Source organism: Bifidobacterium sp. ESL0827, from assembly GCF_052606685.1.
The window spans coordinates 922,745-980,415 of the sequence record NZ_CP199597.1 but is presented as its reverse complement, the minus strand read 5'-3'; the positions used below and the strand labels follow the sequence as shown (position 1 = coordinate 980,415).

Below are 57,671 nucleotides of genomic sequence, written 5' to 3'. Positions count from 1 at the left end.
CCTGGATGTGCAGTTCCTGCCGGACATCCCCATCACCTGCCCCAGTTGCCATGGTCGTCGATACCGTCCGGAGGCCGAGCACTACCGTCTGTCCACGCCGGCACACCTGGAGCCGATGAGCCTGCCCGATCTGCTGGCCATGGAGGTGGGCCGGGCCCTGGAGGTCTTCGCACAGGGCCGTGAGTACACAGCCATCCGCCGAGGCCTGCAGACACTGAAGGACCTGGGCCTGGACTACCTGACCCTGGGGGAGGACACCCCCTCACTTTCTGGCGGGGAGGCCCAGCGTCTGAAGCTGTCCAACGAGCTGGGTCGCAGGCAGAATGGCTCCATGTTCGTCCTGGACGAGCCCACCACAGGCCTGCATCCCTTGGATGTGCGCGTCCTGATCGGAGTGCTGGAGCGCCTGGTCAGCAAGGGGGCCACGGTGGTCTTCATCGAGCACGATCTGGACATGATCGCCAACGCCGACCATGTGGTAGATATGGGCCCGGGGGGCGGTGATCGGGGCGGAAGAATCGTGGCCCAGGGCGACCCTGAATCCGTGGCCCGCAACCCGGATTCGGTGACCGGCCGCTACCTGGGCGACCACCTGCATCTGAGCCGTGCCTGAATCCGTCCCTCCTCCTCGAGTGTTGGCCGGTTTCTGGTCGCTCCTGCCTGATAGGCTGAAGTTCCATGGTCAGAGAACATGGAAATTCGCAAGGGCATATCACCAAACACATTTTCGTCACCGGCGGCGTGGTCTCTTCACTGGGCAAGGGACTGACCGCATCCTCTCTTGGCCGGTTGCTGAGAAGCCGTGGAATCCGCGTTCTTCAACAGAAGCTGGATCCATACATCAACGTCGATCCGGGAACCATGAACCCCTTCCAACACGGCGAGGTCTACGTGACCGAGGACGGGGCCGAAACCGATCTGGACATCGGCCACTATGAGCGTTTCACCGACGTCTTCCTCTCCCAGAAGGCCAATGTGACCACCGGTCAGATTTACCAGTCCGTTCTGCGCAAGGAGCGGGCGGGGGAGTACCTGGGCCAGTGCGTCCAGGTCATTCCCCATGTGACCAACGAGATCAAGAGCCGCATGCGGGCCCAGGCCAGCGACGATGTGGACGTGATCATCACCGAGATCGGCGGGACTGTGGGTGACATCGAGTCCCAGCCCTTCATGGAGGCCGCACGCGAGGTTCGTCGGGACATCGGCCCGGACAACTGCATGTTTGTCCATGTTTCCCTGGTTCCCTACGTGGCCGCCGCCCACGAGCTCAAGACCAAGCCCACCCAGCACTCGGTCATGGCCCTGCGCCAGTTGGGCATCGCCCCTGATGCCCTGGTGCTGCGCTCCGACCGGCCACTCAACCAGGGCATCAAGGACAAGATCTCCCTGATGTGCGACGTGGATGCTGAGGGCGTGGTCAACTGCGTGGATGCGCCCAGCATCTATGACGTGCCCAAGATCCTCTATAAGGAGGGCCTGGATACCTACGTGGTGCGCAAGCTGGGGCTGCCCTTCCACGATGTCGACTGGAACGAGTGGGAGGACCTGTTGGATAGGGTCCACAACCCGCGCACCAAGGTGGCCATTGCCATCGTGGGCAAGTACATCGATTTGCCGGATGCTTACCTGTCGGTTATCGAGGCGCTGAAGGCCGGCGGCTTCGCCAACCGGTCCCAGGTCCAGGTCAAGCTGGTTGCCGCCGATACCTGTGAGACCATGGACGGTGCCCGCAAGGCCCTGGAGGGCGTGGACGGCATTGTGGTCCCCGGTGGCTTCGGCATCCGCGGTATCGAGGGCAAGATCGGCGCCTTGCGCTACGCCCGCGAGACTGGCCTGCCCGCCCTGGGCCTCTGCCTGGGTCTGCAGTCCATGGTCATCGAGTTTGCCCGCCACGTCCTGGGTCTGGAGGATGCGAACTCTTCGGAGTTCGAGCCTGACTGCGAGAACCCGGTCATCGCCACCATGGAGGAGCAGAAGGACATCGTGGCGGGCCATGGCGACATGGGCCATACCATGCGGCTGGGTGCCTACCCGGCAGTGCTCAAGCCTGACTCCCTGGTGGCCCGGCTCTATGGCTCCACCGAGATTTCCGAGCGCCACCGCCACCGCTATGAGGTCAACGTGGCCTACAAGGAGCGGCTGGATAAGGCCGGCCTGCACATCTCGGGCACCAGCCCGGACGGGCAGCTGACCGAGTTCGTGGAGCTCTCCCAGGATCAGCACCCCTTCTATGTGGGCACCCAGGCCCACCCGGAGTTCAAGTCTCGGCCCACCAAGCCGCACCCTCTCTTCACTGGTCTGGTCAAGGCCAGTCTGGAGCACGGAGGCCAGGAGGCCGCCTGAGGTCGATTCGTTTTCAAAAACGTTGACTAAGATCGCTCGTTTCCCTCTTATGGGAGACGGGCGATCGTCCGTATCAGTGCTTTTGTCAAGAGGCGGGCTGGATTCCTTAGAGAGCGTAAGCCCAGGTCTGGCGGTTCACTACGGTCCCGGTTATCCTGTAATGGTGTGAACGGCCGCATATGGCGGCCGTGCGTGTGTTAGGAGGTCTCAGCTCGTGGACAGCACCTCGCAGCGGACAGACACATCGCGGGATGTGGAAATGAGCCAATACGTGGCTGACCGCTCCCGCGTCAACGAAGAAAAAATCAAAAAAGACGACCAGATCATCTCCGAGTTCGGCGACTATACCTATGGCTGGCATGACTCCGACGATGCCGGGCGCAACGCCCACAAGGGCATCGACGAGGACGTGGTCCGGGCGATCTCGGCCGACAAGGGCGAGCCTGACTGGATGCTGCAGATGCGTCTCAAGGGTTATCGGGCCTTCATGGAGAAGCCCATGCCCAAGTGGGGCGTGGATTTGAGCGGGTTCGATGCCGACGACTTCAAGTACTACGTCAAGCCCTTGAAGGAGCAGGCCAAGGACTGGAAGGACCTGCCCGACGACATCCGCACCACCTATGACCGGCTGGGCATCCCCGAGGCCGAGAAGAAGCGGTTGGTCTCCGGCGTTGCCGCCCAGTACGAGTCCGAGGTCATCTACAACTCCATCCGCGACGACCTGCGCAAACAGGGGGTCATCTTCCTGGATACGGACACGGCCCTCAAGGAGTACCCGGACCTCTTCCGCAAGTACTTCGCCACGGTCATCCCTCCGGACGACAACAAGTTCGCCGCCCTGAACACGGCAGCCTGGTCGGGCGGCTCCTTCGTCTACGTGCCCAAGGGCGTCCATGTGGACATCCCCCTGCAGGCCTACTTCCGCATCAACACGCCCAACATGGGCCAATTCGAGCGCACGCTGATCATCGCCGACGAGGGTTCCTACGTCCATTACGTGGAAGGCTGCACGGCCCCCATCTATTCCACCGACTCCCTGCATGCGGCCAATGTGGAGATTGTGGTCGAGCCTCACGCCCGTGTGCGCTACACCACGGTCCAGAACTGGTCCAACAACGTCTACAACCTGGTCACCCAGCGCGCCTATGTACGTGAGGGCGGCACCATGGAGTGGGTGGACGGCAACATCGGGTCCAAGGCCACCATGAAGTACCCGGCCTGCATCCTGGCCGAGCCCTACGCCAAGGCCGAGACCCTCTCCCTGGGCTTCGCCGGCAAAGGCCAGTATCAGGATACGGGCGCCAAGATGATCCACCTGGCACCCCACACCTCCTCCACCATCGTCTCCAAGTCCATCTCCCGCAACGGGGGAAGGGCCGCATACCGAGGCCTGGTCAAGATCATCAAGGGTGCCGAGAAGTCCTCCTCCTCGGTGGTCTGCGATGCCCTGCTGGTGGACGACTACTCCCGCTCGGATACCTACCCGCACGTGGATGTTCGCGAGGACGACGTCTCCATGGCCCACGAGGCCACCGTCTCCAAGGTCTCCGAGGACCAGCTCTTCTATCTGATGAGCCGCGGCCTGGAGGAGAAGGAGGCCATGGGCATGATAGTGCGCGGGTTCGTGGAGCCCATCTCCCGGCAGCTGCCCATGGAGTACGCGTTGGAGCTCAACCGCTTGGTCGAATTGCAGATGGAGGGTTCGGTAGGCTGATGTCACAGAAGAGCGAAATAACCATTCCGCATGCGGATCCCAAGGATCCCTATGCTTTCCCGGCCACCATGCCGTCCAGCGCCGACAAGGAGCCCCGCTCCTTCAATCCTGACGACTTCCCCATGCCCACCCGCAAGCAGGATGACTGGCGGTTCACCCCCATCGACCGGATGGAGGAGTTCTTCACCGTCTTCAAACCCAGCGGTCTGACCAAGGTCTCGGTCACCATGATCGACGGGTCCGAACCGCCCGCGGATCAGGTCAGCGTCAGCCGGATTCCCATGGATCAGGCCCCCTGCGGCACCGTCCTCAAGCCCAGCGACCGAGCAGCGGCTGTGGAGTGGGCCAGCGGCAAGCAGGCGACCGTGGTCAACCTCAGGGGCACCCTGGATCAGCCCGTGCTGGTCCGTGTGGACGGCGGCGGCCCTGAATTGGATGCCTTCCACCTGGTCATCAAGGCAGAGGCGGGCACCAAGGCCGATCTGGTGGTTGAGCACCAGGGCCAGGCACGTCTGGCTGAGGGGGTTGAAATCGACATCGGTGACAATTCGCAGATGTCGACCACCTTCATCCAGGAGTGGGACAAGGGCAGCAAGCATGTAGGCAACCACCGCATCCACCTGGGTGCCGAGGCCTCCCTGCGTCACTCGGTGGTCAGCCTGGGCGGCGATGTGGTGCGGTTGCGCATTGACCAGGACTTCGGCGGCGAGCAGGGCGACCTGAACATGCTGGGCATCTATTTCGTTGATCCCGGCCAGCACATGGAGCACCGGACCATGGTGGTGCACAACCATCCTAACTGCAAGTCCCGTGTGGTCTACAAGGGAGCCTTGGACGGAATCGGCGCGCACACCACCTGGGTGGGCAACGCGCTCATTCAGCCCACCGCGCCTGGAACTGACTCCTACGAGCTCAACCGGAACCTGGTGCTCACCCCTGGAGCCATCGCTGATTCAGAGCCTAACCTGGAGATCGAGAACGGCGACATCATCGGGGCAGGCCATGCAAGCTCGGTCGGACGCTTCGACGATGAGGAGCTCTTCTACCTTCAGTCCCGTGGCATCCCCGAGCAGGAGGCACGCAAGCTGGTGGTTCGAGGCTTCTTCGGCGAACTGGTGGAGGAGATCGATGTCCCCAGCGTCTCCGGGCACCTGATGGGGGTCATCGACCGCAGGCTGGCGGCCGGCGAGGATCAAGAGATGCAGCACGTTTTGGAGGAGAACTGACATGTCCACATTGGAAATCAAGGATCTGCACGTTTCAGTGGAGACCAAGGAGGGTCGCAAGCAGATCCTCAAGGGGGCCACGCTGACCGTCCACTCCGGCGAGACCCACGCCATCATGGGGCCCAACGGGTCCGGCAAGTCCACTCTGGCCTACACGCTGGCCGGCCATCCCAAGTATGAGGTGGATTCGGGCCAGGCCCTGCTGGATGGGCAGGATCTGCTCAAGATGACCCCGGACGAGCGGGCCAAGGCCGGGCTCTTCCTGGCCATGCAGTACCCGGTCGAGGTGCCCGGCGTGTCCATGACCAACTTCCTGCGTACTGCCAAGACCGAGGTCGACGGCAAGGCCCCGGCCATCCGCCAGTGGACCAAGGATCTGAACGATGCCATGAAGCGGCTGCGCATGGATCCCAAGTTTGCCCGGCGCTCCGTCAACGAGGGCTTCTCGGGCGGCGAGAAGAAGCGGGCCGAGGTCCTGCAGCTGGAGCTGCTCAAGCCCAAGTTCGCCGTCCTGGACGAAACCGACTCCGGGCTGGACGTGGACGCTCTGCGCATCGTCTCCGAAGGGGTCAACAGGGCCAAGGAGAACACCGGCATGGGCGTGCTCATGGTCACCCACTACACCAGGATCCTCAAGTACATAAAGCCTGACATCGTCCATGTCTTCGCCGACGGTCGCTTCGTGAAGACCGGCGGTCCCGAGCTGGCCGACACCCTGGAGGAGACCGGGTACGACCAGTACCTGCCCGAGGGTGCCGACTCCGAATCGGCTCTGGCCTGAGGATAAGAGAAGAGGTCCGCAATGGTTATCGATGACAGCATTCGTCAGCAGTTTCCGATTCTGGACCAGCAGGTGCACGGACACCCTCTGGTCTATCTGGATTCGGCCGCAACGGCTCAGAAGCCCCTGGCCGTCATCGATGCCGTTCGGGACTTCTACTTGAAGGACAACGCCGGGGTGCACCGAGGGGCCCATGAGTTGGCAGCCCGCAGCACCATGGCCTTCGAGCATGCCCGCTCCCGCGTGGCCGCCCTAGTCGGCGCGGAGGGTCAGGAGGGCGGAGAGGAGATCGTGGTCACTGCCGGGGCCACCGCCGCTCTGAATCTGCTGGCCACCGCCTTCGGCAATGCAAGCCTGGGTCGCGGAGGCAAAGCGGCCCGTCGATTCGCTCTGAAGCCCGGGGATGAGGTCGTGGTCAGCAAGGCTGAGCATCACTCGGTCCTCCTGCCTTTCCAGGAGCTTTGCTACCGGACCGGGGCGGTCCTCAGGTACTTCGATCTGGATCCGGATGGCCGCGTTCTTGCCGATACTGCCGATCAGGTCATTACGGAGCGGACCAAGGTGGTCGCCGTCACCCACGTCAGCAATGTGACCGGTGCCATCACAGACATCAAACCCCTCGTCCGCCGTGCCCACCAGGTGGGCGCCCTAGTGGTGTTGGACGTTTGCCAGTCGGTGCCTCATCTGCCTGTGGACCTGCACGCCATGGACGTGGACTTCGCCGCCTGGAGTGCCCACAAGATGTATGGCCCCACCGGCGTAGGCTTCCTCTATGGCCGCCGTGAGTTGCTGGAGGCCCTGCCTCCTGCTTCGTTCGGCGGATCCATGGTGGAGCTGGCCTATCTGGACCGCCCAGCCAGCTACATGGATCCTCCTGCCCGATTCGAGGCCGGCACACAGCCGGTGGCACAGATGATCGGGGCTGGTGCGGCTGCCGATTGGCTGATGAATTTGGGCATGGAGAATGTGGCCGAACACGAGAAAGCCATCACCACTGGTCTGTTGAGGCTGGGGGAGTTGGACGGGGTACGCATCCTCGGGCCGACCACTCCCGAGGGCCGGATCGGCACGGTCGCCTTCGATGTGCAGGGGGTCCATCCCCATGACGTGGGCCAGTATGTGGATTCGCGCGGAATTGCCATCCGCGTTGGACACCACTGCGCTCAGCCGGTCCATCGACACTTCGGTCTGATGGCCTCCAACCGGGCCTCGACCGGCGTGTACAATACCGTCGCCGACACGGATGCCCTGCTGGATGCCGTCTCCGGAGTCCGCAAGTTCTTCCGGGTGGCATGAGGGTCTTCACCGGCAGCGCATCGACGGTTTTGGCAAAAACATACTGGTAGGTTTAAGGACATGGCGGATTTCGGGATGGATGATGAGGAACTGGAGCAGATGTACCAGGAGGTGATCCTGGATGCAGCCCGGGATCCTCACGGGCGTGTAGGGGATCAGGCTGATGGGGGAGATGACTCTGACGGCGACGGCGTGACCATCAGGGTGGAGCACGAGGCCTGCCTGGCTGCCGAGTCCCACCAGTTCAATCCCACCTGCGGGGATCAGGCCACCATCCATGTGGAGGTGGCGCCTGGCGAGCAGGGAGGTTCCGACCTCATCCAGCGAATCGTCTGGCAGGGTTCAGGCTGCTCCATCAGCCAGGCCAGCCTGTCCATCATGGTGGATCTGGTCCAGGGGCAGACCGTTGACCATGCCATGGATCTGGCTGCCGACTTCCGCAAGCTCATGGAATCGCGCGGAGCTGGAATCGAGGACGAGAAGGCGCAGGAAGCCCTTGGTGATGCCATGGTCTTCCAGGGCGTGTCCAAGTATCCCATGCGAATCAAGTGCGCCCTGCTGGGCTGGGAGGGTATGAAGGCCTCGGTGGCCCAGGCCCTGTCAGCTGGGCGAGAGAGCGACGAAGGTGAGAAGGAGGATCAGGTATGAGTGGCAATACGAATTTGGTGCCCGAACCCCAGGATTCCATCCTGGCCTCGGTGGGCAGGGCCATCAGCGATCCTGGCACGGCACAGGCTCTGGCCAGCAACCCCTTGGGCGCGGAAACGGTTCTGAAATCGACAGAGGGCGGTTCCATGCGTCAGGTCGATGGCCAGGCGGATAAGAAGTCCGGTTTGGCCAAGTCTGACGATCAGCCTGCCGACCAAGATGCCCCTGAAGTCACCCCTGAAAGTTTGTCAGCGGACCAGGGCTCGAATGATCACACCTCGGGCAGCGAGCCGGTCGCAGATAGCGAGGAAACCGCGGCCCAGAATGCAGCTGATGCTGAGGCTGCCGCTGAGGAGGTCATCCCTCTCAAGGCCGTCGACGACATCGGCCGGGCCACCGCGGAGGATGTCAGGGAGGCCCTGCATCAGGTCATCGACCCCGAGCTGGGCATCGATGTGGTCGACCTGGGGCTGGTCTATGGCATTGAAATCGACGAACTGGGAAGGGCCATCATCACCATGACCCTGACCACGCCGGCCTGCCCGCTGACTGACCTGATCGAGGACCAGTGTGCCAGCGTTTTGGCGGGCCTGGTCGAGGAGTTCCGCATCGACTGGACCTGGTCGCCGCGCTGGACCTTGGACATGATTACTCCTGAGGGTCGCGAGCAGCTGGCCGCCATCGGTTTCAACTTCGAGAACATGCCCACCTATCAGTGAGGCATTCCGTCCTGTAGGCCATTTCGGGTCCTCCCGTGCGAATACACTGATGATTCCGGTCCGCCGTGACCGGCACGGCGCACGAGAGAAAGCACAGTGAAATGGCATTGTCCATGGGCTGGAAACTGCACGGCGACGGGAAAACATTGGCTCCGGGCGAGGTTGTGGAACCCGATGAGCGACTCACATGGCCACGAACGGCTGGCATCGGCGCCCAGCATGTCATCGCCATGTTCGGCTCCACCTTCCTGGTCCCCATTCTGACCGGATTCGATCCCTCTACGACCCTCTTCTTCACGGCCATGTCCACGGCCCTCTTCCTCTTGATCAACCGCAACCGTCTGCCCTCCTACCTGGGCAGCTCCTTCGGCTTCATCGCCCCGGTCCTGGCAGTGACCACCGCCCACAAGGGTCTGGCTGTGGCCTCCTTTGGGATCATGGTCACCGGCGCCCTGCTCTTCCTGATCGGCCTGATCGTCCACTTCGCCGGCTCGCGATGGATCGATCTGATCATGCCCCCGGTGGTCAACGGCGCCATCGTGGCCATCATCGGCTTCAACCTGGCGCCCTCGGCCTGGAAGAACTTCAAATCCGCACCATTGACCGCCCTGGTCACCCTGGTGGCCGTCATGCTGATAGCCGTCCTCTTCAGGGGGTTGATCGGCCGGCTCAACATCCTTCTGGGTGTCATCGTCGGCTATGCCTTCGCGGTCACCCAGGGCCAGGTCGACTTCGCGGCTGTGGAGAAGGCCGCCTGGTTCGGTCTGCCTCACTTCCACACCCCGCAGGCCGACCCGTCCGTCCTGGCCATGTTCATCCCCGTGGTCCTGGTCCTGGTGGCCGAGAACATCGGTCACGTCAAGTCCGTGGCCCTGATGACCGGACGCGATTATGACGATCAGATCGGAACCGCCCTGATGGCCGACGGACTGGGCACCACTCTGGCCGGGCTGGGCGGAGGCTCGGGCACCACCACCTACGCGGAGAACATCGGTGTCATGGCCGCCACCAAGGTCTACTCCACGGCCGCCTACTGGTGCGCCGCAATCTTCGCCTTCCTGCTCTCCCTCTGCCCCAAGTTCGGGGCCATCATCAACACCATCCCCACAGGCGTTCTGGGCGGGGTCACCACCATGCTCTACGGCATGATCGGCATGCTGGGTATCCGTATCTGGGTGGAGAACAAGGTGGACTTCGGCAAGTCCGTCAACATGACCGTGGGTGCCGTCGTCATGATCGTGGGCATCGCGGACTTCACCTTCGCGGTTGCCGGGGTCAGCTTCAACGGCATCGCCATCGGCTCTGTGGCAACGCTGGTCATGTACCACGGCCTCAAGGCCATCGGCCGCTGGCGTGGAACCATCGACCCGGACGACTACATCCATGAGGATTCGCAGGCCGTCTCCCAGCAGAGCTGATTACGCCGGAGTCGCCCGACCCTCCGTGGTTGCCTGATACTCGAACGTTGTCTGCGTTCGAGTATCGCCTGATGCCAAGGGTTGCCCGTTGTCAAGGTTTGCTTGATGCGGGAGATTGCCGGATGTTAGTGCTCGCCCGATACCAAACCGATATTAGGTACTCAGCCATGAAGTGAGCTAGCGGAGGGCAGCAGGAATTTGCTGTATAGTTGAGGGCTCAGTTGGCGAGGCTCAGTCAGCTTGCTGAGGTCTGGTCGCGTAGAAGGCCACGGCGCTCGAGGCAGCCACATTCAGGCTGTCCACGTCATGGCTCATGGGGATGCGCACGGTCAGGTCCGCCCGGGCGATGGTCCTGTGGCTCAGTCCGTCCCCTTCGGTACCGAATATCAGGGCCAGGCGATCGATCCGATCGGGCCCGTGCCCTAGACGCTCAGACAGCTCGTCCAGGCTGATGGCATCCCAGTTCAGGGCCATGGCCGCCGTGGTGAAACCCAAATCATGCAGCTGCTTCATGCCCTGGTCGGGCCAGGCGTGGACATCGTCGCCGCCGATTCTTGTCCAGGGAACCTGAAAGACCGTGCCCATGGAGACCCGTGCGGCCCTGCGGTACAAGGGGTCGGAACAGGAAGGGGTGACCAGGACCGCATCCACCTGCAGGGCTGCCGCCGAACGCATCAGCGCGCCGATGTTGGTGTGGTCGACAATGTTCTCCATGACGGCTATCCGTTTTGCCGAGCGGCAGATATGCTCCACGGTGGGCAGAGGCCAGCGTCTCATGGCGGCCAGTGCGCCCCGATGCAGCCGGTAGCCGGTGATGGTCTTGAGCTGTGCTGGGCTGGCTACGTAGACGGGAATGTTGGGTCCGAAGGCTGCGTCCACCTGGTCGAACATGGAGCGCATCCCCTCCAGCCAGGGCTCTTCCACCAGGAAGGAGATAGGCTCAACCCCGGCATCAAGGGCGCGGGCGATGACCTTGGGGGACTCGGCGATGAACAGGCCCTTGGCGGGCTCCAGACGATTGCGCAGCTGCGGCTCGGTCAGCCTGGTATAGGCCTCGATCCTGTCATCGTCGATCGAGTCGATTCTCACCTTGAGCACGCCTGCCATACCTCCTTCTCGTTCTGACAACAGCATAGGCGGCGCAACCGAAAACAACCGGTCGCGCCGCCTAAGGCAGTCGGAGTTTCAACTCTGCTGAGCTATTACTTCTTCTCTTCTGCAGCCTGACGGTCGGAGGCAGCGATGCGCTTGGCGATCTCGCCTTGAGGGCCGAGCTCGGGCAGGAGCAGAACGAAGACATCGGAGAGCAGGAAGATCATGCTTTCCAGTCCCAGGTTGAGCACGTAGTTGCCCTTGCTGACCGAGGAGATGATGATGGGCAGCAGGAAGGCGCAGAGAAGGCCAACAGTGCTGACCAGACCGCCGGCGCTTCCGGCATACTTACCGCGAATCTCAGGCAGGGCGAAGGGCATAGCCTGGACGATGGGGCCGTTTATGGCACCGAAGGCGCCCGAAACAAACATGATGCAGCAGAGCAGACCCACGACCGGGGCCTTCTTCAGCATAAGCACCACTGCCCAGAAGTAGACCATGAGTGCAGTACCCACCAGAATGGTAGCGAAGAGGTAGCCCTTCCACTTGCCCAGACGAGAGCTGATCATGGGTCCGATGATGGATCCTGCGATGGATCCCAAGGCAGCTGCAGAGGCAACCAGACCGGCTGAGGTCTTGTTGAAGCCGTTGTTGTTGATCAGCGTCTGGGGAATGAATCCAGCGAAGGCGGTGGATGCGGCCATGGAGCAGCCGTAACAGAGGGCGATCAGCCAGACATTGCGGCTCCTTGCCGCGACATTGAAGTACTTGAGCGGAGAATCGGTGGCTGGCGGCAGCTGCACTCCTTCAGGAGCGTCACGAATCAGGAAGACCCAGAGCAGGCTTGCCACGGTCAGGATGATGGCTGCGCTCAGATAGGAGGTGCGCACAGAGAACCGGGGAGCAACCATCTGGGCCAGGATGACCCCGATGCCGGCCGAGCCGTAGAAGAATCCCATGGCGATTTGCGTCTGATCGCCGAACCAGACACTGAAGATCTTGACCAGGTTGGCGTTCAGGGCAGCGATGCCAGCCCCCAGCAGGAACATCGAGAGCATCTGCAAGGGGAAGTTGAGGCCGAAGGTCCTGATGTAGGCGCCGACCACGGCGATGGCCAGACCGGTCAGCACTACCTTCTTGGGGCCGACACGGTCACCGATGGTGCCCATGGGGATGCTGAGGAATACTGCGGTCAGCATGGGCATGAGCAGCAGAGTCGAGAATCCGGCCTGGTCGATGTGCAGCATGGGCATCAGGTAGACCGCAAGGGCGGATATCTGGTACTGCATGTAGTTGGACAGAATGCCGATCAGGCAGACCACGGCCGCGATGACCCAGCGGTAATTGGATGATTTTCGAGTGTTCATGTTCTCTCCCTCCACGATTTACGTGGAACAGGTGACCTAGTGACGGTCTCCGTCCAGCAGGCACTCCTCGAATGCCGGACGGAGCAGGTCGATGTTCTCCTTGTTGACATCGCGGCGCAGGTTCCAGCCGTTCTCGTCGATTACCATGGTGTCTGGATGGTCGACGCTGTAGGACTCCCAGGTATCGCCGGCGCCGCTGGCAGGACGGCCGGTGGTTGCGAAGGAGCACCAGGCGTCGTTCATCTCATCGGACAGGTGCATGGGCGGCACCTCGCCGGTCAAGGTCTCGGGCAGGTCAGGCCGCTGGGTGTTATGTAGTACGAAGGGCAGCTCAATGGCATGGCAGGAGCCCATGCCGGGGATCTTGGAGGCGTAGGTGAACAAATACTGGTAGACGGTGTTGTACTTGGACTGGTACTCGCACATGAGGTTGGTGCCAACCCTGAAGCCGATCTGGTTGGTGTACTCCAGATAGCTCTCAGCGGGGTCTTCTCCGGGGTGAGCCTGCTCCCAAAGCTGCTCGTAGCGCTCGGAGTCCAGCTTGCCGTCGAAGTGGAAAATGGCCTGGTGGTGCCAGAAGTCGGGCATTTCGTTGGCGAAGTCCTTGAAGTAGAGCTTCCAGTAAGCGAACTCGTCGGCGTTGCAGCCCAGCATGATTTCCACGTCCTTTGCGGCACCGTCCTTGAATGCCTGGAGAGGCTTGGCCGGAAGGTAGTCGCCGTCGGTGGTGGGAGCGAAAATCAACGAGATCTCATGGATATGCTTGGCGAAGAAATCTCCGGTGAACTTCATCATGATGTCGCCGACGGGCAGGGCCGCCAGCTCCTGGGCAGTCTTGCAGCCCATCATCTCCATGAATTCTTGGGCATAGGGAGCCGTGGATTCCGGGGTGTTGTAGAGCTGGATGGGGCCGGATTCGCCAATGGCCTTTTGGAAGAGTCCCTTGGCGGCTGGGGCGACGGTCAGCAGCATGGTGGAGCCCGAACCGCAGGATTCGCCAAAGAGGGTGACCCGGTCAGGATCTCCGCCGAAGGCAGCGATGTTCTCCTGGACCCACTGCAGGGCAGCCACCTGGTCCATGAGCCCTAGATAGCCTGACTGCCGGTATTCGTCGCCTCCGGGCAGCCCCGCCAGGTTCATGTACCCGAAGAGGTTGACCCGGTAGTTGATGGTGACATAGACAACATCGTTGCGCTTGGTGAAGTTGCTTCCGTCATACATTGGGTCGGACGAACCACCCTCCACGTAAGCGCCGCCGTGAATGAAGACCATGACGGGCAGCTTTTGGGCGCCCTCATGACCGACCCAGACGTTCAGGCTCAGGCAGTTCTCGCTCTGCTGACGGCGAGAGGCATACATGACGGGATCGTACTTCTGCAGGGCGGAGTCACCGTAGTGAGTGCAGTCGTAGTCTCGGTGCTCAGGATCCAGATGTTCCGGTGCCTTCCAGCGCCGTGCGCCGACGGGAGGCTTGGCGTAGGGTATGCCTAGGTAGGCGATGGTCCCCTGAGGGGTGGTGATGCCATGGTAGGTGCCAAATTCTGTGGTGACGGTTGGCATGATTTTCCTTTCTGCGAGGTAATGATCGGTCGGCGGTTGTGTCCCCGTCGACCCTGGATGAATTTCACCCTATGGCCTGGTGTCAGACGAGGGTCAAATCGAGCAAACAGTCATTGCGGAAGTTTGAATTTGAAGATGTAGGTAGAGGGCAAAACCCTTGCAGGGCAAGGTCTCCAGGCTGATATGATGGATTGTGTCCACAAAAGGTCACGGTGAGAGGGGCATGAAAAACCTTAGGGTGGGACCAGACCCTTGCAGGAGGTAGTTATGGAAGTCAAGGCTGACGACACAGAAAGCCTGATGGAGGAGGGCTACACCATCCGTCAGACGGCACGCTTATACGACATCACGACCGAGACCTTGTATTACTATGAGCAGATCGGGCTGGTGGTGCCTCGCCGCAATCCGGTCAATGGTTACCGTCTCTATGGACCAGATGACTTCGCTCGGCTCAACGTTATTCAGGCCCTTCGGAAGCTGGATTTCAGTCTGGACCGCATCGGACAATACTTGGACAATCGCACTTTCGATGCCACACTGTCCTTGATTGACGAGGAAGTGGAACATGTGGACAGCCAGATGCGATATTTGGCCTCCATCAAGCGAGGCCTCTTGAGCAGCCTGCAGAAGTATACGCAGGCCATGACCTCCATATCCCCGGCACGGACCGTCATCGTCCATCGTCCCCTGCGTCATTGCGCTTTGGTGTCTGACCACATGATCGACTATGACCGGATCCCCTTTGCATTCGCCCACTACACGGCACTGCACCACGAGACACTGCAGATCCTCAATACGCTGACCTGCTATCAAGTGGATGCTTCACGCCCGGTCAAGGGCTGGTTCCCGCCCAAGGCCATCCTGCTCTACTGTCCCGATCCGGGGTTCAGTGGTGATTATGATCTGCCAGCCGGCACCTATGCCTCTTGTACCTTTGTGGGCAGTTTTGCCCGCTGCAGACAGATCCATGGCAAGATGTTGGAAGATCTGAAGACCATGGGTTACCGTGCGGACGGGGATCCCTTGGAGTTCTGTCTCATCGGCGAATATGAGTCCAATGACTTCGATGAATATGTGAGCAGGATGGAGATCCCTGTAGTCCCCAACGACGTGGAATCGAGTGTCCGGAACGGGAGTTGAACCCGTACGCCTGTATATATATAGGCACTAGCACCTCAAGCTAGCGCGTCTACCATTCCGCCACCCGGACAGGTGCGTAATCGCAACGGAGATAATCATAGCATCTCAGGCGGCATTGCGCACTGGGCGATTGGGGGAGCGTGTCGTCATGGGGGGCGCTTTTCGGCTGCGGGCTGTAGCCTAACACCATGACTGCACCCCTCTTCCTGCTGGATCCCGACCACGATGATTCCCCGCTGGCCAGCGATGAGCTCCACACTGGCTGGCGCCTGACCCTGCCCGAGCACATCCGTCGTCATGCCCTGGGCTCCATGAGGCTGAAGAACGGGGACCAGCTGGACCTTTCAGACGGAGTGGGACTGCGCATCAGCGCCCTAGTCAGGGATGCCTCGACCGGCCTGGTGGAGGTCACCGCTGTTGGGCGGCAGGCACCTCCTGAAAAAGAACTGATTCTGGTCCAGGCCCTGGCCAAGGGCGGCAGAGACGAGCAGGCCATCGACATGGCCACCCAGATCGGGGTGGATGAGGTCATTCCCTGGCAGGCCGACCGGTCCATAGCCAAATGGAGGCCTGGCCGCAACGACCGGCACTGGGAGGCCGCCTTGGACGCGGCCACTGAGCAGAGCCGGAGGTCCTACCGTCCTCGACTGCAGAATAAGGTGGACAGCCGTGGTCTTGCCTCCTGGTGCGGGAAGGCGACCGATCAGGGAGGCCTGGTCCTGATACTGCACCAGGACGCCGATCTTGGATGGGATGCGGTCCGTAAACGCATAGACAAGCTTCCAGCGAGCTCGTCGATCGCCGTGGTTGTGGGTCCCGAGGGCGGGATTGCCGATCAGGAGATTCAGACCATGATGAGGCATGGGGCTCTGCCGGTCCGGTTGGGCGGCAACATCCTCCGGGCCGCTCTGGCCGGCCCCGTGGCCCTGACCCTGCTGGCGGACATGCTGGGCCGCTGGCAGTCGGAAGCCCCTGAGCCCAGCGCATGAAGTCGCGCGCAATATACGACCTCGACAATAAGATGGAAAACAGCGAAACACCAAAAACAGCAATGTCGGCAAACAGTAAGGAGTGGTCATGAGCGATGGCGATCGACAGGAGGACTGCATTTTCTGCAGAATCGTGGCAGGGGAGGTTCCCAGCGAAAAGGTCTACGAGGATGAGACCGTCTACGCTTTCAAGGATGCCAATCCCAAGGCCGCCGTCCATGTCCTGATCGTCCCGCGCCGCCACTACGCATCGGTGGCCGAACTGGCCAAGGCTGATCCTGAGACTCTGGCCCACATCGTCCAGGTGGCGCAGCAGATCGCCGACCAGGACTTCCACGGAGCCTACCGACTGATCTTCAACACGGGGGAGGATGCCGGCCAATCGGTCTTCCACGTCCACGCCCATGTCCTGACCGGACAGGTATTGCCCGAGTGAGGCCCATGTTCACCATCGTCATCGTGCAGGAAGGGAACCCGTGGCGGTAACTACGCGAACCCTGGAGATTCCGGAGGGGATCGATCCGGTTCAGGTGCTGGGGCCGGAGGATGCAGTCATCGACAGGATCGAGCGCGCCTTCCCGGCAGTATCCATCCTGGTTCGGGGCAACCGGATCGTGCTGCGGGCCCAGGACCGGAGGGGCGATGTTCAGGCGGCCCAGATCCGGGACCTGCTGACCGAACTCATGCAGACCGCCGATCAGGTTCCCCTGGATGCCGATCAGGTGGGGCGAATACTGGATCACCGTCGCTTGGGGGCCGTCGACGCAGCCGATTACTCCCGTCCAGCAGAGCAAAAAATCACGGGCAGCAATACGCCAGACCAAACCTTCGTAAACTACAAATCGCAGGATCGCAATACGACAGACAGTACTTCTGTAGACCGCAATCATCGGGGAAGAGCCATTGCAGAGCCGGAGAGGGCCAAGGCCGTAGAAGACATCAAGTATCCGGGTCATGCAGCTCCTGCTGCAGTTCGTCGCCGCCCCCTGACCCAGGCCTCCAAGGGTCTGATCAGGCCCAAGACGGCTGGCCAGTCCGCCTACGTGGCGGCCATTGAAACGCATACCATCACCTTCGGCATCGGTCCGGCCGGCACAGGCAAGACCTATCTGGCGGTGGCCAAGGCCGTTCAGGAATTCCGGGCCGGGCGCATCGGGCGCATCATTCTGACCAGGCCTGCCGTGGAGGCGGGGGAGAGCCTGGGCTTCCTGCCCGGCACCCTCAATGAGAAGGTCGACCCCTATCTGCGGCCCCTCTACGATGCCCTGGCTGACATGCTGGGCACCTCGCGGCTCCACCGACTTCTGGCCGATGAGACCATTGAGGTGGCTCCGCTGGCCTACATGCGCGGGCGCACACTGAACGATGCCTTCGTCATCCTGGATGAGGCGCAGAACACCACCCGCAGGCAGATGAAGATGTTCCTGACCCGCCTGGGCTTCAACACCAAGATGGTCATCACCGGCGACGTCACCCAGGTGGATTTGGGTGGGCCTGCATCTGGTCTGGCCACTATCGAACAGGTTCTGCACGGCATCGACGATATTGCCTTCGTGCACCTGCAGGCGGCCGATGTGGTGCGCAATCGGCTGGTCGGGCAGATTGTCCGGGCCTACGACCGCGCCGATCAAGCCCGCAACCGGGGACGGGAGCAGGCATGAGCGTTGAAGTGACCAACGAGACCCAATGGCTGATCGATGCCAAAACCTTCTCCGATCTGGGAGTGTGGGTGCTGGACCAGATGCGGGTGAGCACCCAGTCCGACATGACTATCATCTTCAACGATCCCGAGCCCATGGCGGTGCTGCACGAGCGCTGGATGAACCTGGTCGGCCCTACTGATGTCATGAGCTTCCCTATGGACGAGCTGCGTCCCGGCGACGAGAACCATCAACAGGAGGGCATCCTGGGCGACATCGTCATCTGCCCCTGGGTGGCGGCACAGCAGGCTCTGGCTGCCGGTCATTCCACCATGGAGGAGATGCTGCTGCTGGCGATTCACGGCACCCTGCATCTGCTTGGATACGACCACGCCAGCAGGGAGCAGGAGGCGCAGATGTTCGGACTGCAGCGCCAACTCCTGCTGACCTTCCTGGCCCTGCGCCAGGGGCCCATTGCGGATGCCGCGCTGCCGGCCGGGGCCACCAATGCTCTGGCAATCTACGAGCGGTACGGCCGTGATGCCCACCGGAGAGGCGAATCCCATGAGTGAGCGGACCATCGCCGCCCTGGTGGTCATGGTTTTGGCCGTCATCGCCCTGGTCGTGCTATCCCTGGCGTTGGCAGAGGCCCAGGGGGCGCTTAACCGGGTGACCCGATCCAGTCTCAACAATTTGATCCTGGGCCTGCAGACCGACCAGGAACTCAGCCAGTTCTCCAGGATGAAGCGGATTGACCGCATTCACCGGGCCCAGAGCCTGATTTCCCAACGGCAGGTGACCGGAAGCGCCTGTGCCTTTTTCCGCATCATCTGCGACATCATGGTCGGCGTCCTGGTGGCCTGCATGGCTGCTCTTGGCGGTCTGCCCTTCTGGGAGCAACTGCTCTGCGGAGTGGTCATGGCCATCCTGGTGGCCGCCGTCTCCGTCACCCTGGGTCCTCATGGCCGCTCCCGCCAGCCCATGGAAGCACTGCTCAAGCACGTCCGTCTGGTCGGGCTGGCTGTCCTCCTGACGCCTTTCAAGCGTCGGCGGCAGGCCCAAGCCCGTTCCCGCATAAACCATCGCGGTGACCTTTCCGACGACGAGGAGTTGGAGAAGATCCAGATCGAGCAGGGTCGTGCCATGGTCGACCAGCTGGTGGAGGCCGGCGCCTTCGATCCGGAGATCTCCGAGATGCTGAAGAACGTGCTGACCCTGTCGACCACGCTGACCCGCGAGATCATGGTCCCTCGCACCGACATGATCTGCATCTCCAAGGATGCCAGCCTGGACTCAGCCCTGAAGCTCTTCTCCCGGTCGGGGTTCTCCCGCATTCCCGCCATTGGGGACGACGTGGATGACCTGGTCGGCATCGTCTATTTGAAGGACGTGGTCCGAGCCCTGGCTTTCAACCGGAAGGGCGACAGATCGGTCGCCTCCATCATCCGTCGACCCGTCCTGGTGCCTGAATCCAAGCCGGTGGACGACCTCTTCCACTACATGCAGCGCTCCCGCCACCACCTGGCCGTGGTCGTGGACGAGTACGGGGGCATCGCCGGCCTGGTCACCATCGAGGATGCCATCGAGCAGATCGTCGGCGAGCTGGAGGATGAGCACGACCGGGTCCAGCACGATGAGCCCAAGCAGATCGGACCACACACCTGGCAGCTGCCGGTCCGCACGCCCATTGCCGACCTGGAGGAGCTCTATGAGATCACGATCGACGAGGACGACGTGGATACGGTCTATGGCCTGTTGACCAAGCTGCTGGGTTCCGTGCCCGTTTCGGGCTCATCGGCGGTGACCCGGGGAATCAGGCTGACTGCGGGCGAAGCGGTCGGCCGTCGGAAGAAGATCGCCACTATCGTGGTCGAGCCAGCCAACGGATCCAGCATCGCCCTTGAGGACGGCGCGGAGCAAGAAGACCAACAGACCAACGGGGATCAACCCGAGCAGGACAGTCAGGAGAATTCATGACCAAGGAAGAACACAGCGATGCCAAGGCGCCGGTCCACCGATCGGGCTTCGTGGCGGTAGTGGGCCGACCCAATGTGGGCAAGTCCACGCTCATGAACGCCCTGGTGGGCAGACCCATCGCCATAGCTTCCTCAAGGCCGGAGACCACCCGCAAGGCCATCCGGGGTATCATGACCCATCCCGAGGCCCAGGTGGTCCTGGTCGACACCCCGGGCATCCACCGTCCGCGCACCCTGTTGGGCCAGCGGCTCAACGACGTGGTGGAGGCCTCCCTGTCGGATGTGGATGCCATTGCCGTTTTGTTGCCGGCCGACCAGGCCATCGGCCCTGGCGACCGTCGCATTCTCAGTCGGCTGCGGTCCGATTTCGCCCGCAAGGACAAGGACGGCAAGTGGGTCTGGCGAAAGCCCTTGATCGCCGTAGTGACAAAGATTGACCAGCTGAGCAAGGGGCAACTGGTGGACAAGCTCCTTGAGATTGGCGCCTTCGCCGACTTCTCCCAGATTGTTCCGGTCAGCGCCCTGGAGGCTGACAACGTGGACGAGGTGGCCCAGGTGTTGATGGATGCCATGCCCGAGGGTCCTCAGCTCTACCCGGATGACCAGCTGACCGAGGAGCGTCCCGAGGACATGATCGCCGAGCTGGTCCGCGGAGCCTACCTGGAGGAACTCGACGACGAGCTGCCGCACTCCCTGGCTGTCCGTGTGGAGTCCATCGAGCCGGATCCGGAGGGCGGGCGCGACACTGTCCATATAGGTATCTACGTAGAGCGCGATTCGCAGAAGCCCATCGTCATTGGGCGGGGAGCCGAGCACCTGGTCCGGGTGAAGAAGAAGCTACGCACCGCCGTCAACCGAACCATGGGACGCAAGGTCCGGTTGGATCTGCACGTCAAGGTGGCCCGCAACTGGCAGACCGACCCCAAGCAACTGGAGCGCCTGGGGTTCTGATCGCGCTCAGCGGCGGGGTGCCGGGGTGCGCTTGGCTGTATACATCCGGGTGTTGAGCAGGTCGGCGTAGCGCTCGATGACCTTGGGCCGGATCACCTTCATGGATGGTGTCATCAGCCCGTTGTCCTGGGTGAACTCCTCGGGCAGGATGATGAACTTGCGCACAGATTCGGCCCGGGAGACGCCCTCGTTGGCCCGGTCCACATACTCCTGGACCTCGGCCCGGACCACGGCGTTCTGCGACGCCTCCTGCAACGACATGTTCCGATCCAGTCCCTTGGAGGCCAGCCAGGGCCGTAAAGCGGTCTCATTCAGGGTTACCAGTGCTGAAATGAAGGGGCGCTTGTCTCCCAGAACCAGGGCCTGGGAGACGATCTCGGAACGCTCAATGACCTCCTCGATGGGCCTGGGTGAGACGTTCTTACCTCCTGCCGTGATGATTAGGTCCTTCTTGCGCCCTGTCAGGAAGAGGAAGCCGTCACGGGAGAGCCGTCCCAGATCGCCGGTGGCGTACCAGCCGTCCTCGGTGAATGAATCGCGGGTGGCCTCCTCGTTCTTGTGGTAGCGGTGGAAAACGCAGACGCCCTTGATCTGTACCTCGCCGTCCGATGCGATGCGGATGGTGAATCCTGGGAAGGGGATGCCCACCGAGCCTCTGTGGTAGGGAGTGCCCAGGGGGTTGAAGGCGCAGGGTGCAGTGGTCTCGGTCAGGCCGTATCCCTCATAGACCGGAACATTGGATCCGCGGAAGAACCCCAGCAGCTCCGGGTCCAGGGGAGCGCCACCGGAGACGATCCACTTGGCCCGTCCGCCCAGGACCTGGCGCAGGGAAGAATAAACCAGCGGGTCGTAGAAGGCTCGCCGCAGGGCACTGCGCCTGGTCGGCCAGCCCTGGCGGGAGATGTCCTCCATGTAGGTGCGTGCCGCCCGTGCCGCTCCGTTGAAGATCCTCCCCTTGATGCCATGCCCGGCCTTTTGGGAGGCGGCGTTGTAGACCTTCTCAAAGACCCTGGGTACGCCGATAATCACCGTGGGCTTGGACTCCTGCAGGTCGGACAGCAGGGTGGCCAGTCCGGAGGAGATATAGACGTGCATGGTCCCGTAGACGACACCGTAGCTGATGGCCCGGGCGAAGGTATGGGCCTGGGGCAGGAAGAGCAGGATGGAGCCATCCGGATCGTGGGTCAGATTGGGGATGAAGGCGTTCAGGTTCCTGGCCAGCTGGCAATAATGCTCATGGGTCATCTCCACGCCCTTGGGCGCTGCAGTGGAACCGGAGGTGTAGACGATGGAGCAGAGGTCGGTCTTACGGATGGAGTTAATCCGCTCGTCGAGTTCGGCGTCGCTGACCGACTCCCCATAGGCCTGCAGCTCCTGCAGGGCACCGGACTCCAGGCAGGCAATCCGCTCCAGGGTGGGGCACTCCTTGTCGGCCCCCTCGGCCTTGGCCCGCATCTCGGCGGTCTGCACCACCAGCAGCCTGGCATCGGAGTTGTTGACGATGAATCGGATCTGTTCGGCCGAATCGGTGTCGTAGATGGTGGCGATGACCCCGCCGATGGACAGGACGGCGGCATCAACGATGTCCCACTCGTAGCTGGTCCTGCACATGAAGGCCACGGCATCGCCCTTCTTCAGCCCGTAGTGCAAAAAGCCCTTGGCAGTGGTCCTGATGTCGTGCAGGATCTCTCGGCCGGTCCGGTAGGTCCAGCTGCCGTTCTCTACAAAGTGCAGAACCGGCTGGTCGGGGGTGCGGCGGGCACGATCAGCGTAGATGTCGTAGACAGTCATGTCGTCAGGAACCGGACCCATGCCGGCGGTAGTGGCCGAAAGCAGTCCCGAGGCAGGATCCATGCGCGTGGTGGTGGCGTAGTCAGCTGACCAGAAATGCGTATTGGGCAGGGCGAGGGCTTCTTGGGCGGCACCTGATGGATCCGCGGCCTCCTCGCCAGTCGGTCCCTCCCCATGACCCACCTGGTGTGTCACAAAAGATTTGACCGATGCTAGTAACGACACGTTGTCTCCTTCAATAATCGCGGGATATGTCCAGAATAGCCGCCCACTTGGAGAAGGGCGGGCCCGGTGCTAAAGTAGGCACGTTGCTTTGGCGAGGGAGACCGCACGGTCTCCGTTATCGACTCGGCTGGATCATCGGCGCCCTTTCCTTTGGCGGTCCGGAATCCGACGCGGCGATGCGCCAGGACCGGCCCAGGTCGGTCTTGAGGAACCACTCAAGGAAGGAAGCCAACATGGCTAACACAATTAAGCTCGAGGGCGAAGTTCGCGACCAATTCGGCAAGGGAGCGGCACGCCGCATGCGCGTGGCCCAGCAGATTCCAGCCACCATCTACGCCGGCGGTGCCCAGCCCGACTACATCAAGCTGCCCATGCGTGAGACCACGCTGGCCCTGCGCCGCGCCAACGCCCTCTTCTCCATCAGCTTCGGCGGGCAGACCAAGACGGCCGTGGTCAAGGACGTGCAGCGCAACCCCGTCAAGCGCCAGGTAGAGCACATCGACTTCTATGAGGTCCGCGCCGGCGAGAAGGTCACCGTGGAGGTGCCGGTCTTCGTCAGCGGCGAGACCAAGGGCGCTGCCGTGGCCTTGATCGACACCCAGAACCTGCAGGTCCGGGCCGACGTGTCCAACTTGCCCGAGCGCATCGATATCAGCGTTGAGGGCCTGGCCGAGGGCGACAAGATCCTGGCCAAGGACATCAATCTGCCCGAGGGCTCCGAGCTGATCATCGACGATATGGAGGAATCCATTGTCTCCGTTGAGATCCCCAAGGAGGAAAGCCTGGAGACCCCCACCGAGGAGACCGAACAGGCCGATACGGAAGCTGCTCCGGAGGCCGACGCTCAGAGCGAGTGAATCCGAAGGTTCGATTTGCAAGGCCGTGGGATCATCAGGATCCTGCGGCCTTTTTGTCTAAGACGGTCACAATGCGAAATGCGCCGGACAGGTCAAGGCCTGCCTATGCAATAGTTCGGGTACCGGGCATCGCCATAAGCATCGCACCCGAGCAACCAAATACAGTAGCAAGAAGAAGTGGTAGATAATGGCAGAGCAATCACATCACGACCCGAAGGCACTCAATGAGTTGGCGGACGCTTTCAAGGTCATTCCCAACGATCATCCCGCCTCTGACGAGGAGCGTGCCCGGCTGATTGACAAGCCCGCCTTCGGCCAGCTCTTCTCAGACAACATGACCCATATGGGATGGACTTCGGAAGGCGGCTGGAAGGATCGCAGGGTTGAGCCCTACGGACCGATTAACCTGGATCCGGGGGCCTCGGTGCTTCACTACGCCCAGGAGGCCTTCGAGGGACTCAAGGCCTACTACCACGACGACGGCTCCATCTGGCTCTTCCGACCCAATGCCAACGCCCAGCGCTTCTACAATTCAGCCAAGCGTCTGGCCCTGCCCCCGCTCGAGCCCGATGACTTCCTGGGATCGGTCGCGGCCCTGGTCCGCCGTGACGCGGCCTGGGTGCCGAAGCGGCGCGAGTACACGCTCTATATGCGCCCCTACATGTTCGCCTCCGAACCCTTCCTGGGCGTGCGCGCCCCGCATGCAGTGGACTATTGCGTCATCGCCTCGCCTTCGGGACCCTACTTCGCCGGCGGCGTCAAGCCGGTCAGCATCTGGGTGGAGGACAAGTGGTTCCGCACCGGCCCCGGCGGCACCGGCTTCGCCAAGTGCGGCGGTAACTATGCGGCCTCCCTGCTGGGGGAGAACCGTGGTGCCGAGCACGGCTGCGAGCAGGTCTGCTTCGTCGATGCTGCCACCAAGACCTACCTGGAGGAGCTGGGCGGCATGAACATGTTCACCGTCCACAAGGACGGGCACCTGGAGACCCCCAGCCTGACCGGAACCATTCTTCCCGGCGTCACCCGCAACTCCCTGATCGCCCTGGCCCAGGATCACGGTCGTGACGTGGTGGAGACCATGATCCGTCTGGACACCCTGCTGGACGACATCCGCTCCGGCGAGGTCACCGAGGTGTTCGCCTGCGGGACCGCCGCCATCATTACCCCCATCGGGCGCTTCAAGTCCGAGAACTTCGACGTTCAGGTGGCCGACGGTGGTTCGGGCAAGGTCACCATGGACTTCCGCAACGAGCTCCTGGGCATCCAGTTGGGCGAGATCGAGGATCCGCACGACTGGATGTGGAAGGTCTGCTGAGCACTGACCCCATTCCTGCCTGACAGGTCTTGAAAGGAAGGCGGCTTCAGGGCGACTTTTTGCCCTGGGCCGCCTTCCTTCATCTTTGTGGCCTTGGACACATCCCCGGCCTGTTCAGCCTTGGGGTTGGCTAATCTATAGACAGATTTGAGTGCGGGACGATTACGGGAGGAGAAGCGCGGGATGAAGACGGCCTTGGAGGGGAACCTCATCTTCATGGTCATCGAGTACCTGGGCATCTTGAGCTGCGGGCTTTCGGGCGGTCTGGCTGCCGTGCGCAAGGGCTACGACATCATCGCCATCCTCTTGGTTTCCTGGATCAGCGCCCTGGGCGGTGGGGTGGTTCGTGACGTCCTGCTGGGACAGGTGCCGCCCAGTGGCATCACCGACAAGGGCTCGGTCATCGTCACCCTGGCATCCGGCCTGGTGGTGGCTGTCGCCCATCCTGAAATCAGCCGAATGACCTGGTCCATGCTGGTCACCGATGCCATGGCCCTGGGGTCCTTCGCCGTCAACGGGACCGCCAAGGCCCTGATGTGCGGAACCGGTGGCATGACGGCCATCTTCATGGGCATGGCCACGGCCCTGGTCGGCGGCCTGCTGCGCGACATCCTCCTCAACCAGGTGCCGGCGGTCATCCAGGACCAGCACTGGTACGCGCTGCCCTCCCTGATCGGTTGTCTGCTGACCTTGGCCTCCACGCGCGCCCAGCAGCATGGGCTCTATCCGGCCCGGGTCGATATGATCCTGGACCTGGCCATTGTGGCCCTGGTGGTCGTTTTGCGCATCATCTCGGTGAAATTCGACATCCTGGTGCCCGGGGCAATGGACCGTCGCTCGGCCCGGCTGCCGCTCAACGACGCCCAGCTGGCCAGGGCCATCCGTCACTTGATGCGCGGCAGGTCGAACATCAGCGTCACCATCAAGCACACCGGCGAGGACCCGGACAGGAAATCGGATACGAAAAAGGGCCGGTGACCCAAGCGCTTGGATCACCGACCCCAATGGGGCACCCGGTTCAGAGGGCGTTGACGGCGTTGGCCAGACCGGACTTGCGGTTGGCGGCCTGGTTGCGGTGAATCACGCCCTTGCCGGCGGCCTTGTCCAGACGGCGGGCGGCCACCTGGTAGGCAGCCTGAGCGGCCTCCTTGTCACCGGCATCCACGGCCTTGCGCACGGAACGCACGGAGGTCTTGATTGCGCTCTTGACCTCCTTGTTGCGCAGGTGCGCCTTTTCGTTGGTGATGACCCGCTTCTTCTGCGACTTGATGTTTGCCAATGTTGCTCCAAACGATGAATGTATCTGTACAGACAACCCACCATAGTAGCACCCGACCGGGAGAAGAATCCGCCAGGGGCGGGCGCTTCGGCCCAGGGCATCGTCTAGAATCGTTAGACCAGACGTACGTGAGGAGAGCAGACCGGTGCAGGAAGCCAAGAACCAACCAGGATTCACCGACCAATCGCTGATCCGCAACTTCTGCATCATCGCCCATATCGATCACGGCAAATCCACGGTGGCCGACCGGATCCTGCAGCTGAGCGGGATCGTGCCCAAGCGCGAGATGCACGACCGGTTCCTGGACAGGATGGACATCGAGCAGGAGCGTGGCATCACCATCAAGTCACAGGCCGTCCGCCTGCCCTGGGCCAAGGACGGCGTCGAATACACCCTGGGCATGATTGACACCCCCGGCCACGTGGACTTCACCTACGAGGTCTCCCGGGCCCTGGAGGCCTGCGAGGGCGCTGTCCTGCTGGTGGATGCCACCCAGGGCATCGAGGCGCAGACCCTCTCCAACCTCTATATGGCCCTGGAGGATGACCTGACCATCATCCCCGTCCTCAACAAGATCGACCTGCCCTCGGCCGAGCCTGACAAGCATGCCGAGGAGATAGCCAACCTGATCGGCTGCTCCACGGACGAGGTGCTGCGGGTATCGGGCAAGACCGGCGAAGGTATCCGCGAACTGGTGGACCGCATCGTGGACCAGGTGCCGGCCCCCAAAGGGGACCCCAAGGCTCCGGCCCGGGCCCTGATCTTCGACTCGGTCTACGACTCCTACCGGGGAATCGTCACCTATATCAGGATGGTGGACGGCGAGCTCAAGGAGCGCCAGAAGATCCGCATGATGGGCCGGGGGACCGTGCATGACCCCATCGAGCTGGGCGTGATCAGCCCGGACATGACCCCCACCAAGGCCCTGGGTGCCGGGGAGGTCGGCTATATAATCACCGGCGTCAAGGACGTCAGCCAGTCCAAGGTGGGCGACACGGTCACCACCGAGGCCAACCCGGCCAAGGAGCCCCTGCCCGGCTATCAGGACCCCCAGCCCATGGTCTATTCCGGGCTCTTCCCCATCGACAACGCCCAGTTCCCCGAGTTGCGCGACGCCCTGGACAAGCTCAAGCTCAACGATGCGGCCCTGGTCTACGAACCGGAGACCTCGGTGGCCCTGGGCTTCGGTTTCCGCTGCGGCTTCCTGGGGCTGCTGCACATGGAGATCGTCACCGAGCGCCTGAGCAGGGAGTTCGGCATGGACCTGATCGCCACAGCCCCCAACGTCACCTATCAGGTCACCATGGAGGACGGCAGCGAGCACACGGTGACCAACCCCAGCGAATTCCCCGACGGCAAGGTTCGCCGGATTCTGGAGCCGGTGGTCAGCGCCGACATCATCACCCCCAAGGAGTTCATCGGACCAGTCATGGAGCTCTGCCAGGACCATCGTGGGCAGATGGGGACCATGGAGTACCTGAGTCCCGAGCGCGTAGAGATGCACTACCGGATACCCCTGGCCGAGATCGTCTTCGACTTCTTCGACCAGCTGAAGAGCCGGACCAAGGGCTACGCCAGCCTGGACTACCAGCCCGACGGCACCCAGTCCGCAGACCTGGTCAAGGTGGACATCCTCATCCAGGGGGAGAAGATCGACGCCTTCTCGGCCATCGTCCACAAGGACAAGGCCTACGCCTACGGGGTGATGATGACCAAGAAGCTGCGCAAGCTGATTCCGCGCCAGCAGTTCGAGATCCCCATCCAGGCGGCAATAGGGTCGCGAATCATCGCCCGGGAGACCATCAGTGCCCTGCGCAAGGACGTGCTGGCCAAGTGCTACGGAGGCGACATCACCCGCAAGCGCAAGCTGCTGGAGAAGCAGAAGGCGGGCAAGAAGCGCATGAAGATGCTGGGACATGTCGAGGTACCTCAGGAGGCTTTCATCGCCGCCCTGAGTACAGGCCAGGCCCAGGACCGGGACACCAAGGACAAGATCCGGGCCGCCGCCAAGAAGGAGGGCTGAACGGGTGGGATCCTACCAGGTCTACATCCATGTGCCCTTCTGCATGCGCCGCTGTGGCTACTGCGACTTCAACACCTACACTGCCCGGGACCTGGGCGGGGGCGCCAGCTGGGAGCACTACGCCGACCTGGCCATCCAGGAGATGCGCATGGTCCGGGACTGGCAGACCTCCCGAGGCCTGATAGAGCCGCCCGTGTCCACCATCTTCTTCGGCGGAGGCACGCCGACCATCCTGCCTGCCCAGGATCTGGTCCGCATGGTCGAGGCCGTGGCCGACCTCTGGGGGCTGTCCCCCGGGGCTGAGATCACCACCGAGGCCAACCCCGACACCGTGGATCGGACCTATCTGGAGCAGCTGCTCCGGGGCGGCATCAACCGCGTCTCCTTCGGCATGCAGTCAGCGGTGCCCAGCGTCCTGGCCACCCTGGACCGTACCCACACCCCTGCCAATGTGACCACTGATGTGGCCGCTGCTCAGGATCTGGGACTCAGGGCCAGTGTGGACCTGATCTACGGGACTCCGGGGGAGCGGCTCGAGGATTGGCGGACCAGCCTGCAGGCGGCCCTGGACCTGGGCGTGGACCATGTCTCCGCCTATGCCCTGACCCTGGAACCGACCACCAAGATGGGCCGTGCCGTGCGCCGGGGCCAACTGCCCGCCCCCGATGACGATGACGAGGCGGCCAAATACGAGATGGCCGACGACATGCTCTCCCAGGCAGGCCTTAACTGGTACGAGATCTCCAACTGGGCCCGTCCCGGCCAGGAGAGCCGCCACAACCTGGGCTACTGGCACAACGTGGACTGGGCCGGCATCGGGCCCGGCGCCCACTCCCACTATCGGGGCCTGGACGGCCAGGACACAGGCATGGCGCCGGTGGATGCAGCTCGGGAACAGGAGCCCATGCCGTCCGTCTCGCCCGGTTTCAGGGCCACAGGAACATCAGCGGTGCAGGATGCCGATCCCGGGGCACGCTGGTGGCTGTCGCCGGAGCCCGGCCTGGGGGAGCGGCGTGCCCGGGCCATCCGCTCCTGGGACATCGCCCACCCCAGGGACTGGGCCGCCGCCATGGATGCCGGACACGTGCCCTGGCAGGATGCCGAGCTTCTGGGCTTCAGACAGGACCTGGAGGAGACGGTCATGCTGGCCCTGCGCCTGCCGGAAGGCCTGGGACTGGATCGGCTGACCAGGCAGGCGGGTCGTCCGGCCGACCCGAAGATCCTTAGGGATCTGGTCGATCAGGGTCTCCTGCTGCCCTTGCGTGACAGAATCCAGGTGACCCGCCGGGGCCGTCTGCTCAACGATCTGGTCATCGATCAGGTCCTGGATGCGGTAGGAATTCGTTAGACACTACGGAACGTTACACGGATGTCACCTGTGGATGCATTATCCTGTTGATTCACCATTGACAAGGCTCCTCAAGGGTGGAGCATGCCGGCCCCGCCCCCGTCCACGAATGAGGTGATTGCGGTGTCATTCACGGCCCCTCTCGATTTGCACGTTCACGGCCCGCAAGGGCTCTATGACCCTGATACGGAACACGATGCCTGCGGTTTCGGCATGGTGGCCACCCTCAACCGACGGGACGAAAGACTGATCGTCGAGCAGGGCATCCGCGTCCTGGTCAACCTGGACCACCGAGGGGCCGTGGGAGCCGAGCCCAACACCGGCGATGGGGCCGGCATCATGCTCTCCATGCCCGACGGGTTCATGCGCACCCGTGTCCACCGGGATCTTCCTGAAGCCGGCCACTATCTGGCGGGCATGGCCTTCCTGGACAGGGACCCGGCGCAGGCTGCCAGCCAGGAGGAGGCCATCGCCTCCATTGCCGGCCAGGAAGGGCTGCGCGTCCTGGCCTGGCGGTCAGTGCCCACCGATCCTGACGGACTGGGTCTGCAGGCTCTGGCTTCCATGCCCCGCTTCCTGATGCCCATCATGTGCGACGCCGGGCCTCAAGGCCGTGGAGGGCTGGAGCTGGAGCGGCTGGGCTACCGGGTCCGCAAGCGGGCCGAGCACGAGCTGGGCGTATACTTCGCCTCCCTGTCCTGCCGGACCATCACCTACAAGGGCATGCTGACCACCAAGCAGCTGCAGGGCTTCTTTCCCGACCTGAGCGATCCGGCTATGAAGGCCCGCCTGGCCATCGTCCACTCCCGCTTCTCCACCAACACCTTCCCCTCCTGGCCCCTGGCCCAGCCCTTCCGGATGATCGCCCACAACGGGGAGATCAACACCATCCAGGGCAACCGCAACTGGATGTCGGCCCGAGAAGGAATGCTGAGCTCGGAACTGCTGGGCGACATGGCCCCGCTCCTGCCGGTCAACACCCCTGGAGCCTCGGACTCGGGCACCTTCGACGAGACCCTGGAGTTGCTCCACCTGGCAGGACGGTCCCTGCCCCACGCAGTCTCCATGATGATGCCTCCGGCCTGGCAGCAGGATCCGGACATGGACCCCGACCTGAAGGCCTTCTACGAGTACAACGACACCCTGATCGAGCCTTGGGACGGCCCGGCGGCCATCGTCTTCACCGACGGGACCCTGGTGGGTGCCCAGCTGGACCGCAACGGCCTGCGCCCGGGCCGCTGGCAGCTGACCGACGACGGCCACCTGGTCCTGGCTTCGGAGGCTGGCGTCCTGGAAGACACACCCCAGGAATCCATTGTCGCCAAGGGCAGGCTGGAGCCGGGACGCATGTTCCTGGCTGACACCAAAGAGGGCCGGATAGTGCCCGACAGCGAGATCAAGCACCAGCTGGCCAGCCTGCACCCCTACAGGAAGTGGGTTTCCGAGCGCACCGTCCGCCTGGACGACCTGCCCGAGCGCGAGCATGTCAACTACTCGCGCATCTCGGTCCACCGCCGGCAGCAGGCCTTCGGCTACACCCGGGAGGACCTGACCATGCTGCTGGGTCCCATGGCCGAGACCGGCAGCGAGCCCATCGGGTCCATGGGCAATGACGCGCCCATCGCCGTGCTCTCACGCCGGTCCCGCATGCTCTTCGACTACTTCACGCAGAAGTTCGCCCAGGTCACCAACCCGCCCCTGGACTGGGAGCGTGAGGAACTGGTGACCAGCATCGCCTCGGCCATCGGGCCCGAGCCCAACCTTCTGGAGGACACCCCCGAGCACGCCTGGAAGATCCACATCGACCTGCCAGTGGTGGACTCCGTCCAGATGGCCCAGATCAAGCGTCTGGACCGGGCGCCCGTCCTGGAGGGGCGCTTCCGCCCCCGTCTGATCCGCGGCCTTTATCAGGTGGCTGGAGGTGGCAAGGCCCTTGAGGAGCGTCTGGAGGCCATCGAAAGGGAGGTGGATCAGGCCATCGAGGAGGGCTGCAATGTGCTTGTCCTCTCCGACCGCGATTCCAACCACATCTGGGGACCCATTCCCTCCCTGCTGCTGACCGGGGCCGTACAGCACCATCTGCTCCGTCAGCACACCCGCACCCAGGTCTCCCTGGCTGTGGAGGCCGGCGATGTTCGTGAGGTCCACCATGTGGCCCTGCTGATCGCCTACGGCGCAGCCTGCGTCAACCCCTACCTGGCTTTGGAGTCAGTAGAGAATCTGGCCAACAGCGGGGATCTGCACGTGGATGCCAAAAAGGCCTCAAACAACCTGGTCCGGGCTCTGAGCACCGGGGTCCTCAAAATCATGAGCAAGATGGGCGTGAGCACCATCATGTCCTACCGCGGCTCCCAGCTCTTCGAGGCCGTTGGACTGAGCCAGGAGGTCATCGACCGCTGGTTCACCGGCACCACCTCCCTGGTGGGCGGCATAGGACTTGATGAGATCGCCGCCGAGGTGGCCCGGCGCCATCGGGTGGCCTATCCCATTGAGTGGTCCGCAGGATCCGGGCATGATCTGGAGACAGGCGGCAACTACCATTGGCGGCGCACTGGTGAAGATCACCTGAACGACCCGGAGTCCATCTTCCTGCTCCAACAGTCCACCAAGCGAGGGGACTATGGGCTTTTTCGTGCCTACACGGACCATGTGAACGCGGCGACCAAGCAGGGCATGACCCTCCGTGGCCTCATGGAGCTGCATTCCGACAGGGCGCCCATTCCGCTGGACCAGGTTGAGGCCGCCGAGTCCATCGTCACCCGCTTCTCCACTGGAGCCATGAGCTACGGGTCCATCTCCCAGGAGGCCCATGAGACCATGGCTCTGGCCATGAATCGGCTGGGAGCCAGGTCCAACTCTGGCGAGGGGGGCGAGTCCTCGGACCGGATTGCGGACCCGGCCCGGACCAGCCGCATCAAGCAGGTGGCCTCCGCCCGGTTCGGGGTCACCAGCGACTACCTGGTTTCGGCCACTGATCTGCAGATCAAGCTGGCCCAGGGAGCCAAGCCGGGGGAGGGCGGCCACCTTCCCGGCGCCAAGGTTCCACCCTGGATCGCCCAGGTCAGGCGCTCCACACCCGGGGTCGAGCTCATCTCGCCTCCGCCCCACCACGACATCTACTCCATCGAGGACCTCAAGCAGCTGATCCACGACCTGAAGATGGCCAACCCCCGAGCCCGCATCCACGTCAAGCTGGTCTCCGAGCACGGGGTGGGAACAGTGGCCGCGGGCGTGGCCAAGTGCCATGCCGATGTGGTCCTCATCTCCGGCCAGGACGGAGGCACGGGAGCAGCCCCGCTCAACGCCATCAAGCACGCGGGTACCCCCTGGGAACTGGGTCTGGCCGAGACCCAGCAGACCCTGGTCATGAACGACCTGCGCTCGCGGATTGTGGTCCAGTGCGACGGGGAGCTCAAGACCGGCCGCGACGTGGTCATAGCCGCCCTTCTGGGGGCCGAGGAGTTCGGCTTCGCCACCACAGCCTTGCAGGTGGAGGGCTGCGTCATGATGCGGGCCTGCCACAAGAACACCTGTCCCCAGGGCATAGCCACCCAGGATCCGGAGCTGCGCTCGCGCTTTACCGGTCGGCCTGAGGATCTGATCAACTTCTTCATGTTCATGGCCCGCCAGGTGCGGGAGATCCTGGCCTCCCTGGGCTTCGCCAGCCTGGAGGAAGCGGTCGGCCACGTGGAGTGCCTGCGCCGGGACCCCTCTGTGCAGACCTGGAAGAGTCGGGGTATCGACTTGGATGCCATCCTGCGCAAGCCGGGCCCTACCCCCGGCACTGTGCTCCACCACACCCAGGCCCAGGACCACGAATTGGACAAGTCCCTGGATGTGGACCTGATCAATCAGGCCGTCGATGCCCTGGACGAGGGTCGGCCGGTGGCTATCAAGACAACCGTGCGCAACGTCAACCGGAGCGTGGGCACCATGCTGGGCTACAGAATCACCCGTAAATACGGGGCGGCAGGCCTGCCACAGAACACCGTGGACATTACGCTCACAGGTTCTGCCGGACAGTCCTTGGGTGCCTTCATCCCCAGAGGTGAGACCATCCGGGTGATCGGCGAGGCCAACGACTATGCAGGCAAGGGGCTTTCCGGGGGCCGTCTGATCCTCCACACTGCCCCGGGCGTTCGCTTCGATCCGCACCGGACCGTCATCTGCGGCAACGTGGCAGGATTCGGAGCTACCTCAGGCGACATGTTCGTGGCAGGCCGGGCCGGGGAGCGCTTTGCCGTGCGCAACGGTGGCGGACGCTTCGTGGTCGAGGGCCTGGGCGACCACGGTTGTGAGTACATGACCGGCGGCCTGGTGGTGGTTCTGGGTTCAACTGGTCGCAACTTCGGCGCCGGCTTCTCGGGAGGGGATGTCTACCTGCTGGACATGGATGCCTCCCGGCTCAATCCTGAAGCCTGGAATGACGGCTCTCTGCTGGCCCTGGAGCCCGACCAGGACCAGGCGGCCATGCTCAAGGAACTGATAGCCGAGCATGTCCGGTTGACCGGGTCAAAGACTGCAGCCGCCCTGTTGGGGGACTGGCCAAGAGCACTGGCCAGGTTCACTCATCTGGTTCCCCGTCGTTATCTGGCCATGAAAAAGGCCATGGAAGAGGCCGAACGCGAGCAGGTGGACTTCAACGAGCCCGGCGTCTGGGACGCCACCTACGCCCAGGTCATGGAAGGAGCGCACTGATATGGTCGACCCCAAGGGATTCCTCAAGGTACGCACCCGGCACGAGCTGGCCGAGCGCCCGGTCGCTGAGCGTCTGAAGGACTGGCGGGATGTACACCAGACCACTGGCCCCGGGCCCTGGACTGCTGAACAGGCCGCCCGCTGCATGGACTGCGGCACCCCCTTCTGCATGACCGGATGCCCCCTGGGCAACCTGATACCCGAGTTCAACGACCTGCTGTCCCGGGGCCGCTGGGAGGAGGCCTACGAACGGCTGAGCCTGACCAACAACTTCCCGGAGTTCACCGGACGGATCTGCCCGGCTCCCTGCGAGTCCTCCTGCGTGCTCTCCATCCACCAGCCGGCCACCACCATCAAGCTGGACGAGCAGACCATCATCGATCAGGCCTGGTCCCTGGGTCTGGTCAAGCCCCGGCCTCCGCAGCGGCTGACCGACATGACCGTGGCCGTGGTCGGGTCCGGTCCCGCAGGGCTGGCATGCGCCCAGCAACTGACCCGGGCAGGGCACACGGTGGTGGTCTACGAGCGCGCCGACGCCATAGGCGGCCTCCTGCGTTACGGCATTCCTGCCTTCAAGCTGGAGAAGTCCTTGTTGGATCGTCGGCTGGAGCAGATGGAGGCCGAAGGGACCCGATTCCGCACCGGTATTGAGGTGGGCCGAGACCTGACCTGGGACCAGTTGCGGGCCCGCTATGACGCCCTGGTGGTGGCCATCGGTTCCACCGAGCCCCGCCGGGTGGACCTGCCCGGGCGGGATTTGCAGGGCATCCACTACGCCATGGACTTCCTGCCCGATCCCACACGTAAACTCATGGGCCGCGAGCCCATCAACAAGATCGATGCGGCCGGCAAGGACGTCATCATCATCGGCGGCGGCGACACCGGGTCGGACTGCCTGGGCACGGCCCTGCGAGAGGGTGCCAAGTCGGTCACCGTCCTGCAGATCCGTCCCAAGGAGCCCTCTTCCAGGCCCGATAACCGGCCCTGGCCAACCTACGCCCGGCTCTACAATCCCACCTCTTCCATGGAGGAGGGCGGCCATTATGAGTACGCCGTGGACAGCCTGGAATACCTGGGTGCTGAGTCTGATGACCAGATCAATCTGGACCATACCAGCGCCCCGACCGGATTTGACCGGGACCATGAGGGACGGGTGCGCGGCGTTCGCGTGGTGGACGTCAGCCGTGATGACCAGGACCGAATCATTCCCCATCCCGATACCGAGCGGGTCCTGCCGGCCGACCTGGTGCTGATCAGCATTGGCTTCGCTCACCCGGAGACGGCCACCCTAACAGGGCAGACCGGCGTAGGGTTGGACGGGCGCGGCAACGTGGCCCGGGATGCCGACTACGCTACCGACCGCGACGGGATATTCGTGTGCGGCGATGCCGGACGCGGCCAGTCCCTGGTTGTCTGGGCCCTGGCCGAAGGCCGTTCCTGCGCTGCGGCTGTGGACCGGTATCTGACTGGTTCCACCGAGTTGCCCGCCCCCATCCGAGCCGATGAGCGCGCCATGACCCTGCCCGCGGCCGACCGGCGCCCACGCTAATATGAAAAGGTATGGTGCCGATCGAATGGATGGAGGCAGTGGGATATGACCAACCGCGCTGAACGTAGGGCGCAGGCCAAGCGGAGCCGCCGTGGCGGCAGCGACGACCGGAGAATGACGGTCAAGGGCAGGGCCGGAGTGATGGATGAACGGGCCTTGCAGGAGCGATCCCGTCGGCTGGAGGCTGGCCAGGACGCGGAGTGGAAGCCCACCGGGCACACCGATGACCTGGTGCAGAAGGACTCTGTGGACCCTAACGACCGCAACCCTCGTCTGTTGAAGGCTCCTCGCGGCTTACGCGAATGGCTGCGAATCCTCGTCTGGGCCCTGATTATCTGCTCAGGCCTGGCCTTCTTGGTCTGCATGTGGCTGCCCCACGTTCCCATCTGGGCCACTATCGCCATCGCGGCGGTCTTCTGCCTGGGGGTGCTGGGGCTCTTCCTTGTAGGCGGGAACCGGGACAATCCCCGTCTGGACTCCTACGGAACGGCACTGTGAGCATGACCGAAAGCGTGGTAGAAAAGCAGGCCGTGCTCATGCAGCACGTGGGATTCCGCCGTCAAGGCCGCGTCATACTCGACGATGTGAACCTTGAGGTGGGTCGCGGGCAGAAGTGGGTGCTCTTCGGTCCCAACGGGGTGGGCAAATCCACATTGGTAGCCATGATGAGCACGCGAGGCTTTCCAAGCACTGGCAGCGTAGAGATCCTAGGCAACCGGCTGGGCCAGGTGAACGTCTTCTCCTACCGGCATCGGATAGGGCTGGCATCGGCAGGACTGGCCAAGACCATCAGCCCCCAGGAGGATCCCTACGATGTGGTGCTGACCGCCTTCAGCGACACCACCGGCCGCTGGAGGGAGACCTTCACGCCCGAGCAGGAAGAGGCCACCCTGGCCCTGATGGAACGGTTCGGCATCGCCTACCTCAAGGGCAAGCGCATGTATCGGCTCTCTGAGGGGGAGCGCGGCCGGGTACTGATATGCCGGGCGCTGATGGCCAATCCCGACCTGCTCATCCTGGACGAGCCGACCACTGGGCTGGACCTGGGCGGCCGCGAGCTGGTGCTCAGGGCCTTGAGCGACATCGGCAGGGAGGATAGGGACCGTACGGTCATCCTGGTCACCCACCGGCTTGAGGAGATTCCTCTGGGCTTCGATCGGATAGCCATGATGGGCCGGCGTCCTGCCGACACTGCAGACACCGGTGACCCGGATCCGGGCACCATCGTCTACCAGGGACCCTTGGAGGGTGGACTGACCGGTCCGCGCCTGAGCGAGCTCTTCGGCCTGGACCTGACCGTGGTCCACCGCGACGGACGCTGGGGTGCCTTCGCCGTCTGAACGCCACTGCCTGCGGACCCGTTCTGACACGCCCGTATCAGCTCAAGGAATAGCAGATTCATCAGCCCAGACGCAGGTATAGACTATGGTGGTTTGTCTGCTCGGGGACCGCGGCAGACCTGTATGCGTGAAGGATGTTGACGTGATCAAGATATGGACCCGCTACCTGCGGCCTTACTGGCTCCAGGTGGCCGTTCTGGTGCTCTTTCAGGTGGCGCAGACGGCCTTGAACCTCTACCTGCCCAACCTGCAGGCGGACATCATCGACAAGGGCGTGGCTGTAGGCGACCAGGATGCCATCTACAGGATTGGCTGGGAGATGATGGGCATCACCGCCATCCAAATCGTGGCCAACGTGGTAGCCGTCTACTGCGCCACCCGGCTGGCCATGAGGATGGGCTACGAACTGCGCAGGGATCTGTTCGCCTCGGTGGAGGGCTTCAGCCTCAACGAGATCGAGCGCTTCTCGGCCGGTTCCCTGATCACACGCACCACCAACGACGTTCAGCAGATGCAGATGACCACCATGCAGACCCTCATGATCATTCTGCAGGCCCCGGTCATGCTGATCGGCGGGCTGGTTTTGGCCCTGCGCCAGGACGGCCCCCTGACCTGGTCCCTGGCGGTCATCGTGCCCCTGATCCTGGTGGTGGCACTGGTGCTCATGGGCAAAATGGGACCCCTGTTCACCCGTCTGCAGAACATGCTGGATTCCGTCAACCGTCTGGTCCGTGAGCAGATCTCTGGCGTGCGGGTCATACGTGCCTTCGTCCGCGAGAAGACCGAGGCCGCCCGCTTCGACAAGGCCAACCGCGACGTCTACGGCGTTCTGATCTCCACCGGTCGGCTGATGAGTATGATGGTGCCGCTTATGTGGTTCCTGCTCAACATGTCCAACGTGGCCATCATGTGGTTCGGTGGCCGTCGCATCGACTCCGGGGCCATGCAGATCGGCGCCCTGCAGGCCTTCATCCAGTACTTGATGATCATCCTGTCAGGCCTGATGATGGCTGCCATGATGTCGGTCATGCTGCCCAGGGCCGCTGTGGCCGCCCGAAGGATCAATGAGGTCCTGGAGGCCTCCAGCGAGATCGCCGCTCCCGAGAACCCCTACCGCAACGAGCACCCCCAGGGACTGCTGGAGTTCAAGCACGTGGACTTCAGCTACCCGGGCGCCCAGGACCCGGTCCTTTCCGACATCTCCTTCACCGCCCGGCCGGGCACCACCACGGCCATCATCGGGGCCACGGGATCCGGCAAGTCCACCATCATCCGGCTGGCTAACCGCATGTTCGATGTCACCGACGGCCAAGTCCTGGTGGATGGCCACGACGTGCGCGAATACGACCCCGACCAGCTGGCCCTGATCTTCGGGCCGGTCCCGCAGAAGGCCACCCTCTTCACCGGCACCATCCGCGACAACATGCACTATGGTGACCCCGACGCTGACGACGACCGCATATGGGAAGCCTTGCGCACCGCCCAGGCCGAAGACTTTGTGCGTGAGATCCCTGAGGGTCTGGATGCCCGTGTGGCCGAGGGCGGCACCAACTTCTCTGGCGGGCAGAAGCAGCGGCTCTGCATGGCTAGGGCCATCCTGCGCAATCCCCGCATCTACACCTTTGACGATTCCTTCTCCGCACTGGACATGACCACAGACCGGGCCCTGCACGAGGCCCTGGTTCCGGTCACCCGCGAGGCAACCCAGATTGTCGTAGCCCAGAGGGCGGCATCCATCCGCCAGGCTGATCAGATTCTGGTCCTTGACCGCGGTCGTATCGTCGGCCGAGGCACCCACGACGAGCTCATGGAGGACTGCCCCACTTACCAGGAAATCGTCCAGTCCCAGGGCGGGCAGGGTCCCGACGTGGAAGAGCTCACCATTGACGAGGGGAGGGCCGAGTAGATGGCTAAGAACTTGAGCACGAATACAGGCTCGCAGGCCGTGGGAGGCCGCCGCCACACCGTGGGCCGGCTGGTCTATTATCTGCTGGCCAGTCCCTGGAGGGTCATCGTCATGGTCCTCGCCGGTATGACCGCCGTGGCCATGATCGTCATTGGCCCCAAGGTTATGGGTGAGGCTACCAATGTCCTCTTCGAGGGACTGCTGGGGTCCATGCTGGTCAAGATGGGTGCCAAGCCCGGCACTCCCAAGCCGGCTGTAGTGACCTATTTGCAGTCTCGCGGCCAGGACAAGTTCGCCCGGATGATCGACTCCATGAACGTCCAGGTGGGCGTGGGCATCGACTGGGGGCGCTTCGGCACCATCCTCATGTTCGTCATCGGCATCTATCTGATCTCCATTCTGGTCAGGCTGGTGCAGAACTTCCTGATGACCCGGCTGGTCTCCGACGCGGTCTATACCATGCGTCGGCAGATTGAGGACAAACTGGACCGGCTGCCCCTGCAGTATTTCGACCGGACCCCGCGCGGCGAGGTCATGAGCCGGACCACCAACGACATCGACAACATCTCGGGCACCCTGCAGCAGATCCTGGGCGAGCTGATCTTCTCGGTCTTCTCCATCATCGGCGCCTTCATCATGATGCTGACCATCTCCCCCCTGCTGACCCTGATCGCCTTCATCATCATCCCGGTCATGGCCCTGTGCGCGGGCTTCATTCTCAAGAAGACCCAGCCACAGTTCACCAGGCAGTGGATCCGCACCGGCCAGGTCAACAGCCACGTGGAGGAGATGTTCTCCGGCCATATGGTGGTCCGGGCCTTTGGCCACCAGCGCAAGGCCGAGGAGGAGTTTGAGGAGCGCAACCAGGAGCTCTACCAGGCCAGCTTCAAGGCCTCCTTCTTCTCGGCCCTGGTCACGCCCATGTCTACCTTCTTCGGCAACCTGAGCTTCGTGATCGTGGTCATCATCGGCGGTGTGCACGTGCTCAACGGCAGCATGAGCCTGGGCGGCCTGCAGGCCTTCACCCAGTACACCCGCCAGGCCTCCCAGCCCATCGGCCAGCTGGCCTCCATGGGCACCATGCTCCAGTCCTCCCTGGCCTCCTGCCGCAGGGTCTTCGACTTCCTGGACGAGGCCGAGGAGGTGCCGGACATCGAGCATCCCGACCATCTGGGCCAGGAGACCGGAGGCAAGGTCGAGGGCCATGTCCGCTTCGACCATGTCCGCTTCTCCTACGATCCGGCCGAGCCGCTGATCAAGGACCTTTCCATCGAGGCCAATCCAGGACAGACCATCGCCATCGTCGGACCCACGGGGGCGGGCAAGACCACCCTGGTCAACCTGCTCATGCGTTTCTATGAGATCCAGGGCGGACACATCACCATCGACGGCGTGGACACCTCGAGGGTGACCCGTCACGACCTGCGCAGCCACTTCGGCATGGTCCTGCAGGACACCTGGCTCTTTGACGGGACCGTCCGCGACAACCTGCTCTACGGGCTGGACGAGGGGCAGACCATCCCCGAACAGACCATGATCGATGGCGCCAAGGCCACCCACGTGGACGAGTTCATCCGCAAGCTGCCCCAGGGCTACGACACCGTCCTCAACGAGGACAGCAGCGAGCTCAGCCAGGGCGAACGGCAGCTGATGACCATCTGCCGGGCCTTCCTGTCCGACCCCGACATCCTGATCCTGGACGAGGCCACATCCTCGGTGGACACCAGGACCGAGCTGCTGGTCCAGCAGGCCATGAACACCCTGCGCAAGGGCAGGACCTCCTTCGTCATAGCGCACCGGCTGTCCACCATTCGTGACGCCGACCTGATCCTGGTGGTCAACCACGGCTCGGTGATCGAGCAGGGCACCCACGACCAGCTGTTGGAGCGTGGCGGGGCCTATGCCTCCCTCTACAACTCCCAGTTCACCAAGGGCGAGGAGGACTGAGAAGGCATGAGCCTGAGACGCGGTCCGCTGAGCATAGGGGAGCGGGTCCAGCTGACCGATCGGCGTGGCCGCAAACTGACAGTCATGCTGGAACCTGGCGGTTTGACACAGACCGACCATGGCCTCCTGCCACACGAGGCCATGATTGGCCTGCCCGAGGGATCCGTGGTGGTGACCATTTCGGCAGACAAGTGGCGTCAAATGCGCCACAAGCAGGATGCCGGCACAGACGCAGAGGCGCCTGATAGGGCCAAGCCTTGGAAGTCCTCGCGAGGCATCGGAGGATGGGCCTTCACGGTCATGCGTCCTCGGCTGGAGGACTACATTCTCTCCATGCCTCGCGGCGCCCAGATCATGTACCCCAAGGATGTGGCCAGGGTCATCCTCCTGGGAGACATCCGTCCCGGCATGAGGGTCCTTGAGTCGGGAGCCGGCTCAGGGGCCATGAGTCTGGGCCTGCTGGATGCCATCGGTCCGGAAGGGAAGCTGACCAGCATTGAGCGGCGGGAGGAGTTCGCCCGGGTGGCCATGGGCAATGCCACGGTCTTCTTCGGGCAGCGCCCTGCCCAGTGGGACCTGCGTACCGGCGATTTTGACACCGTTGCGGCCGACCTGCCCGAGGACGGATTCGACCGTATCGTTCTGGACATGCTGGACCCCTGGAACCGCCTGGAGCAGGCCTATCGGGTCATGGCCCCGGGCGGTGTGCTAACTGCCTATGTGACCACCACCACCCAGCTCAGCAGACTTGCCGAGGCCCTGCGCGCAGACGGCCGATGGACCGAGCCAGAAATCATGGAGAGCCTGGAGCGTTCCTGGAAGGCCGACGGGCTGGCAGTCCGACCTGAGCATGAAATGATCGGGCACACCGGCTTCTTCTTGACCAGCAGGGCCATGGCTCCCGGCCAGCAGGCGCTACGCAAACATATCCGGGCCACCAAGGACTACCAGACTGACGTGGATCAGGGCCGGCGGCCTGCAAAGATCAGCGGTTCCAATCACGAGCACGAAATGCAGGACCTGGAGGATCTCGAGGATCTGGAGCTGCGCCGAGTCTCCGATCGTAAGCTGCGCAAGGTGTTGCGTGATCTGGGTCATCAGGTGCGCACTCTGGAAGGCGGCAAAGAGCAGGAAAGCTGATCGCCCATGACCCGCACCTTCAGCCAGCTCTGTCATAATGGAGAAGACGCCTGATAGGAACTTGGGAAAGGAAGTATGCATGGGTTTGCGAAAAGGTCTGAAGGCCGAGGATCTGCGCAGGTGCAGCCGGACACTCATGCTCATGCGTCATGCCAAGACCGAACGCCAGGGGTCGCAGGGTGATCGCAGCCGTCAGCTGACCGACCGGGGCCAGAAACAGGCCCGAATCATGGGTCGTGGATTGACCGCTTTGGGTCTGGTGCCAGACCGCATCATCTGCTCGGGAGCGCCCCGGGTCCGTCAGACCCTGGACGGCATGCTCAAGCCCCTGGGGGACGGGCCGCGGGTCGATTACCGGGAATCCCTCTATGAATCCGGCATGCAGGCGGTCTTCGACGAGCTGGCGCAGACCGAGGATCGTGACCGCCGGGTCCTCATCCTAGGGCATGAGCCCACCATGTCTATCTGCTCACAGTGGCTGGCCGAGGACAACTCCGACCCCGACCTATTGGACCTGCTCAATCTTGGACTGCCGCCGGCCACCATGGTCGTGCTGGGATCTGAGCGACCATTGACCGACTGGGGAACCCACCAGGCCCGTTTGCTTGGCATTCTGGGCCCCCAGGACCTTGAGGACTGACCGGCATAAGAAGCCGTAGACGATCTTCTATAGGCAGTCTTAGCGACCAATAATCCCCTGGCTGCTGTCATGTCGTTATCGATTCAATTTATGGCGACACCTTATTTGCACCAATTACCCGCCTCCCCCCGCCGCTGATAGGCTGACCGGAGACATCAGGACGAAACTGGGAGGTTTCATGGCAGCGATTACATCCGTGTCCGGATTCCCGCGCATCGGTGCGCACCGCGAACTCAAGAGGGCCATCGAGGGCTACTGGAAGGGCGAACGAAATCTGGACGAGGTTCGGCGCACGGCCGCCGACCTGCGGGCCAGGCACTGGCAGCTTCAGCAGGAGGCCGGCGTCGACCTGATTCCCGTCAATGACTTCAGCTACTACGACCAGATCTTGGATACGTCCATCCTTCTGGGCGTCGTGCCCGATCGCTATCGGAAGTTGGGCCTGGGCCCCGAGGACACCCTCTTCGCCATGGGCCGTGGTTACCAAGGGGAGCAGGGTGATGTGACCGCCCTGCCCATGAAGAAGTGGTTCACCACCAATTACCACTACCTGGTTCCCGAGATCGATCAGGACACCAAAATCGCCCTGGAAGGCGACAAACCCTTCAAGGAGTTCCAGGAGGCGCGCGAGCAGGGCATCGCCGCTAAGCCGGTGCTGATCGGACCATACACCTTCCTCAAGCTGGCACGCGGTCCCCAGGGCGAGCTGCTGGATCCTGACCCGGCACTGGTCCAGGATCTGGCCAAGGCCTATGCGACCATACTGGAACGGTTCATCGGACTGGGCGCCGACTGGGTACAGCTGGACGAGCCCTGCCTGGTCCTGGACAAAGAACCGGGCGACCAGGACCTCTTCGATACCCTCTACCAGCCCATTCTCAAGGCCCGCCAAAGTGACCAGGGCAAGGTCCGTATTCTGCTTAACACCTACTTCGGCCATGTGGGCGACTGCTATGACCAACTGACTGACCTGGGCTTCGACGGGATCGGCCTGGATCTGGTCGAGGGCAGGGATGAGAATCTGGCGGCCCTAAAGGAGCACGGCGTGCCCGAGGGAACCACCATCTTCGCTGGCCTGGTCAACGGCCGCAACATCTGGCGCAACGACTATGCAGTCAGCCTGGGCCTCCTGGATGCTCTGCACCAGGTGACCTCGAATGTGGTGGTGTCAACCGCATGTTCCCTCCTGCACGTGCCTTACACGGTGGCCGACGAGGATGGGCTGGATGCCGACACCTTGCGGCCCCACTTCGCCTTCGCCCTGGAGAAGCTGGGCGAGCTGCACGATCTGGCCCAGCTGGCCGATGCCGGCGAAGACCAGCGACGCTCCAGCAAGGCCCTTGCTGACAACCAGAAGCTCTTCGACGGCAGCCGCGTTCAGCCCGACCCCCAGGTGCAACAGCGCCTGGCCGGTCTTAAGGACGAGGACTTTGTACGTAACCCGGCCCGGCCCGAACGACAGAGGATCCAGGCCCAGGAGCTGGGTCTGCCTCTGCTGCCCACCACCACCATCGGCTCCTTCCCCCAGACCGCCGAGGTCCGCGCCGAGCGGGCCCGCCTGCGCAAGAAGGAAATCAGCCAGGAGGACTACGACGACTTCATCGCCCGCAAGATCGACCAGGTCATCGATCACCAGGAGCAGATCGGCCTGGATGTGCTGGTCCACGGCGAGTTCGAGCGCAACGACATGGTCGAATACTTCGGCCAGAACCTCAAGGGCTACCTGTTCACCCGGAACGCCTGGGTACAGTCCTATGGCACCCGCTGCGTCAAGCCTCCCATCGTCTGGGGTGATATCTCCCGCGCCCGGCCCATCACCGTGCGCTGGTCCTCATACGCCCAGTCCCGCACCAACCATGTGGTCAAGGGGATGCTGACCGGTCCGGTGACCATTCTCAACTGGTCCTGGCCCCGCGAAGACATTGACCACAAACAGCAGACCCGCCAGCTGGCCCTGGCCATCCGTGACGAGGTCCTGGACCTGGAAGCTGCTGGCATCCGCATCATACAGATCGACGAGGCCGCCCTGCGCGAGAAGTTGCCGCTGCGGCGCTCCGACTGGCACAGCCGATACCTGGACTGGGCCATCCCAGCCTTCCGGCTGGTTCATTCCGGGGTTAAACCCACCACTCAAATTCATACCCACATGTGCTACTCGGAATTCAACGACATCATCAAGGACATTGATGCCATGGACGCCGATGTGATCTCCTTCGAAGCCTCCCGCTCCGACCTGACCGTCCTGGACGCCATCCAGGAGGCCAAGTTCGAGACCGAGGCAGGCCCCGGAGTCTACGACATCCACTCGCCGCGCATCCCCTCCACCGAGGAGATCGTGGACCGGATCCACGCTATCCTGAAGAAGCTGGATGCGGCTAAGGTCTGGATTAATCCCGACTGCGGACTCAAGACCCGAGGCGATAAGGAGACCTGGCCCAGCCTGGAGCACATGGTGGCCGCCGCCCATCAGGTGCGCGCGGAGCTATCGTCCAGTCAGGAGTCGGATCATGCATGAGCCTATCTTTTCCCTGGAGGTCTTTCCCCCCAAGCGCGATGCCCCGGTGGGCACCATCTATGACACCCTGGATGGGCTGGAAGGACTGATGCCCGACTTCATCTCGGTGACTTACGGGACCGGTCGGCGCTCGGACCGCACGGCCACGGCCCGCATAGCCAAGACCATACATACCGAATATGGCATCCCTGCTGTAGCGCACTTGACTGCCCAGTACGCGGACCGCGAGGTGATCGATCAGGCTCTGGACATGTTCGACGATGCAGGTGTAGCAGCGGTGCTGGCCCTGCGAGGCGACAGCGTGGAGGGTCGTGAGCCTGCCGGAGTCTTCGAACATGCCAGCGACCTTGCCGCCTACATCCGGTCCCGTCGGCCAAATCTGTCGATATACGGAGCCTGTTATCCGGAGACCCACCCGGAGGCCGCCTCGCCCGAGGAGGACATTGAGAATCTGCGAATCAAGGTGGATTCCGGCGTGGATCATCTGGTTTCGCAACTCTTCTACGACAATGCTGATTTTCTGGACTTCCTGGACCGGGCACGGGCAGCCGGCATCCAGGTGCCCATCGAGGCCGGCATCATGCCCATCACCAACGAGGGCCAGGTACGGCACATGAGCGAGGTCTGCAAGGCGCGAATCCCGGCTGCGGTTGAGTCCATCCTGGAGCGTTGGGGCGACGATCGGGCCAGTTTGCGCGAGGCGGGCATCATCTACGCCTCACAGCAGATCGCCGACCTGGTGGCTCATGGGGTGGACGGCATTCACCTGTATTCCATGAACCACTCTGGTGTCACCCGGCGCATCTGGCACAACGTACGCCACCTTTTCTGGCAGGTAGGCACCAAAGAGGAGCCGGTCAATAGCCAAAACTAACTGCATAAAGGCGGAGGAGCACCCGCATCGATGGCTGTAAAAGCGTGATTTTCGGCTTTCAGCGACGCTTTAGGCCTTGGTCATCGGTGCGGGGCCTCAGCCATGGCCAGATCTTGAGCGCAACTCTGTTCAGTGGCGGGATTATGCCAATTACGAGCCCAAGGACCATCGCTCCGATGGTTATCCAGGATACCAGATCGCGTCCCAACAGAATGAGAATCATCACCAGGCCAGTGCCGATCAGGGATAAGACCGGTATCCAGCGTTGCTGCCTGTCGGTCAGGCGGTCGTTTTTCTTAGGAAGAAGTCCGTATATCAGTCCCCATGCCAGTCCTATCAGGGCACAGACGATGGTCAGTAGGGTATCGGCCAGTTGCATTCTAGGATTCCTTCGTTCATGATTGCTGAGGTTCTGTTGTCTGATACGGTCTGTTTTGCCCCACTGGCAGATTCGGCAAGAGTTGGTCTGTAAGGGTCGGGGAGGAAAGAACTACAGGGCCTGACCGGCGTGTCTACGCATGTTGTCGTCATCACGGGAATGGTGATGATCGCACAGTTGTTCGCCGCAGAAGAGGTTAGAGGAGACATCCAGCTTGACATGCTTGGGGGCTTCAGCGAACTTGAAACTGACATATGGGTCGTCCATCTTCGGAAAGACTGCGGTTTCGTGCAATCAGCGTCACCTCCTCTACGATGATCGACCTGCGAATTTTGTGGACACATCAATGTGCTCGTCGACGCCATTGACAGCCATCATAGCCGCCTTAAGAGCGGATCCAGTAATCAGATAGCGGGCAGGGAGCACCTTTATGCAGACTGTGGTGTCGGGGGAAAACATGCCCCGGAGAGTTTCACGAAGGGGCTCTAAGAACACGTATTCGGTTGTGTTCAGGATGCCTGCCAGGACCACCACCTCGGGATTCATGGCATTGCCAATGCGGATGGCTGAGTCACCTATGATCAGCCGGCATTGGCCGTCAGATCCTTTCCGCGGCTGAGGCTGTGCAGGATGGCAGCCGCTGACATGGCCCACTATGATTTCGTACACTGTGCCGTCTGCTCCTTTCGGGAGGGCTGCAAGGGCTGACGACCCGTCACCCCTATAATGCCTGTACCGGTTCCGCAGACATCAGAGCCGTTGCGGGCCTGAGGAAAGGCAGGGGATAAGTCATGGAAGATCCGGTGCGACCGACCACTTCGACCCTGATCCACCTTGGGCTGCACGACCTGGACAAGGCCCGGGTTCGGCTGGATCGGCTTGCCCGTCTGGTGGACGACCAGACTCTGGCGCAAACCCTGGTCCAAGCCCTGGGACAGGCCTGCGATCCGGACGAAGCCCTTGCGGGGCTGACGCGAATTCTCGAACAGTATCCGCAGGGAGTCAGGCCGGACTTTCTTTCCGGTTCCCCACGGGAAAACCATGAGGCCGCCCAGTCGCTGATCAGGGTGCTGGGGGCCTCGGAGGCCATGGGCCGACTGATGCGCTCGCGGCCGGAGTTGGTAGAGGCGGCTGCCCTGGATCCGGATCACTTGGCTGACTGTCCGGCGGAAACCAGGCAGAGGCGGGTCCTTGACGCCTTGGATAAGGTGGAAGCAAAATCGGACTCCGTGCCCTCGCTGGCGGCCTACGCCGATGCACTGCGGTTCGAATACCGGCTGCAGCTGGCTGCAGTCATGGCCCGGGACCTGGCAGCCAAGGATCCTCTGGAGCTGGAGCCAGCAATCAGCCGGGCCCTGTCCGACATGGCCGATGCCGCGCTCCAAGGGGCTCTGAGCATTGCCTGCCGTCAGGTTCCCGATGCGGATTCATGTCGTCTGGCGGTCATCGGCATGGGCAAGCTGGGCGCCCAGGAGCTCAACTACGTGTCCGATGTGGATCTCATGTACGTGGTGGAGCCGGCCTCGGGGACGGACACCAGTCAGTCCGATCCCATCGCCGTGGGCACTGCCATGGCCGTCCTCCTGCAGCGGGTCTGCCAGTCGGTCATCCCCGGTTCGACCGAGCCGCCGCTCTGGAAGGTTGATACCGCCCTTAGGCCCGAGGGACGTGACGGTCCCCTGGTCCGTCGTCTGGCCTCCTACGCTGACTACTATGCCCAATGGGCCGAGAATTGGGAGTTCCAGGCCCTGCTCAAGGCCCGTCCGGTTGCGGGCGACAAGGCCCTGGGACAGGACTACTCTGCCATGATCGCGCCCCTGGTCTGGGGTGCCTGCCAGCGACCCAACTTCGTCTACGACTGCCAGCGGATGCGCCAGCGGGTGGAGAGGTTGATACCCGAGAACCGCAAGGAGCGGGAGATCAAGCTTGGCCAGGGCGGACTGCGGGATGTTGAATTCACCGTCCAGATGCTCCAGCTGGTCCACGGCTCCAGCGACGACGTTCTGCGTTGTCCGGCCACCCTGGATGCCCTGCAGGCCCTGTCCCGTGGCGGTTACATTTCACGCAAGCACGGCGACCAGCTGGACCATGACTATCGGTTCGAACGGGTCATGGAACATCGTCTGCAGATGTGGCAGCTGCGCCGCACCCACCTCTTCCCGAAAATCAACCGTTCAGGCACCCCCGGCAAACGGCCGCCCAGTCTGGAGGAGCTGGAGAACAACCGCGATCTGCGGCGGCTGGCCCGTGCCTTCGGACTGCATGCCGACCAGATGCTGGCCCGATACCAGGCCACCAGAATCGAGGTTCGCAACCTTCACCAGGCCATCTACTTCCGTCCCATGCTGCCCATCAACGCCCAGGTGGACGAGGACGAGGTCAGCCTGCGCCCCCAGGCGGCCCGCGCCCGGTTCGCCTCCATCGGCTTTGCCGACCCCGATGCAGCCATCCGCCACGTCACGGCACTGACCACAGGGGTCACCCGGTCGGCGAGGATCAACCGTATTCTCATGCCCGCCGTCCTCCAATGGCTGGGGGAGGGGCAGGATCCGGACATGGGTCTTCTGGGCTGGCGAACCCTGGAGGAGCACTTCGGCGGCAAGAGCACTTACCTGGGCTTCCTACGGGACTCCACCTCGGCCGCCCGCCGCCTCTGCCATGTCCTGTCCAACTCGCGCTATCTGTCCGGCGCCTTGGCCCAATCCGTCCAGTCGGTGACCTGGCTGGGCCATGACCAGGATATGATCCCCCGTGATCGAGCCACCTTGGACAAGCGCGCCGCAGCTTATCGAACCCGGCATGCGGACTCGCTGGAGGATTTCGCCACCGCAGTGCGGACCATGCGCCGCCAGGAGATCGAGCGGATTGGGTTGGGCTGGATGAGCGGTGTGGACGATCAGCAGGCCTGCCTGGCGGGCATGTCCGATGTTTACGATGCAGCCATCGATGCCGCCCTGGACTGGGCCGTGAACCACCGTCTGGAACAGACTAATGCGCCGGCAGAGATGGCCCTGATTGCTATGGGCCGCTATGGAGGCAGGGAGGTCAACTTCAACTCAGATGCCGACATCATGCTGGTCTACCGTCCCGCATCAGGCGCCGACCAGGACCAGGCGGCTGAATTCGCACGTGGCGTGACTGCGGACCTGCGGGCTGTTCTAGCTGGACCAGCCAGCCTAGAGCCGGGCATCGACCTGGACTTTGACCTGCGCCCTGAAGGCCGTCAGGGGCCTCTGGTGCGTTCGCTGGACTCCTACCAGCACTACTACCGCGACTGGTCGGAGACCTGGGAACATCAGGCCTTGATCAGGGCCAGATTCGCAGCTGGGAATGCCGGCTTGGCCAAGGACTTTCTGGAGGGCATAGCAAATCCGCTTCGCTACCCCGAGCAGCCGCCCAATGAGGAGGAGCTAGGGCAGATTCGCCGTCTAAAGGCCCGAATGGAGGCTGAGCGACTTCCGCGCGGCGTGCGTCGGGATCGGCATCTGAAGCTGGGCAGGGGAGGACTGTCTGACGTGGAGTGGACTGTTCAGCTTCTCCAGCTGCGCCACGCCCACGATCTGCCGCAGCTGCAGGCCACCGGCACTTTGACAGCCTTGGACGCCCTGGAGGTTGCAGGACTTATCGAGGACAAGGATGCTAAGGCACTGCGCCGCAGCTGGGTGCTCTGCACAGCAGCCCGCAACGCCAACTTCCTCTGGTCCGGTCGTGTCTCCCAGGCGGACATTCTGCTGGACGACGGTCAGGTTCTGGGAGGCATCGCGGTCTGCTTGGGCTACCCAGCCCACCGGGGCCAGCGCTTTGTCAACGAGCTGCTGGCGGCCATGCGCCGCTGCAGGCAGGTCATGGAACGACTCTTCTACGGGAGCTGATCCTGGGTCCATCCGGGGTCGTATGCTTGTTCAGGTCACATAAGGTGGCCACCTTGAGGAAGGTGAGCCGTTGTCCCAACAAGTTGATCACGCATCCAACACCTCTTCTGCCGTCGTTCCGCTTCGTGGGCGAAGTGTGGTTACTCTCGACGACATTCCCATGACCCAGATCCTGGACCTGCTGGATCGTGCGGCCTACATCGACACCCATCGCCGTCAGGTGGCCCACACCTGCGACGGCCGGGTCCTGGCCACACTCTTCTATGAACCCAGCACCCGAACCCGGCTCAGCTTCGAGACGGCCATGCTCCGTCTGGGCGGTCAGGTCATCGGATTCGCCGGCGCCCAGCTGGCCAGCGTTTCCAAAGGGGAGTCCATCAGCGACACTCTGAAGACGGTCTCCAACTACGCCGACATCGTGGCCATCCGCCACCCCAAGGAGGGTGCCGCCCTGGTAGCCTCCCAAGCGGCTGCGGTCCCGGTCATCAACGCGGGCGACGGCGGGCACATGCATCCGACCCAGACCCTGACCGACCTGGCCACTATCCGTGCCCGCAAGGGTCGGCTGAACCACCTGACCATCGGCCTGTGCGGGGACCTGACCTTCGGCCGCACGGTCCACTCCCTGATTACCACCCTCTGTCGCCTGGGCCACGTGGACTTCGTCCTGATAAGCCCCGACGAGCTGCGGACCCCCGAATACGTCCTGGAGAGGATCCGCTCATCGGCTGACTGCACCTACCGTGAGACCGGAGACCTGAACGGGGTCATCGGCGACTTGGACGTGCTCTACATGACCCGCGTCCAGCAGGAACGCTTCTTCAACGAGGACGACTACCTGCGTCTGCGCGACACCTACATTTTGGATGCCGACAAGCTTCGGGCTGCGCGCCCCGACATGGCCATCCTCCATCCGTTGCCCAGGGTCAACGAAATTGCCGTGGAGGTGGACGATGATCCGCGTGCAGCTTACTTCCAACAGGTTCGCAACGGCATGCTGGTCAGAATGGCCCTGGAGAGCGCCTTGCTTGGCGACGAGCTGCCCGGTTACCGCAAGCAGAAGGAGGTGGCGGCATGAAGGTCACCAGCATTGTTGACGGCATCATCATCGACCACGTTCGTGCGGGCACAGCCCTGAAGGTCTTGCACTACCTGCGCGTGGACCCGGCGAAGACCCGTCTGGCTCTGATCATGAATACGGACAGCCGCAAGTACGGGTCCAAGGACATCATCAAGATCGAGCAAACCGGGGATTTGGACCTGACCGCCTTAGGGTTCATCGCCCCCGAGGCCACCGTCGACGTAGTCCGGCAAGGCAGGATCGTCAGCAAGCATCAGCCGGACCGACCCAACCATCTGATTAACGTCATCACCTGCGTCAACCCTCGTTGCGTGACTACGGTGGAGACCGGAGTGGACCAACGCTTCCACCTGGATGATGTTGGGGTCTACCGCTGCGACTACTGCGACGAGAAGGCTGAAGACTGACATGCGGTTGTTGGGGTTGACTGATTGGCGTAGCGGCATGACGGTCGATCTGGTGCTTCCCCAGACGGTCGACAGCACGCTGATTGACGAGACCGGCGCCATGTCGGCAGATGTGGACCAGATAAACGCCTCGGGGCTGGTGGTGGCTCCGGCCCTGGTCGACCCCCACGTCCATCTGCGGGACCCTGGCCAGACCAACAAGGAAGACATGGTCACCGGCACGGCTGCCGCAGCCGCCGGGGGCTACGGGCTGATACTACTCATGCCCAACACCCAGCCCGCCATGGACGGCCGTGCGAGGATGGCCGATGGGCGTACGATCATCGACTACCTGGAATCCTACGAGCAGGACCATGGGCTGAGCCTGCCGGTGGACTACGACCTCTGCGTGGCGGCCACTCTGGACCGGGCCGGCCGGGAGGCCTCAAACCCAGACGACTGGTCGAGTCACCTGTCTGGCCACGGATACGACCATCCTGTAGTGGCCATCAGCGACGACGGATCGGCAGTAACCGATCAGACCCTGGAGGCCGTTGCTGCCAATGCCCGAGAATTCGACCTACCCATCCTGGATCACTGTGAACACCACGAGCATGGTCAGGTCAACCTGGGGGCCGTCAGCCGCAGGCTGGGACTGGAAGGGATTCCCGCCTCCACCGAGACCGCCATTATCAATCGGGACATCGAACTGGCGGAACGTACCGGCACCCGGGTGCATCTGCAGCATGTCAGCACTGCCGGGGGATTCGAGGCTGTTCGCCGGGCCAAGACCCGTGGGTTGCCGGTCACCTGCGAGACCGCACCCCACTATCTGGCCCTCTGCGACGAGGACCTGCTGCGTTGCGGCAGCATGGCCAAGATGAACCCTCCACTGCGCTCCCGCGCTGACCAGCAGGCTGCACTTGAGGCCGTAGCCGACGGCACCGTGGACATGATTGCCACCGACCATGCCCCCCACACCAGCGCTGAGAAGGCACTGGGGCTCAAGGATGCCCCCAACGGCATCATCGGTCTGGAAACTGCCTATGCAGTCTGCAACCAGGTCCTGGTCGAGAGCGGACTCGTCAGCCATGACCGCCTGATCGAACTCATGTCTCTGGCTCCAGCCGAGCTCATGGGCATGCGTCGGCTCCTGCCCGAAGACCTGCCCTCGCATACGGCGAACAAGGTCAATAAAGCCGGTCACCTGCAGCTGGAGGCCGACCGTCACAGCGATGCCAATCTGCCACCTGTTGACCTGGTCATCTTGGACCCCGAGGCCAAGTGGGAGGTAGATCCCAGCCGCTTCCATTCCAAGTCACGGAACACCCCTTTCGCCGGAGCAGGGCTGGCCGGACGGGTCATGGCCACCATAAAGGATGGGCGTCTGGTATTCTCCCGCCTGCCCGCAAGCCGCGTCATCACCAGGGAAAGGATCCGAGCATGGACCGACTGACTGCGCTCGTCCAGGACAAGAACAATCCGACCGTGGTCGGTCTGGATCCGCGACCGGAACTGCTGCCCAGCCAGCTGATCGAACAGGCCAGACAGCGCGCAGCCGGGAGCATGGCTCAGATGGGCCTGGACCCTAAGGACCTGCAGCAGACCCAGGGCGAACAGGCTCAGGCTGTCTGGGCGGACCACCTGGCCAGGGCTTATCTGCGCTTTAACCTGGCCATCCTGGAAGGCGTGGCCGACCTGGTGCCTGCAGTCAAGCCTCAGATTGCCATGTACGAGGCACTGGGACCTTGGGGCATCAGGGCCTACACCGGCACCTGCCGAGCCGCAGCCGACCGTGGCCTCTATGTCATCGGGGATGTCAAGCGCGGTGACATCGGCTCCACGGCTGAGGCCTACGCCGCCCACCTGGACGGGCTCCCTCTACCCTTCACTCCTGGGCAGACGATCGACGGGTCGGCTCACAGTGGCGGGAGATTCCCCTGGTACGAGGATGCCCTGACCATCAATGTCTACCTGGGCTCCGACGGGGTGGAACCCTTCCTGCAGGCTGCCGAGCACATCCAGGGCGACTTGTTCGCCCTGGTGCGCACATCCAATCCCTCGGGCAGCCAAATCCAGGAACTGGGCCTGGACACAGCCTCAGGCGGGGGAACCATTTATCAGCGCCTGGGAGATCTGGTGGAATCCTGGGGGCAATCCTCAATCGGAGAATCGGGTTACTCCAGGCTTGGTGCTGTGGTCGGCGCTACCCATCCTGAGGATGGCGCCCTTCTGCGGCAGGCCATGCCCCACACCTTTTTCCTGGTCCCCGGTTACGGAGCGCAGGGCGGTTCAGCGGCCGACGTGGCGCCCATGTTCGACCAGTCCGGCGGCGGAGCTGTGGTCAACTCCTCTCGGGGAATCATCGCAGCCTGGCGGAAGGATCCGGACTACAGCCCGCGGCTCAGCATCCAGGCGGCCCTGGGCATGGTCACTCGCGATGCCCGCCAAGCTGCGCAAGCCATGAAGGACGATCTCAATCAGGCGATCAAGGAGGCCCGATGAAAACCAACCTCTTTATATCCACCAGTCGGGTGGAAGAACAGGCCGAACGGGCAGGTCGGCTGCCTGGACGGCGTACTGCCCAGGTCACCGGCATGGAGCCCCTGGACCGGCAGGTCTGGCGAATGACCATCCGCGACCCTTACCTGGCCGCCCACGCCCCTGCAGGAGCCTTCATCAACCTTTACTCTGCAGACCGCATGACCATGATGCCCAGACCATTCGGCATCAGCCGGGTTCTGGCGGGCGAGCAGATCGAGATTATCTTCGCCGTAGTCGGCCAGGGGACCAATGAATTCTCCCGCCTGCAGCCGGGCATGGCTGTGGATCTGCTGGGGCCCCTGGGCCATGGCTTCGACCTGGAGAAGCCCGCAGACTATCTGCTGGTAGGCGGCGGCTTGGGTGTTCCTCCGCTGATTCGCGCAGCCCAATGCCTCCAAGGCCGGTCCAATGTAAGCACCACCGCCCTGCTGGGCTACCGGGACCGTCGGTTCGCCGATGCCATCATGGGCTCGCTGACCGATCGGCTGGATTCCATCGACAATGCTTCCGGGGATGTCATAACCCTCTTGGATCAGGTTCGCGGCGACATCGATACCGAACGGACCATCATCCTGACCTGCGGACCCTTGCCCATGATGCGAGCCGTGGCCGCCTGGGCCCGCAAGACCGGCCTGCCTGCCCAGTGCTGCATGGAGTCTCGGATGGGTTGCGGCTATGGTACCTGCGTCGCCTGCGTGGTCGATACCGTGGACGGCAGACTCAAGGTCTGCAAGGATGGCCCGGTCTTCGCCGCCGACCGCCTGATCTGGGATGAAGAGGGAAGCAAGGAGATGCCGCGATGAGCCAGCAGACAATCGCAGAGATGCAGACGGCCATAGCCATGGATCCTCTGGAGCCGCACGTCTGGCGGCATGGCACTGTTGTGGCCGGCACGCCTTGGAAGAACCCGGTGGGTACCGCCTCGGGCACATTCAACCTGGATGCCTGCGGGGGTTATTACGACGTCTCCCAGATGGGCGCCATTTCCACCAAGGGGGTTTCGCCGGTTCCCTGGGAAGGCAACCCAACGCCAAGGACCGCCGAGAGCCCAGCCGGCATGGTCAACTCTGTTGGCCTACAGAACCCGGGCGTGGACCATTATCTGGTGGACGAACTGCCCAGACTCAAGGCCCTGGGAGCCACCGTGGTCACCAACGTGGCCGGCCACAGCGACGAGGACTACGCCATCGTTGTGGAACGGCTGGCAGACAGCCCGGCGGATATGTTGGAGATCAACGTCTCCTGCCCCAACGTCTCACATGGAGGGATGTCCGTAGGCACTGATGCCAAGGCTCTGAAACGGTTGATCATCCGGCTGCGGGGTCTGACCGACAAGCCCATGGTGGTCAAGCTGACCCCCAACGTCACGGACATTGTGGAGGTGGCCCGAGCGGCCGTTGATGGGGGAGCAGATGCCCTCAGCCTGATCAATACCCTGGTGGGCATGCGCATCGACATCAATACAGGCAAGCCTATCCTGGCCCAAGGCACCGGTGGTGTCTCAGGCCCCTGCATTCTGCCCATCGCTTTGTCTTTCGTCTGGCGGGTGCGCCAGGCATTGCCCGACATTCCCATCATCGGCATCGGAGGAATCGACTCGGGACGCACGGCCTTGGAATTCCTCTATGCTGGGGCCAACGCCGTGGAGGTGGGGGCTGCGGCCCTGGTGGACCCTGTGGCGCCCATGAGGGTGGCCCGCGAACTGGATGATCTTTTAGACGAGCGGCCCGATCTGGCCGAATTGCTCAAGAAAGGGAAGTGCTGGCGATGAGCGCAACCGCAGCAGAAAACAAGGACCATGACGGGGATGCCCTGGAGCAGACCCGCCGCATCCAGGAGGGTTTCACCAGCTTCCTGCTGCAGAGCGGAGCGCTCAAGTTCGGTGACTTCACCCTGAAGTCAGGGCGGCGCTCGCCCTACTTCATCAACGCCGGGGCCTTCAATGACGGACGGCTGATTGCCCTGCTGGGGGAGTTTTACGCCCGGACCATTGTGCAGGCTGTGAAGCAGGGGACCCTGCCCGCAGACATCGACACGGTATTCGGCCCGGCCTACAAGGGGATTCCCCTGGCCGTCTCCACCGCCATAGCGCTGAGCGGGGCGCACGGCATGCCGGTCGGCTACACCTTTGACCGCAAGGAGGTCAAGGACCATGGCGATGGAGGCCTCATGGTCGGCACCCAGCTCAGGGATGGCATGAGGGTGCTGCTGGTGGATGATGTCATGACCGCCGGGACTGCGGTCCGACAGGTGGTGCCCAAGATCATGTCCCAGGCCAATGTGACCATCGTCGGCCTAGTGCTCTCCGTGGACCGAATGGAGCGCACCGGACAGGGCCAAGGCTCGGCCGTGGAGTCCATCATGGACGAGTTCCACTTCCCGGTTATCAGCATCGTCAACGTCCGCCAGATCTTTGGCGCGGCCGCCTCTATGAAGGGTCCGGACGGGTCGCCCATTCTGGACCAGCGCACGGCCGATGCCGCCAGGAACTATCTGGCGCGCTACGGTGCCTGAGCAAATGCCTGGCTCATATCGATATGTTGATTGTGCGTACCGGCCACATTGACGCACATTCTTCGGATGGTCATTCTGCCGGATGACCCTCGTGTAGATTGGTAAAGGTCCGACGGGCAGGCCGACGGATCATCATCGCAAGGAAGGCCATGGATCATGACGAAATCGCAGGAGCAGAAAGGTCATGAGGAACCGGACCAGACTGAGGTCGACGAGGTGAATGCCGCTTCTCAGGCGAATTCAGAGGAAACGGCCAAGCCTGCCGTTTCTGCCACAGCAATTGACACAGAGAAATCTTCGGATGAGGCAGGCCAGCCTGCTCATCGGTCTCGGAGGCTGCCGCTGACACTGGTTGTGGTGGCTCTTGTGCTGGTGCTTGTAGCTGGCTTCTACATGCTGTGGACTAATCATTCAGGAGACGACCAGTCAGCCCAAAAGCCTTCATCTGGAACATCGACCGTCCAAGCCAATCAAGGCCCCAGCGGGGATGCAAAGGCTTATAAGGCTCTGCAAGAGGTCACCGTCAAGCCATCGGTGGCTGACGACCAGGGAGGACTGACCGTTTCAGTCAAGGGTGTCGGCAGTAAG

The 57,671-nt window shown here is 62.8% G+C and carries 48 protein-coding genes and 1 tRNA gene (2 of these 49 running past the window's edge); 40 read left to right on the top strand and 9 right to left on the bottom strand.

What is annotated here, in order from left to right:
* The 9 genes from ACUIAI_RS03850 to ACUIAI_RS03810 form a co-directional block, all read left to right on the top strand.
* A protein-coding gene (locus tag ACUIAI_RS03850; protein ID WP_445342702.1) for an excinuclease ABC subunit UvrA crosses the window boundary here: on the top strand, nt 1-613 show its 3' portion. Its footprint begins 1,931 nt before the window's first position; only the last 613 of its 2,544 coding nucleotides appear in the window; its start codon lies beyond the left edge, outside the window; its stop codon occupies nt 611-613.
* A 65-nt stretch (nt 614-678) separates the two neighbouring features.
* Nucleotides 679-2,343: a CTP synthase gene (locus ACUIAI_RS03845; protein ID WP_198179751.1), complete on the top strand. Its 1,665-nt coding sequence runs from the start codon at nt 679-681 to the stop codon at nt 2,341-2,343.
* A gap of 259 nt (nt 2,344-2,602) precedes the next feature.
* Entirely contained in the window at nt 2,603-4,057 is a 1,455-nt protein-coding gene (gene sufB / locus ACUIAI_RS03840) for a Fe-S cluster assembly protein SufB (RefSeq protein ID WP_081581024.1), read from the top strand.
* Nucleotides 4,057-5,283, top strand: a complete 1,227-nt coding sequence (sufD, locus tag ACUIAI_RS03835) for a Fe-S cluster assembly protein SufD (protein ID WP_445342701.1) — start codon at nt 4,057-4,059, stop codon at nt 5,281-5,283. Before sufB ends, sufD begins: the two co-directional genes overlap by 1 nt.
* A gap of 1 nt (nt 5,284) precedes the next feature.
* Nucleotides 5,285-6,064 carry a Fe-S cluster assembly ATPase SufC gene (gene sufC / locus ACUIAI_RS03830; RefSeq protein WP_198177736.1) on the top strand — a complete coding sequence of 260 codons (780 nt, stop codon included), beginning with the start codon at nt 5,285-5,287 and terminating at the stop codon, nt 6,062-6,064.
* Nucleotides 6,065-6,085: 21 nt separating this feature from the next.
* Nucleotides 6,086-7,360, top strand: a complete 1,275-nt coding sequence (locus ACUIAI_RS03825; protein ID WP_445342700.1) for a SufS family cysteine desulfurase — start codon at nt 6,086-6,088, stop codon at nt 7,358-7,360.
* A 60-nt stretch (nt 7,361-7,420) separates the two neighbouring features.
* Entirely contained in the window at nt 7,421-8,008 is a 588-nt protein-coding gene (sufU, locus tag ACUIAI_RS03820) for a Fe-S cluster assembly sulfur transfer protein SufU (RefSeq protein WP_445342699.1), read from the top strand.
* Nucleotides 8,005-8,727: a metal-sulfur cluster assembly factor gene (locus ACUIAI_RS03815; protein ID WP_445342698.1), complete on the top strand. Its 723-nt coding sequence runs from the start codon at nt 8,005-8,007 to the stop codon at nt 8,725-8,727. Before sufU ends, ACUIAI_RS03815 begins: the two co-directional genes overlap by 4 nt.
* 101 nt (nt 8,728-8,828) lie before the next feature.
* Entirely contained in the window at nt 8,829-10,145 is a 1,317-nt protein-coding gene (locus ACUIAI_RS03810; RefSeq protein ID WP_445342697.1) for a uracil-xanthine permease family protein, read from the top strand.
* 231 nt (nt 10,146-10,376) lie between these two features.
* On the opposite strand, the gene ACUIAI_RS03805 is transcribed toward ACUIAI_RS03810, so the two are convergent.
* The 3 genes from ACUIAI_RS03805 to ACUIAI_RS03795 form a co-directional block, all read right to left on the bottom strand.
* A complete protein-coding gene (locus ACUIAI_RS03805; RefSeq protein ID WP_445342696.1) occupies nt 10,377-11,252 on the bottom strand; it encodes a TrmH family RNA methyltransferase in 876 nt (291 codons plus the stop codon).
* A 95-nt stretch (nt 11,253-11,347) separates the two neighbouring features.
* Entirely contained in the window at nt 11,348-12,604 is a 1,257-nt protein-coding gene (locus ACUIAI_RS03800; protein ID WP_306220903.1) for an MFS transporter, read from the bottom strand.
* Nucleotides 12,605-12,640: 36 nt separating this feature from the next.
* Nucleotides 12,641-14,164, bottom strand: a complete 1,524-nt coding sequence (locus ACUIAI_RS03795) for a carboxylesterase/lipase family protein (protein ID WP_445342695.1) — start codon at nt 14,162-14,164, stop codon at nt 12,641-12,643.
* 267 nt (nt 14,165-14,431) lie between these two features.
* On the opposite strand from ACUIAI_RS03795, the gene ACUIAI_RS03790 reads away from it, so the two are divergent.
* A complete protein-coding gene (locus ACUIAI_RS03790; RefSeq protein ID WP_445342694.1) occupies nt 14,432-15,304 on the top strand; it encodes a MerR family transcriptional regulator in 873 nt (290 codons plus the stop codon).
* Here ACUIAI_RS03790 and ACUIAI_RS03785 read toward each other — a convergent pair.
* A tRNA-Leu gene (locus ACUIAI_RS03785) sits at nt 15,286-15,374 on the bottom strand. The two genes, ACUIAI_RS03790 and ACUIAI_RS03785, sit on opposite strands and share 19 nt — an antisense overlap.
* Nucleotides 15,375-15,492: 118 nt before the next feature.
* Between ACUIAI_RS03785 and ACUIAI_RS03780 the strand changes: the two genes are divergently transcribed.
* The 6 genes from ACUIAI_RS03780 to era all read left to right on the top strand — a co-directional run bounded on the left by ACUIAI_RS03780 (nt 15,493) and on the right by era (nt 20,860).
* The gene (locus tag ACUIAI_RS03780; protein ID WP_445342693.1) at nt 15,493-16,293 is read left to right on the top strand and encodes a 16S rRNA (uracil(1498)-N(3))-methyltransferase; all 801 of its coding nucleotides are present in this window, start codon (nt 15,493-15,495) and stop codon (nt 16,291-16,293) included.
* Nucleotides 16,294-16,381: 88 nt separating this feature from the next.
* Entirely contained in the window at nt 16,382-16,729 is a 348-nt protein-coding gene (locus tag ACUIAI_RS03775) for a histidine triad nucleotide-binding protein (RefSeq protein ID WP_288804494.1), read from the top strand.
* A gap of 40 nt (nt 16,730-16,769) precedes the next feature.
* Nucleotides 16,770-17,954 carry a PhoH family protein gene (locus tag ACUIAI_RS03770; protein WP_445342692.1) on the top strand — a complete coding sequence of 395 codons (1,185 nt, stop codon included), beginning with the start codon at nt 16,770-16,772 and terminating at the stop codon, nt 17,952-17,954.
* Nucleotides 17,951-18,505 carry an rRNA maturation RNase YbeY gene (gene ybeY, locus ACUIAI_RS03765; protein ID WP_445342691.1) on the top strand — a complete coding sequence of 185 codons (555 nt, stop codon included), beginning with the start codon at nt 17,951-17,953 and terminating at the stop codon, nt 18,503-18,505. Before ACUIAI_RS03770 ends, ybeY begins: the two co-directional genes overlap by 4 nt.
* On the top strand, nt 18,498-19,910 hold the full coding sequence (locus tag ACUIAI_RS03760; protein ID WP_445342690.1) for a hemolysin family protein: 1,413 nt from the start codon (nt 18,498-18,500) through the stop codon (nt 19,908-19,910). Before ybeY ends, ACUIAI_RS03760 begins: the two co-directional genes overlap by 8 nt.
* The gene (gene era, locus ACUIAI_RS03755; protein ID WP_445342689.1) at nt 19,907-20,860 is read left to right on the top strand and encodes a GTPase Era; all 954 of its coding nucleotides are present in this window, start codon (nt 19,907-19,909) and stop codon (nt 20,858-20,860) included. Before ACUIAI_RS03760 ends, era begins: the two co-directional genes overlap by 4 nt.
* Nucleotides 20,861-20,866: 6 nt before the next feature.
* On the opposite strand, the gene ACUIAI_RS03750 is transcribed toward era, so the two are convergent.
* Complete coding sequence (locus tag ACUIAI_RS03750) at nt 20,867-22,876, bottom strand: AMP-dependent synthetase/ligase (protein WP_445342688.1); 2,010 nt, start codon at nt 22,874-22,876, stop codon at nt 20,867-20,869.
* A 233-nt stretch (nt 22,877-23,109) separates the two neighbouring features.
* On the opposite strand from ACUIAI_RS03750, the gene ACUIAI_RS03745 reads away from it, so the two are divergent.
* The 3 genes from ACUIAI_RS03745 (at nt 23,110) to ACUIAI_RS03735 (ending at nt 26,026) form a co-directional block, all read left to right on the top strand.
* Nucleotides 23,110-23,733: a 50S ribosomal protein L25/general stress protein Ctc gene (locus tag ACUIAI_RS03745; RefSeq protein ID WP_110412966.1), complete on the top strand. Its 624-nt coding sequence runs from the start codon at nt 23,110-23,112 to the stop codon at nt 23,731-23,733.
* 187 nt (nt 23,734-23,920) lie between these two features.
* Nucleotides 23,921-25,048, top strand: a complete 1,128-nt coding sequence (locus tag ACUIAI_RS03740) for a branched-chain amino acid aminotransferase (protein ID WP_445342687.1) — start codon at nt 23,921-23,923, stop codon at nt 25,046-25,048.
* A gap of 183 nt (nt 25,049-25,231) precedes the next feature.
* Entirely contained in the window at nt 25,232-26,026 is a 795-nt protein-coding gene (locus ACUIAI_RS03735) for a trimeric intracellular cation channel family protein (protein ID WP_045935415.1), read from the top strand.
* Nucleotides 26,027-26,066: 40 nt separating this feature from the next.
* Here ACUIAI_RS03735 and rpsT read toward each other — a convergent pair whose 3' ends face one another.
* Complete coding sequence (rpsT, locus tag ACUIAI_RS03730) at nt 26,067-26,327, bottom strand: 30S ribosomal protein S20 (protein ID WP_015021872.1); 261 nt, start codon at nt 26,325-26,327, stop codon at nt 26,067-26,069.
* Between the two features lie 145 nt (nt 26,328-26,472).
* Here rpsT and lepA point away from each other — a divergent pair, with 145 nt between their 5' ends.
* The 12 genes from lepA to metF all read left to right on the top strand — a co-directional run bounded on the left by lepA (nt 26,473) and on the right by metF (nt 46,307).
* The gene (gene lepA / locus ACUIAI_RS03725; RefSeq protein WP_445342686.1) at nt 26,473-28,350 is read left to right on the top strand and encodes a translation elongation factor 4; all 1,878 of its coding nucleotides are present in this window, start codon (nt 26,473-26,475) and stop codon (nt 28,348-28,350) included.
* A gap of 4 nt (nt 28,351-28,354) precedes the next feature.
* On the top strand, nt 28,355-29,698 hold the full coding sequence (hemW, locus tag ACUIAI_RS03720) for a radical SAM family heme chaperone HemW (RefSeq protein ID WP_445342685.1): 1,344 nt from the start codon (nt 28,355-28,357) through the stop codon (nt 29,696-29,698).
* Between the two features lie 123 nt (nt 29,699-29,821).
* On the top strand, nt 29,822-34,396 hold the full coding sequence (gene gltB / locus ACUIAI_RS03715) for a glutamate synthase large subunit (protein ID WP_445342684.1): 4,575 nt from the start codon (nt 29,822-29,824) through the stop codon (nt 34,394-34,396).
* 1 nt (nt 34,397) lies between these two features.
* Nucleotides 34,398-35,945 (top strand): glutamate synthase subunit beta, encoded by a 1,548-nt coding sequence (locus tag ACUIAI_RS03710; RefSeq protein ID WP_445342683.1) that lies wholly within the window; start codon nt 34,398-34,400, stop codon nt 35,943-35,945.
* Between the two features lie 45 nt (nt 35,946-35,990).
* The gene (locus ACUIAI_RS03705; protein ID WP_445342682.1) at nt 35,991-36,443 is read left to right on the top strand and encodes a tripartite tricarboxylate transporter TctB family protein; all 453 of its coding nucleotides are present in this window, start codon (nt 35,991-35,993) and stop codon (nt 36,441-36,443) included.
* 2 nt (nt 36,444-36,445) lie between these two features.
* Nucleotides 36,446-37,285, top strand: coding sequence for an ABC transporter ATP-binding protein (locus ACUIAI_RS03700; protein WP_445342809.1), 840 nt, complete (start codon nt 36,446-36,448; stop codon nt 37,283-37,285).
* A 142-nt stretch (nt 37,286-37,427) separates the two neighbouring features.
* Nucleotides 37,428-39,191, top strand: coding sequence for an ABC transporter ATP-binding protein (locus ACUIAI_RS03695; protein WP_445342681.1), 1,764 nt, complete (start codon nt 37,428-37,430; stop codon nt 39,189-39,191).
* Nucleotides 39,192-41,138, top strand: a complete 1,947-nt coding sequence (locus ACUIAI_RS03690; protein WP_445342680.1) for an ABC transporter ATP-binding protein — start codon at nt 39,192-39,194, stop codon at nt 41,136-41,138.
* Between the two features lie 6 nt (nt 41,139-41,144).
* Nucleotides 41,145-42,278 carry a tRNA (adenine-N1)-methyltransferase gene (locus ACUIAI_RS03685; protein WP_445342679.1) on the top strand — a complete coding sequence of 378 codons (1,134 nt, stop codon included), beginning with the start codon at nt 41,145-41,147 and terminating at the stop codon, nt 42,276-42,278.
* A 79-nt stretch (nt 42,279-42,357) separates the two neighbouring features.
* A complete protein-coding gene (locus ACUIAI_RS03680; RefSeq protein WP_445342678.1) occupies nt 42,358-42,918 on the top strand; it encodes a SixA phosphatase family protein in 561 nt (186 codons plus the stop codon).
* A gap of 178 nt (nt 42,919-43,096) precedes the next feature.
* On the top strand, nt 43,097-45,433 hold the full coding sequence (gene metE / locus ACUIAI_RS03675; protein WP_445342677.1) for a 5-methyltetrahydropteroyltriglutamate--homocysteine S-methyltransferase: 2,337 nt from the start codon (nt 43,097-43,099) through the stop codon (nt 45,431-45,433).
* A complete protein-coding gene (metF, locus tag ACUIAI_RS03670; RefSeq protein WP_445342676.1) occupies nt 45,426-46,307 on the top strand; it encodes a methylenetetrahydrofolate reductase [NAD(P)H] in 882 nt (293 codons plus the stop codon). Before metE ends, metF begins: the two co-directional genes overlap by 8 nt.
* 58 nt (nt 46,308-46,365) lie before the next feature.
* On the opposite strand, the gene ACUIAI_RS03665 is transcribed toward metF, so the two are convergent.
* The 3 genes from ACUIAI_RS03665 to ACUIAI_RS03655 all read right to left on the bottom strand — a co-directional run bounded on the left by ACUIAI_RS03665 (nt 46,366) and on the right by ACUIAI_RS03655 (nt 47,355).
* Nucleotides 46,366-46,686, bottom strand: a complete 321-nt coding sequence (locus tag ACUIAI_RS03665; RefSeq protein WP_445342675.1) for a hypothetical protein — start codon at nt 46,684-46,686, stop codon at nt 46,366-46,368.
* Nucleotides 46,687-46,797: 111 nt separating this feature from the next.
* Complete coding sequence (locus tag ACUIAI_RS03660; RefSeq protein ID WP_110412951.1) at nt 46,798-46,980, bottom strand: hypothetical protein; 183 nt, start codon at nt 46,978-46,980, stop codon at nt 46,798-46,800.
* A gap of 15 nt (nt 46,981-46,995) precedes the next feature.
* Nucleotides 46,996-47,355 carry a hypothetical protein gene (locus tag ACUIAI_RS03655; protein WP_110412950.1) on the bottom strand — a complete coding sequence of 120 codons (360 nt, stop codon included), beginning with the start codon at nt 47,353-47,355 and terminating at the stop codon, nt 46,996-46,998.
* 122 nt (nt 47,356-47,477) lie between these two features.
* Here ACUIAI_RS03655 and ACUIAI_RS03650 point away from each other — a divergent pair, with 122 nt between their 5' ends.
* The 9 genes from ACUIAI_RS03650 to ACUIAI_RS03610 form a co-directional block, all read left to right on the top strand.
* Complete coding sequence (locus ACUIAI_RS03650; protein ID WP_445342674.1) at nt 47,478-50,558, top strand: bifunctional [glutamine synthetase] adenylyltransferase/[glutamine synthetase]-adenylyl-L-tyrosine phosphorylase; 3,081 nt, start codon at nt 47,478-47,480, stop codon at nt 50,556-50,558.
* Between the two features lie 70 nt (nt 50,559-50,628).
* Complete coding sequence (gene pyrB, locus ACUIAI_RS03645) at nt 50,629-51,636, top strand: aspartate carbamoyltransferase (protein WP_110412948.1); 1,008 nt, start codon at nt 50,629-50,631, stop codon at nt 51,634-51,636.
* The gene (locus ACUIAI_RS03640; RefSeq protein WP_110412947.1) at nt 51,633-52,046 is read left to right on the top strand and encodes an aspartate carbamoyltransferase regulatory subunit; all 414 of its coding nucleotides are present in this window, start codon (nt 51,633-51,635) and stop codon (nt 52,044-52,046) included. The genes pyrB and ACUIAI_RS03640 overlap by 4 nt, the downstream gene beginning before the upstream one ends.
* A 1-nt stretch (nt 52,047) precedes the next feature.
* Nucleotides 52,048-53,481, top strand: a complete 1,434-nt coding sequence (locus ACUIAI_RS03635; RefSeq protein WP_445342673.1) for a dihydroorotase — start codon at nt 52,048-52,050, stop codon at nt 53,479-53,481.
* A complete protein-coding gene (gene pyrF, locus ACUIAI_RS03630; protein WP_445342672.1) occupies nt 53,469-54,530 on the top strand; it encodes an orotidine-5'-phosphate decarboxylase in 1,062 nt (353 codons plus the stop codon). Before ACUIAI_RS03635 ends, pyrF begins: the two co-directional genes overlap by 13 nt.
* Nucleotides 54,527-55,372, top strand: a complete 846-nt coding sequence (locus ACUIAI_RS03625; protein WP_445342671.1) for an iron-sulfur cluster-binding protein — start codon at nt 54,527-54,529, stop codon at nt 55,370-55,372. The genes pyrF and ACUIAI_RS03625 overlap by 4 nt, the downstream gene beginning before the upstream one ends.
* Nucleotides 55,369-56,340 carry a dihydroorotate dehydrogenase gene (locus tag ACUIAI_RS03620; protein WP_181414914.1) on the top strand — a complete coding sequence of 324 codons (972 nt, stop codon included), beginning with the start codon at nt 55,369-55,371 and terminating at the stop codon, nt 56,338-56,340. Before ACUIAI_RS03625 ends, ACUIAI_RS03620 begins: the two co-directional genes overlap by 4 nt.
* A complete protein-coding gene (gene pyrE / locus ACUIAI_RS03615; protein WP_445342670.1) occupies nt 56,337-57,083 on the top strand; it encodes an orotate phosphoribosyltransferase in 747 nt (248 codons plus the stop codon). The genes ACUIAI_RS03620 and pyrE overlap by 4 nt, the downstream gene beginning before the upstream one ends.
* A 156-nt stretch (nt 57,084-57,239) precedes the next feature.
* Nucleotides 57,240-57,671, top strand: the start of a protein-coding gene (locus tag ACUIAI_RS03610; protein ID WP_445342669.1) for a DsbA family protein. It continues 636 nt past the right edge of the window; the window shows 432 of its 1,068 coding nt (coding positions 1-432); it begins with the start codon at nt 57,240-57,242; its stop codon lies beyond the right edge, outside the window.

Coding starts and splice junctions, on each gene's coding strand:
- ACUIAI_RS03640 (WP_110412947.1), top strand. CDS start 51,633: ATGAAGGTCACCAGCATTGTTGACGGCATCATCATCGACCACGTTCGT.
- pyrF (WP_445342672.1), top strand. CDS start 53,469: ATGGACCGACTGACTGCGCTCGTCCAGGACAAGAACAATCCGACCGTG.
- sufC (WP_198177736.1), top strand. CDS start 5,285: ATGTCCACATTGGAAATCAAGGATCTGCACGTTTCAGTGGAGACCAAG.
- ACUIAI_RS03815 (WP_445342698.1), top strand. CDS start 8,005: ATGAGTGGCAATACGAATTTGGTGCCCGAACCCCAGGATTCCATCCTG.
- ACUIAI_RS03625 (WP_445342671.1), top strand. CDS start 54,527: ATGAAAACCAACCTCTTTATATCCACCAGTCGGGTGGAAGAACAGGCC.
- metF (WP_445342676.1), top strand. CDS start 45,426: ATGCATGAGCCTATCTTTTCCCTGGAGGTCTTTCCCCCCAAGCGCGAT.
- ACUIAI_RS03690 (WP_445342680.1), top strand. CDS start 39,192: ATGGCTAAGAACTTGAGCACGAATACAGGCTCGCAGGCCGTGGGAGGC.
- ACUIAI_RS03760 (WP_445342690.1), top strand. CDS start 18,498: ATGAGTGAGCGGACCATCGCCGCCCTGGTGGTCATGGTTTTGGCCGTC.
- ACUIAI_RS03800 (WP_306220903.1), bottom strand. CDS start 12,604: ATGAACACTCGAAAATCATCCAATTACCGCTGGGTCATCGCGGCCGTG.
- ACUIAI_RS03620 (WP_181414914.1), top strand. CDS start 55,369: ATGAGCCAGCAGACAATCGCAGAGATGCAGACGGCCATAGCCATGGAT.
- ACUIAI_RS03780 (WP_445342693.1), top strand. CDS start 15,493: ATGACTGCACCCCTCTTCCTGCTGGATCCCGACCACGATGATTCCCCG.
- ACUIAI_RS03740 (WP_445342687.1), top strand. CDS start 23,921: ATGGCAGAGCAATCACATCACGACCCGAAGGCACTCAATGAGTTGGCG.
- ACUIAI_RS03700 (WP_445342809.1), top strand. CDS start 36,446: ATGACCGAAAGCGTGGTAGAAAAGCAGGCCGTGCTCATGCAGCACGTG.
- ACUIAI_RS03805 (WP_445342696.1), bottom strand. CDS start 11,252: ATGGCAGGCGTGCTCAAGGTGAGAATCGACTCGATCGACGATGACAGG.
- ACUIAI_RS03825 (WP_445342700.1), top strand. CDS start 6,086: ATGGTTATCGATGACAGCATTCGTCAGCAGTTTCCGATTCTGGACCAG.
- sufB (WP_081581024.1), top strand. CDS start 2,603: ATGAGCCAATACGTGGCTGACCGCTCCCGCGTCAACGAAGAAAAAATC.
- ACUIAI_RS03775 (WP_288804494.1), top strand. CDS start 16,382: ATGAGCGATGGCGATCGACAGGAGGACTGCATTTTCTGCAGAATCGTG.
- ACUIAI_RS03710 (WP_445342683.1), top strand. CDS start 34,398: ATGGTCGACCCCAAGGGATTCCTCAAGGTACGCACCCGGCACGAGCTG.
- ACUIAI_RS03745 (WP_110412966.1), top strand. CDS start 23,110: ATGGCTAACACAATTAAGCTCGAGGGCGAAGTTCGCGACCAATTCGGC.
- ACUIAI_RS03735 (WP_045935415.1), top strand. CDS start 25,232: ATGAAGACGGCCTTGGAGGGGAACCTCATCTTCATGGTCATCGAGTAC.
- ybeY (WP_445342691.1), top strand. CDS start 17,951: ATGAGCGTTGAAGTGACCAACGAGACCCAATGGCTGATCGATGCCAAA.
- ACUIAI_RS03810 (WP_445342697.1), top strand. CDS start 8,829: ATGGCATTGTCCATGGGCTGGAAACTGCACGGCGACGGGAAAACATTG.
- sufU (WP_445342699.1), top strand. CDS start 7,421: ATGGCGGATTTCGGGATGGATGATGAGGAACTGGAGCAGATGTACCAG.
- ACUIAI_RS03795 (WP_445342695.1), bottom strand. CDS start 14,164: ATGCCAACCGTCACCACAGAATTTGGCACCTACCATGGCATCACCACC.
- era (WP_445342689.1), top strand. CDS start 19,907: ATGACCAAGGAAGAACACAGCGATGCCAAGGCGCCGGTCCACCGATCG.
- ACUIAI_RS03705 (WP_445342682.1), top strand. CDS start 35,991: ATGACCAACCGCGCTGAACGTAGGGCGCAGGCCAAGCGGAGCCGCCGT.
- ACUIAI_RS03790 (WP_445342694.1), top strand. CDS start 14,432: ATGGAAGTCAAGGCTGACGACACAGAAAGCCTGATGGAGGAGGGCTAC.
- pyrE (WP_445342670.1), top strand. CDS start 56,337: ATGAGCGCAACCGCAGCAGAAAACAAGGACCATGACGGGGATGCCCTG.
- sufD (WP_445342701.1), top strand. CDS start 4,057: ATGTCACAGAAGAGCGAAATAACCATTCCGCATGCGGATCCCAAGGAT.
- ACUIAI_RS03665 (WP_445342675.1), bottom strand. CDS start 46,686: ATGCAACTGGCCGATACCCTACTGACCATCGTCTGTGCCCTGATAGGA.
- ACUIAI_RS03650 (WP_445342674.1), top strand. CDS start 47,478: ATGGAAGATCCGGTGCGACCGACCACTTCGACCCTGATCCACCTTGGG.
- ACUIAI_RS03680 (WP_445342678.1), top strand. CDS start 42,358: ATGGGTTTGCGAAAAGGTCTGAAGGCCGAGGATCTGCGCAGGTGCAGC.
- ACUIAI_RS03635 (WP_445342673.1), top strand. CDS start 52,048: ATGCGGTTGTTGGGGTTGACTGATTGGCGTAGCGGCATGACGGTCGAT.
- metE (WP_445342677.1), top strand. CDS start 43,097: ATGGCAGCGATTACATCCGTGTCCGGATTCCCGCGCATCGGTGCGCAC.
- ACUIAI_RS03845 (WP_198179751.1), top strand. CDS start 679: ATGGTCAGAGAACATGGAAATTCGCAAGGGCATATCACCAAACACATT.
- ACUIAI_RS03685 (WP_445342679.1), top strand. CDS start 41,145: ATGAGCCTGAGACGCGGTCCGCTGAGCATAGGGGAGCGGGTCCAGCTG.